Source organism: Vibrio clamense (assembly GCF_050337905.1).
GTDB classification, from domain to species: domain Bacteria; phylum Pseudomonadota; class Gammaproteobacteria; order Enterobacterales; family Vibrionaceae; genus Vibrio; species Vibrio cortegadensis.
On sequence record NZ_JAKJTJ010000018.1, the window covers coordinates 346,028 to 403,698 of the forward strand.

53 protein-coding genes, 1 pseudogene and 1 riboswitch (1 of these 55 cut by a window edge) are annotated in these 57,671 nt (G+C 42.3%); of the genes and pseudogenes, 30 read left to right on the top strand and 24 right to left on the bottom strand.

The window, feature by feature from the left end; translation table 11 throughout:
* Positions 1-216, bottom strand: the 5' end (the start) of a protein-coding gene (locus L4C39_RS02185; RefSeq protein WP_429744147.1) for a LemA family protein. Its footprint begins 375 nt before the window's first position; 216 of the gene's 591 nt are visible here — the first part of the coding sequence; the start codon lies at positions 214-216; its stop codon lies beyond the left edge, outside the window.
* 232 nt (positions 217-448) lie between these two features.
* Here L4C39_RS02185 and L4C39_RS02190 point away from each other — a divergent pair, with 232 nt between their 5' ends.
* The 4 genes from L4C39_RS02190 to L4C39_RS02205 all read left to right on the top strand — a co-directional run bounded on the left by L4C39_RS02190 (position 449) and on the right by L4C39_RS02205 (position 6,047).
* Positions 449-940 carry a peptidylprolyl isomerase gene (locus tag L4C39_RS02190; protein WP_429744149.1) on the top strand — a complete coding sequence of 164 codons (492 nt, stop codon included), beginning with the start codon at positions 449-451 and terminating at the stop codon, positions 938-940.
* Between the two features lie 140 nt (positions 941-1,080).
* Positions 1,081-1,938, top strand: a complete 858-nt coding sequence (locus L4C39_RS02195) for a PA4780 family RIO1-like protein kinase (RefSeq protein ID WP_017054434.1) — start codon at positions 1,081-1,083, stop codon at positions 1,936-1,938.
* Positions 1,939-2,207: 269 nt separating this feature from the next.
* A complete protein-coding gene (locus tag L4C39_RS02200) occupies positions 2,208-4,511 on the top strand; it encodes an EAL domain-containing protein (RefSeq protein ID WP_371711492.1) in 2,304 nt (767 codons plus the stop codon).
* Between the two features lie 345 nt (positions 4,512-4,856).
* On the top strand, positions 4,857-6,047 hold the full coding sequence (locus tag L4C39_RS02205) for a DUF3103 domain-containing protein (protein WP_113800137.1): 1,191 nt from the start codon (positions 4,857-4,859) through the stop codon (positions 6,045-6,047).
* A gap of 106 nt (positions 6,048-6,153) precedes the next feature.
* Here the strand turns inward: L4C39_RS02205 and L4C39_RS02210 are convergent, their stop codons facing one another.
* Positions 6,154-6,633 carry a GNAT family N-acetyltransferase gene (locus tag L4C39_RS02210; protein WP_429744152.1) on the bottom strand — a complete coding sequence of 160 codons (480 nt, stop codon included), beginning with the start codon at positions 6,631-6,633 and terminating at the stop codon, positions 6,154-6,156.
* A 245-nt stretch (positions 6,634-6,878) separates the two neighbouring features.
* On the opposite strand from L4C39_RS02210, the gene L4C39_RS02215 reads away from it, so the two are divergent.
* On the top strand, positions 6,879-8,156 hold the full coding sequence (locus tag L4C39_RS02215; RefSeq protein WP_017054438.1) for a DEAD/DEAH box helicase: 1,278 nt from the start codon (positions 6,879-6,881) through the stop codon (positions 8,154-8,156).
* 76 nt (positions 8,157-8,232) lie between these two features.
* On the opposite strand, the gene L4C39_RS02220 is transcribed toward L4C39_RS02215, so the two are convergent.
* The 4 genes from L4C39_RS02220 to L4C39_RS02235 form a co-directional block, all read right to left on the bottom strand.
* A complete protein-coding gene (locus L4C39_RS02220) occupies positions 8,233-9,096 on the bottom strand; it encodes a DMT family transporter (protein WP_113800134.1) in 864 nt (287 codons plus the stop codon).
* A 44-nt stretch (positions 9,097-9,140) separates the two neighbouring features.
* Positions 9,141-9,749, bottom strand: coding sequence for a class I SAM-dependent methyltransferase (locus L4C39_RS02225; protein ID WP_429744155.1), 609 nt, complete (start codon positions 9,747-9,749; stop codon positions 9,141-9,143).
* A 92-nt stretch (positions 9,750-9,841) separates the two neighbouring features.
* Complete coding sequence (locus L4C39_RS02230) at positions 9,842-10,204, bottom strand: MmcQ/YjbR family DNA-binding protein (RefSeq protein WP_429744309.1); 363 nt, start codon at positions 10,202-10,204, stop codon at positions 9,842-9,844.
* Positions 10,205-10,278: 74 nt separating this feature from the next.
* The gene (locus L4C39_RS02235; protein WP_429744156.1) at positions 10,279-10,761 is read right to left on the bottom strand and encodes a MarR family winged helix-turn-helix transcriptional regulator; all 483 of its coding nucleotides are present in this window, start codon (positions 10,759-10,761) and stop codon (positions 10,279-10,281) included.
* Between the two features lie 132 nt (positions 10,762-10,893).
* Here L4C39_RS02235 and L4C39_RS02240 point away from each other — a divergent pair, with 132 nt between their 5' ends.
* Together L4C39_RS02240 and L4C39_RS02245 are read left to right on the top strand one after the other, a co-directional pair.
* Positions 10,894-11,790: a DMT family transporter gene (locus L4C39_RS02240; RefSeq protein ID WP_171755757.1), complete on the top strand. Its 897-nt coding sequence runs from the start codon at positions 10,894-10,896 to the stop codon at positions 11,788-11,790.
* 333 nt (positions 11,791-12,123) lie between these two features.
* Positions 12,124-13,140 (top strand): GGDEF domain-containing protein, encoded by a 1,017-nt coding sequence (locus L4C39_RS02245; protein ID WP_017054444.1) that lies wholly within the window; start codon positions 12,124-12,126, stop codon positions 13,138-13,140.
* Positions 13,141-13,292: 152 nt separating this feature from the next.
* On the opposite strand, the gene L4C39_RS02250 is transcribed toward L4C39_RS02245, so the two are convergent.
* Positions 13,293-13,868 carry an aldolase/citrate lyase/malate synthase family protein gene (locus L4C39_RS02250; protein WP_017054445.1) on the bottom strand — a complete coding sequence of 192 codons (576 nt, stop codon included), beginning with the start codon at positions 13,866-13,868 and terminating at the stop codon, positions 13,293-13,295.
* Positions 13,869-14,093: 225 nt separating this feature from the next.
* On the opposite strand from L4C39_RS02250, the gene L4C39_RS02255 reads away from it, so the two are divergent.
* Entirely contained in the window at positions 14,094-15,614 is a 1,521-nt protein-coding gene (locus L4C39_RS02255) for a DUF3612 domain-containing protein (protein ID WP_084654819.1), read from the top strand.
* 103 nt (positions 15,615-15,717) lie between these two features.
* On the opposite strand, the gene L4C39_RS02260 is transcribed toward L4C39_RS02255, so the two are convergent.
* The gene (locus L4C39_RS02260; RefSeq protein WP_429744311.1) at positions 15,718-17,181 is read right to left on the bottom strand and encodes an AGE family epimerase/isomerase; all 1,464 of its coding nucleotides are present in this window, start codon (positions 17,179-17,181) and stop codon (positions 15,718-15,720) included.
* Between the two features lie 717 nt (positions 17,182-17,898).
* Between L4C39_RS02260 and L4C39_RS02265 the strand changes: the two genes are divergently transcribed.
* Positions 17,899-19,896 (top strand): methyl-accepting chemotaxis protein, encoded by a 1,998-nt coding sequence (locus L4C39_RS02265; protein WP_429744159.1) that lies wholly within the window; start codon positions 17,899-17,901, stop codon positions 19,894-19,896.
* Between the two features lie 134 nt (positions 19,897-20,030).
* On the top strand, positions 20,031-20,948 hold the full coding sequence (locus tag L4C39_RS02270) for a DMT family transporter (RefSeq protein WP_429744161.1): 918 nt from the start codon (positions 20,031-20,033) through the stop codon (positions 20,946-20,948).
* 98 nt (positions 20,949-21,046) lie between these two features.
* Here the strand turns inward: L4C39_RS02270 and L4C39_RS02275 are convergent, their stop codons facing one another.
* The 4 genes from L4C39_RS02275 to L4C39_RS02290 form a co-directional block, all read right to left on the bottom strand.
* Positions 21,047-22,564, bottom strand: coding sequence for a DEAD/DEAH box helicase (locus L4C39_RS02275; protein WP_429744163.1), 1,518 nt, complete (start codon positions 22,562-22,564; stop codon positions 21,047-21,049).
* A gap of 177 nt (positions 22,565-22,741) precedes the next feature.
* Positions 22,742-24,106 carry a diguanylate cyclase gene (locus L4C39_RS02280; RefSeq protein WP_429744165.1) on the bottom strand — a complete coding sequence of 455 codons (1,365 nt, stop codon included), beginning with the start codon at positions 24,104-24,106 and terminating at the stop codon, positions 22,742-22,744.
* Between the two features lie 201 nt (positions 24,107-24,307).
* A complete protein-coding gene (locus L4C39_RS02285; RefSeq protein WP_113800112.1) occupies positions 24,308-24,736 on the bottom strand; it encodes a MarR family winged helix-turn-helix transcriptional regulator in 429 nt (142 codons plus the stop codon).
* Between the two features lie 4 nt (positions 24,737-24,740).
* A complete protein-coding gene (locus L4C39_RS02290; RefSeq protein WP_429744168.1) occupies positions 24,741-25,376 on the bottom strand; it encodes a cytochrome b/b6 domain-containing protein in 636 nt (211 codons plus the stop codon).
* A gap of 182 nt (positions 25,377-25,558) precedes the next feature.
* Between L4C39_RS02290 and L4C39_RS02295 the strand changes: the two genes are divergently transcribed.
* The 5 genes from L4C39_RS02295 (at position 25,559) to L4C39_RS02315 (ending at position 28,330) form a co-directional block, all read left to right on the top strand.
* Positions 25,559-25,990 (top strand): c-type cytochrome, encoded by a 432-nt coding sequence (locus L4C39_RS02295; protein ID WP_136994745.1) that lies wholly within the window; start codon positions 25,559-25,561, stop codon positions 25,988-25,990.
* A gap of 10 nt (positions 25,991-26,000) precedes the next feature.
* Positions 26,001-26,234, top strand: a complete 234-nt coding sequence (locus tag L4C39_RS02300) for a hypothetical protein (RefSeq protein ID WP_429744171.1) — start codon at positions 26,001-26,003, stop codon at positions 26,232-26,234.
* 17 nt (positions 26,235-26,251) lie between these two features.
* Positions 26,252-26,464, top strand: coding sequence for a hypothetical protein (locus L4C39_RS02305; protein ID WP_429744173.1), 213 nt, complete (start codon positions 26,252-26,254; stop codon positions 26,462-26,464).
* Positions 26,465-26,614: 150 nt separating this feature from the next.
* Positions 26,615-27,715 (top strand): DUF3541 domain-containing protein, encoded by a 1,101-nt coding sequence (locus L4C39_RS02310; protein ID WP_429744175.1) that lies wholly within the window; start codon positions 26,615-26,617, stop codon positions 27,713-27,715.
* A 78-nt stretch (positions 27,716-27,793) separates the two neighbouring features.
* Complete coding sequence (locus tag L4C39_RS02315; RefSeq protein ID WP_429744177.1) at positions 27,794-28,330, top strand: GNAT family N-acetyltransferase; 537 nt, start codon at positions 27,794-27,796, stop codon at positions 28,328-28,330.
* 27 nt (positions 28,331-28,357) lie between these two features.
* Here the strand turns inward: L4C39_RS02315 and L4C39_RS02320 are convergent, their stop codons facing one another.
* From L4C39_RS02320 to thiD, 8 genes and pseudogenes are all read right to left on the bottom strand, one after another.
* The gene (locus L4C39_RS02320) at positions 28,358-29,797 is read right to left on the bottom strand and encodes a coniferyl aldehyde dehydrogenase (RefSeq protein WP_429744179.1); all 1,440 of its coding nucleotides are present in this window, start codon (positions 29,795-29,797) and stop codon (positions 28,358-28,360) included.
* A gap of 123 nt (positions 29,798-29,920) precedes the next feature.
* Complete coding sequence (thiE, locus tag L4C39_RS02325) at positions 29,921-30,538, bottom strand: thiamine phosphate synthase (protein WP_429744181.1); 618 nt, start codon at positions 30,536-30,538, stop codon at positions 29,921-29,923.
* A 103-nt stretch (positions 30,539-30,641) separates the two neighbouring features.
* Positions 30,642-31,427: a hydroxyethylthiazole kinase gene (gene thiM / locus L4C39_RS02330; protein ID WP_429744183.1), complete on the bottom strand. Its 786-nt coding sequence runs from the start codon at positions 31,425-31,427 to the stop codon at positions 30,642-30,644.
* Positions 31,424-32,128: a thiaminase II gene (gene tenA, locus L4C39_RS02335; RefSeq protein WP_429744185.1), complete on the bottom strand. Its 705-nt coding sequence runs from the start codon at positions 32,126-32,128 to the stop codon at positions 31,424-31,426. Before tenA ends, thiM begins: the two co-directional genes overlap by 4 nt.
* A gap of 51 nt (positions 32,129-32,179) precedes the next feature.
* Entirely contained in the window at positions 32,180-33,166 is a 987-nt protein-coding gene (locus tag L4C39_RS02340) for an ABC transporter substrate-binding protein (protein ID WP_429744187.1), read from the bottom strand.
* A gap of 123 nt (positions 33,167-33,289) precedes the next feature.
* Positions 33,290-34,000, bottom strand: a pseudogene (locus L4C39_RS02345) (ABC transporter permease); the annotation flags it as partial.
* 79 nt (positions 34,001-34,079) lie between these two features.
* Positions 34,080-34,928: an ABC transporter ATP-binding protein gene (locus L4C39_RS02350; protein WP_429744189.1), complete on the bottom strand. Its 849-nt coding sequence runs from the start codon at positions 34,926-34,928 to the stop codon at positions 34,080-34,082.
* A complete protein-coding gene (thiD, locus tag L4C39_RS02355) occupies positions 34,915-35,781 on the bottom strand; it encodes a bifunctional hydroxymethylpyrimidine kinase/phosphomethylpyrimidine kinase (protein WP_429744191.1) in 867 nt (288 codons plus the stop codon). Before thiD ends, L4C39_RS02350 begins: the two co-directional genes overlap by 14 nt.
* A 68-nt stretch (positions 35,782-35,849) precedes the next feature.
* Positions 35,850-35,948: riboswitch (TPP riboswitch) on the bottom strand.
* A 172-nt stretch (positions 35,949-36,120) separates the two neighbouring features.
* Between thiD and L4C39_RS02360 the strand changes: the two genes are divergently transcribed.
* The 6 genes from L4C39_RS02360 (at position 36,121) to L4C39_RS02385 (ending at position 40,709) form a co-directional block, all read left to right on the top strand.
* Complete coding sequence (locus L4C39_RS02360; RefSeq protein ID WP_429744193.1) at positions 36,121-36,864, top strand: sulfite exporter TauE/SafE family protein; 744 nt, start codon at positions 36,121-36,123, stop codon at positions 36,862-36,864.
* Between the two features lie 135 nt (positions 36,865-36,999).
* Positions 37,000-37,671, top strand: a complete 672-nt coding sequence (locus tag L4C39_RS02365; protein ID WP_429744195.1) for a DUF2057 family protein — start codon at positions 37,000-37,002, stop codon at positions 37,669-37,671.
* Between the two features lie 121 nt (positions 37,672-37,792).
* Positions 37,793-38,344, top strand: a complete 552-nt coding sequence (locus L4C39_RS02370) for a GNAT family N-acetyltransferase (protein ID WP_261890123.1) — start codon at positions 37,793-37,795, stop codon at positions 38,342-38,344.
* Positions 38,345-38,575: 231 nt separating this feature from the next.
* Positions 38,576-38,947, top strand: a complete 372-nt coding sequence (locus L4C39_RS02375) for a GntR family transcriptional regulator (RefSeq protein WP_017054466.1) — start codon at positions 38,576-38,578, stop codon at positions 38,945-38,947.
* Positions 38,944-39,852, top strand: coding sequence for an ABC transporter ATP-binding protein (locus L4C39_RS02380; protein ID WP_371711510.1), 909 nt, complete (start codon positions 38,944-38,946; stop codon positions 39,850-39,852). Before L4C39_RS02375 ends, L4C39_RS02380 begins: the two co-directional genes overlap by 4 nt.
* Positions 39,852-40,709, top strand: coding sequence for a hypothetical protein (locus L4C39_RS02385; RefSeq protein WP_113800078.1), 858 nt, complete (start codon positions 39,852-39,854; stop codon positions 40,707-40,709). Before L4C39_RS02380 ends, L4C39_RS02385 begins: the two co-directional genes overlap by 1 nt.
* Before the next feature lie 105 nt (positions 40,710-40,814).
* Here the strand turns inward: L4C39_RS02385 and L4C39_RS02390 are convergent, their stop codons facing one another.
* Positions 40,815-41,711, bottom strand: coding sequence for a LysR family transcriptional regulator (locus L4C39_RS02390; protein ID WP_171755737.1), 897 nt, complete (start codon positions 41,709-41,711; stop codon positions 40,815-40,817).
* Positions 41,712-41,867: 156 nt separating this feature from the next.
* Between L4C39_RS02390 and L4C39_RS02395 the strand changes: the two genes are divergently transcribed.
* The 6 genes from L4C39_RS02395 (at position 41,868) to L4C39_RS02420 (ending at position 49,346) form a co-directional block, all read left to right on the top strand.
* Positions 41,868-42,266 carry a RidA family protein gene (locus L4C39_RS02395; protein WP_136994779.1) on the top strand — a complete coding sequence of 133 codons (399 nt, stop codon included), beginning with the start codon at positions 41,868-41,870 and terminating at the stop codon, positions 42,264-42,266.
* A 64-nt stretch (positions 42,267-42,330) separates the two neighbouring features.
* Positions 42,331-43,791 carry an aldehyde dehydrogenase family protein gene (locus L4C39_RS02400; protein WP_429744313.1) on the top strand — a complete coding sequence of 487 codons (1,461 nt, stop codon included), beginning with the start codon at positions 42,331-42,333 and terminating at the stop codon, positions 43,789-43,791.
* 87 nt (positions 43,792-43,878) lie between these two features.
* On the top strand, positions 43,879-44,877 hold the full coding sequence (locus L4C39_RS02405; protein ID WP_017051352.1) for a membrane dipeptidase: 999 nt from the start codon (positions 43,879-43,881) through the stop codon (positions 44,875-44,877).
* A gap of 136 nt (positions 44,878-45,013) precedes the next feature.
* Positions 45,014-46,648 (top strand): BCCT family transporter, encoded by a 1,635-nt coding sequence (locus L4C39_RS02410; protein WP_113800071.1) that lies wholly within the window; start codon positions 45,014-45,016, stop codon positions 46,646-46,648.
* Between the two features lie 182 nt (positions 46,649-46,830).
* On the top strand, positions 46,831-48,618 hold the full coding sequence (locus L4C39_RS02415) for a hypothetical protein (protein WP_429744200.1): 1,788 nt from the start codon (positions 46,831-46,833) through the stop codon (positions 48,616-48,618).
* Positions 48,615-49,346 carry a DUF3726 domain-containing protein gene (locus L4C39_RS02420; RefSeq protein WP_429744202.1) on the top strand — a complete coding sequence of 244 codons (732 nt, stop codon included), beginning with the start codon at positions 48,615-48,617 and terminating at the stop codon, positions 49,344-49,346. The genes L4C39_RS02415 and L4C39_RS02420 overlap by 4 nt, the downstream gene beginning before the upstream one ends.
* A 178-nt stretch (positions 49,347-49,524) precedes the next feature.
* On the opposite strand, the gene L4C39_RS02425 is transcribed toward L4C39_RS02420, so the two are convergent.
* Entirely contained in the window at positions 49,525-49,650 is a 126-nt protein-coding gene (locus L4C39_RS02425) for a hypothetical protein (protein ID WP_301337535.1), read from the bottom strand.
* A 196-nt stretch (positions 49,651-49,846) separates the two neighbouring features.
* Here L4C39_RS02425 and L4C39_RS02430 point away from each other — a divergent pair, with 196 nt between their 5' ends.
* Both L4C39_RS02430 and L4C39_RS02435 read left to right on the top strand, forming a co-directional pair.
* Entirely contained in the window at positions 49,847-50,782 is a 936-nt protein-coding gene (locus L4C39_RS02430; protein ID WP_113800065.1) for a DMT family transporter, read from the top strand.
* Positions 50,783-50,794: 12 nt separating this feature from the next.
* Positions 50,795-52,255, top strand: a complete 1,461-nt coding sequence (locus tag L4C39_RS02435; protein ID WP_113800063.1) for a sodium:solute symporter family protein — start codon at positions 50,795-50,797, stop codon at positions 52,253-52,255.
* Positions 52,256-52,392: 137 nt separating this feature from the next.
* Here the strand turns inward: L4C39_RS02435 and L4C39_RS02440 are convergent, their stop codons facing one another.
* On the bottom strand, positions 52,393-53,292 hold the full coding sequence (locus L4C39_RS02440; protein WP_113800061.1) for a helix-turn-helix transcriptional regulator: 900 nt from the start codon (positions 53,290-53,292) through the stop codon (positions 52,393-52,395).
* Positions 53,293-53,667: 375 nt separating this feature from the next.
* Here L4C39_RS02440 and L4C39_RS02445 point away from each other — a divergent pair, with 375 nt between their 5' ends.
* On the top strand, positions 53,668-54,900 hold the full coding sequence (locus tag L4C39_RS02445) for a serine/threonine protein kinase (protein WP_113800059.1): 1,233 nt from the start codon (positions 53,668-53,670) through the stop codon (positions 54,898-54,900).
* Between the two features lie 110 nt (positions 54,901-55,010).
* Here L4C39_RS02445 and L4C39_RS02450 read toward each other — a convergent pair whose 3' ends face one another.
* Positions 55,011-57,104 (bottom strand): methyl-accepting chemotaxis protein, encoded by a 2,094-nt coding sequence (locus L4C39_RS02450; RefSeq protein ID WP_429744206.1) that lies wholly within the window; start codon positions 57,102-57,104, stop codon positions 55,011-55,013.
* Positions 57,105-57,671: the final 567 nt, after the last annotated feature.

Sequence of the window (57,671 nt, forward strand, 5' to 3'; positions counted from 1 at the left end):
AATCACTCGTTCAAAGGTCTCTTTTTCATGCTCCATATAACCTTTTGCGGTTTCAACAAGGTTGGGGATTAAGTCATATCGTCTCTTTAACTGAACTTCTATTTGAGAAAAGCCATTCTTAAAACGATTTCTCAGCGTGACCAGTTTGTTGTAAACCGAAACCGCATAAACAGCCAAAAGCACTAAAATAACAACGAATACAATCAATGCAGTCATACTACTATCCATATTTTATTTAAATGAATCAGTTTTATAACAGCTATTTAGCTTATATGCATCCGCAATCTATAAAATCACGATCAAGTCTTAAAGTTAGTCAAATAATGATAAACAGAAAAAGTTATGCTCCGATTCTTCTCGCGACCTCATCTCATAATCAATCTATGATGCAGGGTTGTAATTGCGTATACTTTGCTACCAAATTCCACTCTAATGCAGTAATAAAACCATGATTATTTTCACCACCAATGTCGGCGATATAGAGATTAACCTTGATTTAGAAAAAGCCCCTATAAGCTCAAAAAACTTCTTAAAATACTGCCAAGATGGCTTCTATACTGGCACTATTTTTCACCGAGTGATTAAAGGATTCATGATTCAAGGTGGTGGTTTTACTCACGAAATGGATGAGAAAGAGACTCGTGCCTGCATTGTAAACGAAGCGAATCGTGGCCGTAAAAATATGATAGGTACTCTAGCAATGGCTCGTACCGATGCCCCGCATTCCGCTACGGGACAGTTTTTTATCAACTTAGACAATAATGATTTTCTTGATCATACTGCCACAACGAATGCAGGCTGGGGCTACGCCGTGTTTGGTGACGTCATGGCGGGAATGGATGTGGTCAATAAAATCGCACAAGTAAAAACAACGTCTAAACACGGGCATGATGATGTGCCTTGCGAGCCTATCATCATAGAAAAAGTGACCATTTCATAGTGTTACTCTTGCTCACTTTTTAACAGAACATCATTAATGAAGTGGCTTAAACCTAATGGTACGGTACAAACATACCGCTAATTAAGTTATCACTCATTAAAAATATATCGTTAACAGTCTAAGTAAGGTATAACGGCGCGATGAAAATTCCAAAACGTATACAACCACTAATTGACGACGGTCTTGTTGACGATGTTATCGGTCAATTAATGAGTGGTAAAGAAGCCTCCGTATTCACAGTACTTTGTGGTGAAGAAATTCGCTGCGCCAAAGTGTATAAGGAAGCAAGTCAGCGCAGTTTCAAAAAAGCCGCACAATATCAAGAAGGTCGAAAAAGCCGTAATAGCCGTCGTGGTAGAGCGATGGAAAAAGGCTCGAAATATGGCCGAGCTCAGCAAGAGAAAGCTTGGCAAACCGCTGAAGTTGATGCGTTATATAAATGCGCAGAAGCTGGAGTTAGAGTCCCTCGTCCTTTCGGCTGTTTTGATGGTGTTCTATTGATGGATCTCATTACAGACGAAGATGGTGACGTTGCTCCACGCCTTAATGATGTCATGATGTCTGAAGAACAAGCTCTTGAAGATCACGCTCAAATGATGGTCTACGTGACTCGTATGCTGTGTGCCGGAATTGTACATGGTGATTTATCCGAGTTTAACGTTCTCGTTGATGAGTACGGCCCTGTGATTATTGACTTACCTCAAGCAGTAGATGCATCGGCTAATAATAATGCAGAAGTAATGCTAGCACGAGATGTGAATAACATGACGAGCTATTATGCTCAATTTGCTCCTCAACTCGCGGCGACGCAATATGCAAAAGAGATGTGGGCGTTATACGAAAAAGGGCTTCTTACTCCTGATACCGAACTTACAGGTCTTTTCGAAGAAGATACCACTAGCGCTGATGTTGATGGTATTTTAGATGAAATAGAAGCCGCCTATTATGAAGAGCAAGAACGCCGTGAACGAATCAGTGACGCGGAATCTACTACTTAAATAATGACTTATTTGCTGTTATAACCCGTTATGACAGCAAACTCTCTCAATTTTTCTACTCGCATTTCATTTGAAAAACATCATACCTTTCTTTAATACCTTCATCTTCACACCAACTGTAATCTAAGTTCCAATTTACATTATGAAGTGCTTATAATTCACACTCGAACCTTTATAAAGCGCGAAAGAGCGCTACAATGATAAAATAATAATTAAAGGGTTAGTCGTCGTTATTTTCCCTATCTATGCAATAAATGAAGAGAGTCAATATGACATCCAGTCTCCCATTATTAGAACAAATTAATCAGCTTCAAAGTAAACTTGAGTCCATTCAGAAAACAAATGAACAATTGAAAACTGAGCTAATTGTCAGCCAAGATAGATTTACTCGTTCACTGATTAATGCTAGTGAAGGCTTATGGGACTGGAACCTAGAAACAAATGAAATTTATTACTCCCCCCGTTGGAAAAAAATGCTGGGATACGATGATCATGAGCTGAGTAATACTCTTGATACATGGATTCAATTAATTCACCCCGATGACAAAGAACCCACTTTAGAAAAATTATTTTCCTATATTTCAGGTCAATCACTCTCTTATGAAACTGAAATTCGGATGATTCACAAAGATAATTACTATGTCCTACTGCATTCTTGCGCCATTAAATTAATTCGAAACTCTGACCGTTCGCCTACCAATATTATTGGTTACCATTTAGATATTTCCAAACAGCGACATGCTGAAACCTTCACTCAAAGTCATAACCAAATTCTGGAGATGATTGCCAAAGGTGAGCCAGCTAAAAAAATCTATAACGCGATTGGGCTGCTATATGAAAGCAGGCATGCAGGGCTACGATGTTCAATGCTAGAACTTGAAGGCGATATACTACTTCACGGCGGAGCACCTAGCTTGCCGAAAGAGTATTGTGATGCGGTTCATGGCTTAAAAATTGGGCCTAATATTGGCTCTTGCGGGACCTCTACATACACAGGGAAAAGAGTCATAGTTGCTAATATTGAAACGGATCCCAAGTGGGCTGCAATTAAGCATGTCGCCCTACCTCATGGAATGCGGTGCTGTTGGTCTGAACCAGTAAAAAGCTCCTCTGGTGAAGTCCTAGGTGCATTTGGCATGTACTATGATCACCCCGCAGTACCTAACGATGAAGAGTCTAAAGATCTTATTTCTGCTGCCATGCTGACGGGGATTGTCATGGAGCGAGATCAGAATCAAAAACGCATCCAATCATTAGCTTTTGTCGATGAACTTACCGGGTTATCTAGCCGTGCCCATTTTTATCAAGCACTCGAAAAACTTATCATTGAATCAAAAGAACATGATCTACGTTTCAGCCTTTTGTATATCGATCTTGATAGTTTCAAAAATATTAACGACAGCTTAGGGCATGATGTGGGCGATCAGCACCTCAAACAAATAGCAACTCGACTCACTGCGTTAAAAGAGAATGTATGCTGTCATGCTCGTCTAGGTGGGGATGAATTCTGCCTTATCATCAAGGAGCAAGGTAATAATTCAAATGCAGAATCTATTGCAAAAGAGTGTTTAAAGCTTATATCTATGCCCTCATCTCTTGCGGGCCGCAAATGTATTCAAACTTGCAGTATCGGAATTTCGACTTATCCCGATGACGGTTCCGATCTGAAAACACTATTAAAAGCCTCTGATATTGCACTATATTCAGCTAAAGATTACGGCAAAAACCACTATATTTTCTACAATGAAGATCTATTGCTCAAAGCGGAGTATCGCTTTCAAGTAGAACAGCTTTTGAGAGACGCTATCAATAACAATGAGCTATCTTTGGTGTATCAGCCTCAATTTGATTTCCTAACTGGTAAACTCATTGGTGTTGAAGCTCTGTCACGCTGGCATCACCCTCACCTTGGGCAAGTTTCACCTTTTGAATTTATTTCAATTGCGGAACGAATCGGCATGATTAAACCATTGACTGAAAGCGTATTAAAAAAAGCATGCACTCAAACCGTCTCTTGGATAAAAGCGGGAAACCCTCACTTAATCGTAGCCGTCAATGTTTCGCCAAGTCATTTCCTTGATGATGACTTCATTCCATTGATTAAACGAGTGCTTGAAGAGACAGGGATAGCACCGCAAAACTTAAAATTAGAAGTCACTGAAACGATCGACCAAACTCAACAACAAAATATTTCAGCCTTTAAGAAATTAAAAGAGATCGGTGTACTTATTGCTATTGATGATTTTGGGACTGGATACTCATCTTTCGCATCGCTAAAACATCTCAATGTCGACTACTTAAAAATTGATAAGTACTTTATCGATGATCTTTTATCTGATGACAAAACGCATCTATTAATTGGTTCAATTATCGATATGGCGCATAAACTAGGCTATAAAGTAATTGCCGAAGGTATTGAAGAGGAAGAACAACTCAATATTCTTAATGAGCTGAAATGCAACATCGCTCAAGGCTACCTATTTAGCGAACCCGTTTCCGCTAATGACATATCAGAACAACTTGCGATATTGTCTCCGAGCTCACAGCCCCAGCCAGTTCTCAAAAATAAGTAAGCACTACCTTTTGGTATTTTTCTCAGGGACTCATTGAGACATATATTTCGTGTTTGCCATCATGTGGTGTTTTAGTATCGCTCTTGTGAAGTTGAGTGAGCGATGCTGTTCACTTAAACAAAATATAACCATTTCTTTAGATGTATTCTCTAAGATCGATACCGCTCAAGCCTCAATTCTCTTCACTATATTATCAATCGTTAATTTAACCTTTGCTAACTGAATATTTGATCTTGTGTGAAAATATAATTATTCGTGACATTTATAAATGAAAGCATCCTCATACAGTGATAATGTTGAGCTATAGAGTTATTACTCTAACTCAAATATTAAAAGGGGATTATTATGAAATACATAACACCCATTTCATTACTTTTCGCAGTCACTTTAGTTGGTTGCCAAACAGATGAAACCGCCACCAACTCGTCTGCACAATCTAATGCAAATGCCATTACTCAGCAAAAACGTGAACTCGCGAGACAGCTTAGTCAAAGCTACAATAATCTTGAAACAACATTAAAAACGCAGATTAATGCTCAACATTTAAATATTTCTGTCTCTCAATTATTCGAATCTCAACCAAATGCTGACTTCAGTCAAAAGATGGTAATGGCCGACGCTCAAATTCGTTCAATGAAAGGTATTGAAGAATTCACTCCTGAAATATTAGAGTTGCGTATTGCTGATATATCGATGGTCAAAGAGTGGAAAGAAGGCCAGAGCCCATTATTTGCATTCGAACCCAAAGGGGATGACGAAACATGGCAGTATATTGAAGCATTTGATGTTTATGGCCAAGTCCACCAGCTGGATGTTGACCAATTACCAGATGTTCCAGTTTTTGTAGTTGATAGTAATAGTAGTAGAGAGCTCACCGCTGGTGTACAAGCAATGCGGAATGAGATGAACAAACTTGATAACGGCATATCACTCAGCACCAGGAAAACAGACAACGGTTCTTTTGCGACCGCAACAATGCAAAAAAATATAACGTCTGATGATCCACAACCGATTTCAACAACCATACTGAAAAAAATTCGCTTAGCCGATGATCAAGAACCTTGGATCTCGGGTAAAGCAGAAATCTATGCCATTGTGACTGGTATCAACCCGAGCCGCGATAAGCCAATTGTTGATTTAGTAGAAATGCCGTACTTAGACTACGACAATCAAGATTACCACCCTAATCAGATCATGATTCAGTGGTCTCGCTACCGTTGGGGTGCAGCAGATCTTATCCTAATGGAGCAAGATGATGGCACCGACTACAAGGAACTTGGCAAGTTGTTAGTCAAAGTAGCAGAGGAAGTCTTGAAGTTGATACCAGATCCAGAAGTTCAAGCTTATGCCATCATTCCTCAAATTACAGGTAAAATCATAGACGCAATCCCCGATGGTCTATTAGTAAATGATGATGACTTTGTTGACGTATTTTACACCTTAATGCAAGACACTGATTATGTGGATCACCCAGCCGCTAGTGGTAATGCAACGGCAACATTCGAGCCATTAACAATCAACCCAACTCGTCAATAAAAATAGGAATAAGTAGATATACGTTAGTTCATATATCTACTTATTAATCATAACTAAAATGCGTTAAGTAACATCAAGCTCCCCCTTTTCGGAGCCTTTTGTGTCGCTAAATAATTCCACCTAATCTCAAATTCTTCGACATATTATATCCAGTAACCATAAAGCCCGTCTCTTGATATAACGCCAATGCACGTTTGTTGTGATAAGCCACTCTAAGCTTGATTTGAACAATCCCACCCTTGACTAACTGCCCTTCCAACAGCTTCAACGCTTCGGTTCCATACCCTTTACCGCGACATGATTCATCCACATAAAAATCATAGATAGACGTAGAGTGTTCCGCTTCATTTGGACAGTGCCACAAATACCCGACAACGCGAGACTCAGCCTCAATACACAGTAGTTTATGTACATCTGTTTTATATCCATCAGGGAAACTACGTAAAAGGTCTTTACGAGCCAATGTCTGTGCAAGCTCAAGTGAATGCCCATAGTTTTCCGCAATTTCTTGGCTGTAATCCGCTATAAAATAATCACAAAAGGCAGGATACTCTTCTTCTCGCATTGGTCTTAAGGCTATTACCATAACTTTCATCCTTAAATCGTATTTCATAAATGACTTTTGAAGCTCAATGTCCAAGTTACTGACCAACACCAAGCTCATTTGAGCTATTATTGTGTCAATTTAAACAATAAATTGGCTAACTGGGCATTATATTTAGTGATTATAAAAAATAAGTCCCCCACTCTGGATTTATTGCACTATAATCTGCGGCCGTATTTTTGGTTATGCTTATGTTTGGTATTAGCCGTTAGTTTTAGGAACAAGATATGTCATTTGCATCACAAAATTTTTCTCCCGAAATCGTCAAAGCTCTTACTGAATGTGGTTATGAGAAGTTAACACCTGTTCAGCAGAAAGCGATTCCGATGGCTCGTCGTGGCCACGACATTCTTGCTAATGCTCAAACAGGTACGGGTAAAACCGCTGCATTTGCATTGCCAATTGTGCAAAATATTTTAGATAAAGCAAAGCCACGTAGCCGTCACCAAGCTCGTGCGGTGATCCTAGCACCAACACGTGAACTTGCTGCTCAAATTGCGCAAAACGTCCAAGACTACACCAAATATACAGAGCTTAAGACTGTCGCGATTTACGGTGGCGCAAAAATGTCATCTCAAGAACGAGCATTAGAGCAAGGTGTTGACATCCTTGTCGCAACTCCAGGCCGTTTAATTGAGCACTTAGAGCTAAAAAACGTCTCTTTAGTTAACCTAGAGTTCCTTGTTTTTGATGAAGCTGACCGTATGCTTGATATGGGCTTCATTTCAGCGATTGAAAAAATCATGTCCGGTATCGCATCTAAGCCACAAACGATGCTGTTCTCTGCGACCTTCTCTGCGCAAATGAATAAACTGGCAGGTGAGATCCTTCGCCAACCGAAACGTATTGCCGTTGCTCGTGAAAATGTCACTGCAGATACAATCGCACACGTTGTTTATCCTGTAGAGCAAGCACGAAAGCGTGAGATGCTTTCTGAACTGATCGGTCGTAAAAACTGGAAACAAGTTCTCGTATTTGTAAACTATAAAGAAACCGCCAATGAGCTTGTGAAAGAGCTTAAATTGGACGGAATTAAAGCGGTTCTTTGTCATGGTGATAAAGCACAAAGCGCACGCCGCCGCGCATTAGATGAGTTTAAAGAAGGCAAAGCACGTGTGATGATTGCAACGGATGTTGCTGCTCGTGGCTTAGATATTCAGAACCTGCCGCATGTAGTTAACTTTGATATGCCATTCTTAGCTGAAGATTACGTTCACCGTATCGGTCGTACTGGTCGCGCAGGTCAAAAAGGTCATGCTGTCTCTTTTGTAAACCGCGAAGAAGAGCTAACGCTACAGCAAGTTGAGACTCTTATTGGTCAGCGTATCTACCGTAAAGAGCTTGAAGGTTATGAGCCAAAAAACCGAGACGCACTAATAGAAAAAATGCACTCAAAGCCGGCTTTCAAAAACCGTAAAACGCGCACAAACAATCCTAGTGATGCGAGCCAAGGTGATGCAGAGCGTCGTGCTCGTCTACGTAAAATGATTCGCAATAAGCAATAAGCAATACGCAATCAACAATCACTACAAACATTTAAGGGCGATACTTTTCAGTATCGCCCTTTTCTATTATTCATCATTAAGATGCGTTTTTTAAATTACGTTTTGACGGTTTTCGCTGATACAAGTTAGAGATGTTACCAATCAACATAAGCAAACCACCCCAAATCAAGGCGCTATCAAACGGTTCATTGTAGAAGATAATCCCAACGACCGCGATTAAAGGTAAGCGCAGAAAGTCTAAAATAGTCACCGTTGTCACTTCCGTCATTTGCAGAGCTTTACTCATACAAAAGTGAGCGGATAGAGCAGTAAAACTGATTACTCCAACCCAGAACCATTGATTGCTATTCGGCATGACCCAGTCCCCAATCGACAACACTAACCCCATCGGTAACTGAATTAAGCACATATAGAAAACGATAGTCAGTGGCTCATCGGTTTTGGATAATGATTTCGTTGATGTGTGGGCTACAGCAAAACAGACAGCAGCACCTAAGACGATGAATGAATTGCTATCAAATATATCGCTTCCAGGCTGCACTATAACTAAAACGCCAAGCATACCAACGCAAATGGAGATTCCCTTTTTCAAGGTTAATCGTTCATTCAAAAAAATGGCTGCAATAATTGCCGCCCAAAATGGCACGGTGAACTCCAACGCAAACACTTCCGCCAGTGGCAATAAAGCGATGCCAAGAAACCAGCCATACTGAGCAATGAAGTGAAATACGTTACGAAAGGCATGAGTTCGTAAGCGGTGAGTTGATAAAAGAGAACGCTTACCAAGAGATAATATAATCCCGCTAATAATCAGCAATCCAAAAATACTACGCAAGAAAAGTGCTTGGAAAGTTCCGATTTCACCACTCAGTTCTCTTGCTCCAATCGCCAACATACAAAATGACACTAAAGCTCCTACCATCCATATCAATGACTTCATCGGTGTGAGAACTCCTTTCTGCACAAATTTGTCGTCTAATTGTTTTACTCTTTAATCAGTAATAATCCAAGACGACCTTTGTCTCGAATTCCATCGGGTTTATTGACTAACTTCTGTTTCAATATGGAAAAACCAATCTGTCTACATAGATTAACGAGCTCATCGACTGGGTAGGCATCGTAGTAAAACTCTACATCAAACATGGTTCCGGTAAATGCTGGAATATTTTCTTTACTACCACCGCTTGAAATGATGGCCACGCCATCCTTATCTAGTGCGTTATACACTTTCCTCAAAATCTCTTCGTGGTGTTCTCGGGGTATATGGAATAAGCAGTCCCAAATAATGATCCCTTGATAAATACTCCCGATATCATAGGTTTCTAATTTTGCATGGATAAACTGAGCTTGAGGAAGTAGAGATCGTGCGGATTGCAGCAGCTTTTCGGAGCCATCAACACCAAGAACTTGAAAACCATGTTTAATCATTAGTTGATCAATTGGAATACCAGTACCGCAGCCAAGATCAAGAACATGAGCATTTAGTGGTAGACAGTGAATAAATTCGTTAAATAAGACTTTATCTGGGGTAGGTAGATTCTGTCGTATTTCAGTCCACTGCTGTGAAATCAGATCGTAATTCGCTTTCATCATCAAATTCCTTTTGATACATAGCTTTTGATACATAGCCCCTAAGTGTCAATAATAATGGGAATCTCACTATCAATTTATATGGTTTAAGAGCATCACTGGTTTGAGTTATTGAGATCTTCACGATCAGATTTTTTTAATTTACTGACCACCAACTTATACGATTGAACGGCCAAATCTTGCAGCATCGCTTCATCAACATCACCATTGATTGCAATTGAAATCCAGTGTCGCTTGTTCATATGGTAACCCGGACGAATGGCATCAAATTCACTGACGAGCACTTCCCCATCGGCAGGCGTACATTTCAACGTCACATAGGGATCATCTGAGGTCTGAGACGTTAACGCAAACATTTTACCTTTGACTTTAAATACTAAAGCCTCAGGTCCAAATGGATAACTCGATTCTGCCGCGACACATTGTTCTAGGTAGTCTTCAATAGATTTTAAGGTCATCATAAGTTAGTGCTTATTGGTAAATGAACATACTATTATTGATAACAAATCTCTTTCAATTCATCTGAGAGCCATTACTCAAAATCGGCCAACAAGTTTTTTAATAATCCATTGGCCTGTTGAATCTGATCTGGCGTTAATGCCGTCACTAAACGGGTTTGAATATCGACATGTTGCTCTATCATTTCTTCAATTAAATTCAATCCTGTGGTTGTTAATATCACCGTCACACTGCGTCGGTCCTTCTTACTATGCTCTCTCTCGATAAGACCTTTCCCTTCAAGCTTGTCGAGTCGGTTCGTCATAGCACCAGAGGTAAGCATCATTGATTCAATCAATTCTGAAGGGGTTAATTTATACGGTTGTCCCGCTCGGCGTAGCGTAGCCAGTACATCAAACTCCCCCATTTTTAGATCATATTGCTTATGTAACATCGCCACCTCTGCTTCCATGTGTTTAGTCACACGCATCAAACGTCCCATTAATGCCATCGGATCAGTATTTAATTCAGGCTTCTCTTTTGCCCACTGAGCGACAACTCTATCAATCGCATCCATATACCCTACTCCGCAGATTCAAACATCAAGATTAAGTATCTTAGCACGAAGTGTCTTAACATAAAGATACTTTACAGTGCGTAATTTAAAGCGTAGATTACACACAAATATCTTCACATAAAGATAATTAATATGAATATACTTCTAGCGATGATCCCTGCCTTCTTTTGGGGTACCACCTATGCGGTGACTCAATACACTTTACCCGACTGGCCTCCGCTTTTATTAGGAGCAATTCGAGCGCTTCCCGCTGGTTTACTCTTACTCATGCTAAAGCCGAGTTTGCCAGAAAAAGGTGAATGGCGAATTCTGTTCAGTTTAGGTTTAATCAACATTGCCATATTCTTTAGCTTGATCTTTGTGATGGCTTTAACCCTTCCTTCTGCCATCTCTGGTGTGGGAATGGTTTCTGTCCCTGTTTTTGCCATGCTGTTCCACTGGGTAAGATATAAGCGACGTCCGACAACTGTTCAGGCAATATCTGGGACATTACTGATTTTTTTGGCGTGGAAATTATTCGATCCTAACTCTATTACACTGAACCCCGTTGGTTTATTGGCCATGGTAACGGCCATTCTCTGCATTGTGATCGGCAGCGGCATAACAAAATCACTTGGAAACCGTATGCATTGGTGGAAGGTTTTAAGTTGGCAGTTAATTATTGGCGGAGCGATTTTAAGCTTAGCGGCTGCACTGCATTCTGTTATGAACCCCAACGTTTACACTCATGCATTAGCTCAAGTTGACTTCAAAAATGTAGCTGGCTTAAGTTGGTTAGTGATTCTAAATACTGCGTTTGGGTATGGTATGTACGTTTGGTTACTGCAGCGAATGTCTGTCGTCGATTTCACATTTGGGGGGATCGCAAATCCAATTGCGGGAATTATTACGGGATTACTTCTGTTAGGTGAATCTTTTACATTGCTTCAATACGCACTGATGGCTGGTATGATCATCACCTCTTTACTTCCACAGATACTCATTGCATTGAAAAAAAGCAATTCACCAAATTTGTCGCAATCGAGCTAAGCATCGGATCTCTATTAATCGGCAGAGTTATCATTCCGTAGTCCATTCATTCACTTCTATAGATAAGTAACTCTGCCCATACATTTAATAAAGTCTGCAATTTAGATCGCAAAATAGGCAAGGATTAACTAGAATAACAGAGGTTTCTCACTAAAAGCGCTTGAATTTGTTAGTACTTTGTACGAAACATTGCACCAATGAGGGTTTTTCGTTAAAGCACCATTAATTACAGGTTCAATGAACTCAAGTTTTTTGTAATTATGCCTTTTCTCGTCAAACTAAGTGATCGTATAGTCAAGCTAGCCATTAGTAATTCAATTAATAGAATGAATAATGAAAAAAGACGAATTTCAAAAATCTACGGCTAATCTTAAAAAAGCAGTTCCACTGATGATGAAGAACCGTGTCTCAACGACACCGGCGAATTATGCATTGTGGTATACCTACGTTGATAATGCCATTCCTCAACTTAATCGTGAGATGGACGGCATTATTGAACATTATGGTATTTGCCCACCAGCAACTGCCGAGCAACTTTACAATAATTATGTCGCGAGTCGTTCTGAAACAAACATGAATGAATTACGCGCCAGTATTGAAGTTTTGATCAATGAAGTCGCTCACTCTATGAATGATACGCTTGCTGACACTTCGGCATTTTCAGATATGATCAACCAAAGCTTCAGTAATCTTTCTCGTGTGGAAGATGAAGGTTTGTCCATGGATGAAGTCATGAAAGTGATCAGAAAGCTGGTGTCTGAATCTAGAGATATTCGTCACTCGACTCAATTTTTGAATACTCAGTTGACCACGGCTAGCGAAGAAATTTCTCGTTTGAAGTCACAGCTTGTGGATGTGCAAAAAGACGCGCTTTTTGATAGCCTTTCTAGTCTTTATAACCGAGGCTCATTTGATCGCGATTTAGAGACATTGTGCAAAGCAAATCAACCTATGTGCCTGATTTTAGCAGATATTGATTATTTCAAATCATTCAACGATGAGTACGGTCATCTATTTGGTGATACCGTTATCAAAGGCATTGCTCGTCGGCTCCAGCTCAGTTGTAGAGATGGCATTACCGCTTATCGCTTTGGTGGTGAAGAGTTCGCAATCATCGTACCAAATAAATCTCTCAGAATTGCACGCCAATTTGCAGAAACTAACCGCCGTAGCATTGAAAAACTATCGGTAAAAGATCGACGCAGTGGCAAACAAGTTGGGAATATCACGGCATCCTTTGGGGTGGCCGAATTTATTGAAGGTGAGTCACCTATTCAGTTGATCGATCGTGCAGACAAACTATTATATGAAGCAAAAAAACTAGGTCGAAATAGAGTAATGCCGATTTAGTTTTGCACATACATTTTTGCCGATCCCGTTTCAGCTAATTCAGTAATAGCCCAATTCAGTAACAACCCAACTCAGTAACTACCCATTTAGTTATCTCAGATTGAAACAAAGAAGGCTTCCCAATCGGGAAGCCTTCTTTCGGTTTGGTATCACTAGATATTAAAACAATAATCTAGACAGTAATCTTCACCACTTTTCGCTGTAAATTCTTTATCTTCGCTGCATGCTCTTGGTTTTCCACGCTCATCACCTTTTACTAAGCTAACCCAATGTCGCATGGCCGCCATGCTCGACTCTGTTGGGATTTGGCTAAATGTGGTGCAAGTTTCGAGTTGAATATCATCGATACTAATCAGCTCAACACAACCTGTCCCCTTACGACAGCCAAACTGAACCTCAAGGTGGCTACCACTACCATCTTTCAGGAGAATTGAAGCAGGGTCCGACTTTTCTCCCATGTATGCTACAAAGTGTTTTGGGTGTTTCAAACCACTGTGCTGACCGTTTTTGAAGTAAGCCAGAACGTGGCGATAGTCAATTACGTAGCTTGTTACATCTTGATGAGTACCATTTTCTAGTGGAAAAAGTCTATCAAGTAGCTGTTTAGCTTTGATCTGCTTTTCGCTCTGCTGGTTTGCGCTGATAGTCTCTACGGCAAAGACAGCTTCAGCGATAAATGGTTTGTTTTGTTTTTGTATTTCTGTTTTATCGAATGTAAGCATATTCATAGTCTTTCCCTCTTGGCTAACTATATTGTTGGTTAACTATCCCTGTCTTCAGCTCTATTTTTACTCTGCAAACGTGGTGATTAACTCATCAAAACTGTGTTCTAGAGCAATTATTCCAAACAGATGTTTATTTTTGTTATCGGTTTGTGAATTGCTTAGTTTGTAGACTACAACTTTTTTGACTACAATTTCACAACAAAAATTTTACAGTGTGAATTTTACAAAATGGCCTTATCAAAAAGCTTAGTCAGACAGTCACATTTCTTAGGGACTAAAATTAGAAACCTTAGAAAACGTAACCATTTAACAATGGAAGATCTCTCTGCACGATGTATACGCGTCAACCCAGAGTACGCGCCATCCGTCTCTTATCTCTCGATGATTGAGCGAGGAAAGCGTGTACCAAGCATCGATATGCTAGAAGTCATCGCGAACGTTTTTCAAAAAGAACCCACTTGGTTTTTAGATGATGAACCGGAGCAACAAGCAATCACTCCAGATAAGGGAAATAGGGGGGGGATCAGTGGAATGGCATTAGAGCCAAGCTTCCTGTTCTCTAATGACATTCTACAAATAGCGATACCTGAAATGTTGTCGCAGACGGGAATCACAGGGCGCCAATTTGCTCACCTTTTAATTCGAGCACACCAAGAGAGCTTACAAAATCACTTCCCTGACCTTGAACGTGCCGCAGAAGAGGTTGGACTTAAGAGATTAAATTTAGCCGTTGAAGATTTGATCGACATTGCGAAGAGTTTGGGGATACAAATTCGCTGGGTCAACCGAACCCCAAAAGATGTAGTCGACGAATTAGGCATCAATGCAAAGCAGCTAGTCACCTCTTTTTTTGAGCCACCAAGTACCATTTACCTCAATGAAATACTCAAGCAGTACCCTACTCGCCTGAAGTACGATCTGGCGGTTTACATCGGCCATTGTATTTTACACAGTAAAGAAGGCTTGAAGAGTGTACTTTCAGTTGGGCATAACAGCAGTTGGGAGGACAGCGGATCTAGCGAACCAACCTCGGTTCTCAATTCACAAGATATCTTACAAGCTTGGCGCGACTTTGAATCAAGCTTTTTTGCTGGCGCGCTGCTCTGCCCTAAAGTCCCTTTCCGCCAGTTACTGGATCGCAGCGGTTATGAAATTGACGTACACAAACTCGCAGGTGTTTCTCCATCTGTTGCAATGAGAAGAATGACGGTTGTTTCACCTTACCCACACTGGCACTATTTCGATGCCTATGGCCCAGGGAAACTAAAAGCCGTCTATCGCGGTAATGGCATTCCTCTACCTTGGGGTAACATGAGAACCGTTGCAGACCCTTGTCAGCATTGGGCGGTATTTAGACGCCTTTCTGAACCGAAAGCTGGCAGCTCAGCACAAATATCCATACTGAATGTTGGCGATGAGCCTAGAATCTACTGTTGCGAATCGGTCAACATGACAGATCCTGCAGGCAACAACCGAGTGTTATGCGCTGGTATTGATTTAAACCCAGCAATTGATGCACAAGGTGGGGATTCCCGATCCATTGCTGAAGAGCTAAAAGCGTCCTGTGTGAGTAATGGTGGATCCGTGATCATCCCAAGGCATATTAAGAAAGATCTCACGACGATTGCAAAAATCCTGAACATTAACTGGATAGAACGCGGCATTGAAACTGAGGCTCGTTTAATTTGCTCTAGAGGCGGCTCATGCCCTAGAAAGCCAAGTTGCTACGCGAAATGTGGTGAAGAGTAATATCAAAGAAAATAGATGAGTAACCGACAGTGAACAGCACAAAAAAATAAAGGCTAAGCCACTTTTGCTTAGCCTTCCTTTTTTATATTCAAAACTCACACCATTAAGGCGTTATATGAACAAAGCTAATACGTTGTTTTGTTAAGCCTTCAATCTGTTCAATTTTACCCAGACTTTGCTTGGTTTGAATATCTCCTTGATAATAATAAGGTTCGATCACGCCTTTGTAGCCTTCAGGTAATGCAAAATAGAGCTGAGCAGGCTTCTTGTAATACTGTTTGGCGCTTAAATACCCAACTAATGCATGCTCAAATTGATGGTAACCATTACCCCAATGGAACGCTTTAGTACTTCTGGAGTTTAACCCTACCCCACCATATTGATGATCGACCCAAGCATTCATGAAAGCATGCTGTGTATCCGATTGCTGGGTGATCCGACTGCCATCCAACATGTTCAATGTCATTGAAGATTGATCCAGTTCCGCCCACTCCCAAGAAGAGGTCCATGGATTATATGGTCGACTCTTCCATCCAGAGACCTTTTTTCGTCCATGCCACTGGGTTTTCAGCGGTTCAATGAAATAAGCTTCCGCGACTGAAAAATCATAAGTATTACTGGCTCTGTCGACGGTGACTCGCATCCCTTGTTCACCCAATGTTTCCCAATCTGTATTATCAAAATATCTTCCAACCAGATAGGTCATCCAGAATGCTTTTGTTGTGTGAGCAAAATCATTGTGCTTTGCCTCTTGCATCATCATGGCTTTGTGATGAATAGCACCATAGTATCGTTTCTCTTCCACAGAATAATACTGTTTCGTCATTTGATCTGTTAGCCAATAAAGATCCTGACGCCATTTTTTCTGCACTTTCTCGGGTAATAACGGGGTGACAAGCAGCAGATAGCCGTTGATCTGATCGAGTTGAGCCACCAACTCTCGCTGTTTAGCACTCTGCTCATCGCCATCTCTTAACACCCAATTCAAATCATTATTTTTGAGGTTCTTATACTGCTCAAAGATGAATGCTTGCTGTTTAATTAATGCCTTTTCCACTACAGGATCACGAGTCAAATAGTAATAAAAAGCCAAACCAACTAACGCATATGCTTGATCTTGTGATGTTCTCTGTTGCCACTCCAAACCTGGTTGTCCATCTTTAACGAAGCTGATGAACCCACCATGTTCGTTATCTATTCGATTTCTCAATAGAAAATCGACACCAGACTTTGCCAAAGCGAGCGCTTCTTCATTACCAGTCAGATGATAAATCACCCCATACGCGTATATTTGTCGAGACTTCATTCGAGTGTAGTCACGATCAAAATGCGGTGATATCCAGCTAAGGTTTAATTCGGGACAGACGTTATTAACATCTAACACCTCACCATTATCACAACGGAATGTAGGGAAATTGCCTTCCGGAACTCCTTTCGCAGATTGCATTAACCAGTATGGCTGTAAGCCTTCTTTCGCATGTTCTATCCATTGATCGCCAGTGGGCAAAGGAAGCGTTTTTTCAGGAGTGAGATCGGTTACGGCTGCCAATGGGGTTGCAGAAAACATTACTGACAGTAACAAACTGAATTTATAGTTTTTTCTATGTGTACTATTGAAATAAGACCGTGCCATGCTTAACCCACTCCTGATTCAGAAATGGTGAATATAAGTACTAATACTTACGCATACTGTCTAAACGATCACAGGAAAAATCAATATCGGGACATTAAATTTATAATTTAAGGAAGGGCGCACATACTGCGCAAATTTATGCAAAAAAAAACCAACCACAAAAACTGTGATTGGCTATATATTTGTGTGAACAAGGTATCATTCACTAACAACGTCAGTTGGCTAGGTGACCCTCGGCTTAAGAAGGGTCACTATTAATAATGCAGAATGTGTGCCAACTTTAAATGTCCATTTTATATGCCATTACGCACACTTTTAAAGCGATAATCTTTGATTTTTTGCATAACGCATTTTCATTTTGCAAATTAGCATGATTTTGCTAGTGAGCGCTTTATAAGTTATTCATCTAACAAAGTATTGTCTTTAATACTAAACGCAGATCGATAGAGGTACTCAGCTTGTTTAGTTCAAAATTATAAATGCATACAAATTACATAAATAACACAACCAACAACACTTCGATCACATTAATTACAAAAAATCTCACTTTTGATAATTGATTCATTTGTTGATAATGAAATCCACAAAAACAGCACCTATACTCTAACTAGGATTTCTATAATTATAAAAAATACAGCTAGGGATTTATCAATGCGCTCACTACTACGCCAGTTCCCCCTCTACATTATTGTCACCATTATCGCAGGTATACCTTTAACCCTATCCATAATTTTAGCCAGCTTATCTGTCATTGAATTTAAACAAGAATCATCACTTTCTTCGCAAGATCAAGAAGTGGTAGAGCTTGTGATCCTCTATGACAACATTGCTCATAACTTGGCGGTAGAGCGTGGACTTACCGCTGGAGTGCTAGGCAGTAAAGGTAAAGCCGCTCAAGTAGAGAAATTAAAAAAGCAGCGTAAGGTTGCAGATACTCATATACAAGCACTTAAAGGCTTTTCACCTGTTCACATAAAGCCAGAGTTAGCGTCAAATTTAATGGGTGATGTTCAAAAACAATTAAGCCGTTTAAGTGAAGTTCGCCGTCAAGTAGATACCTTGCGTCCCAACTTGTCTCCTTTTGCTTACTACTCGGATCTCAACCAGCTCGCCATTGATAACGCAATCATGCTGCTCGCCAGTATTAATAATTCTGAAATAGCCTCTCTTGGTAAAGCATTAACCTCTGTCGTTGTCATGAAAGAGCGTGCTGGGCAAGTTCGTGGGGCGCTAAATGGCGTGTTCTCACGAGGTAATGCAACGGCTGCGATTTACGCCAATGTGCAAAATTACATCAGCTCTGGCAATTATGCTCTGCGCAGAGCAAAAATTGAAATGCCGACTCAATTCCAACAGCAGTTAGAGCTCGCGAGAAACTCGTCGACATGGAAAAATGTGAATCAAATTAAGGACTCATTCTTATCTCAAAAGTCCAATCTCAATAATATCGATGGGCCTGATGCAAGCTCATGGTTTGGATTAGCAACAGATCAAATCAAGCTGATTAACCAAGTACGCAACCAACTTCAAACTGAAATCAGCACCATTTCTACTGAACAAGCCATTCGAGCAAACAACTTACAAAACTCACTGCTAGTGGCGACAATTGTCATTGGAGCGTCTCTCTTATGGGCTCTTGTATTTTGTGTTACAGGCCTGCGTCATCGTGTTGGGTCTCTCACGACGCACTTGGGTAACATGTCTGCACAACGAGATCTAAGTGTTGAGCTTAACTCAGTAGGTAAAGATGAAATTTCATATATTTCTCGTAGCATAAATCAACTCACCCAGAATATCCGCTCGTTATTATCGGATGTCACTAGTACCAATAACAACAGCACACAACGATTGAACACGATTGTAAGCAACGCTCAAGAGCTAGGTCAGAGTAGTCAATCAACCACCGCTAAATGTGCAAACATAGCCACCGCAATGACGGAGTTATCTCAGTCTAGCCTTGAGATTGCCGCCTCTGCTGAAAGGGCGCTAACTGAAACTGATGAGATGAAGAGTCAAGTTCTAGAGTGCCAATCCCAAAGTGAAGCTTCATTTAATTCTGTAGAAGGGCTGATTACTCAGATTAACGAAACAGAAGCTTGCATGCTCGAACTGGAGCAAGATACGCAAAGTATCAGCCAAATTGTAGAGACCATCAGCGCCGTTTCAGAACAGACTAATTTATTGGCATTGAATGCCGCGATAGAAGCCGCACGAGCAGGTGAACACGGGCGCGGTTTCGCCGTTGTCTCTTCCGAAGTACGTGATTTAGCTCATCGTAGCCAAGAAGCGACTGAAAGTATCAGTAAGCTACTGGAAAAAATCACCACCAATACGAATAAGTCTGTTAGCAACATGAATAAGAGTAAACAAGCGAGTGATGACACTTTTGTATCGGTTGATGTGGTACGAGAGAGCGTGGCTAAACTGGAGTCGGTGATTGAGCAAGTCAGCGAGCACATTACGAGTATTGCCAATTCAACAACTGAACAATCGAAAGCCAGCGAAGATGTCGATAAAGATGTCGATACATTATCAGAAATTGCAGACCAAACTGGCGTTCTTGCCAATGAGTTAAACACTATTGTGACCAGCTATAAAGAGGAAGTGTTTAACGTTCAAGAGCAACTCAATAAGTTTAAACTCGTTTAATCTCTTTTCTCTCAATCATAAACAATGGCGCTGATGTTTTTCAGCGCCTTAATTTTGAGTAATAACGAAATTAAACGTGCCAGTTCACGGTCTACATTGGGACGGCTCTCACCCCTCACTTCTGAGATTACGACTTGATTATAATACCCCTTACTACCCTAGCTCTAATTGCCTTTGCTGCTAATTCTGTCTTATCTCGACTTGCTTTGGGATCTGAATTAATCGATGCGAGTAGCTTTACGAGTATCCGATTATTTTCAGGTGCCATCACACTCTACGCTCTTATCAAATTATATTTACCACCACGCGTTCACTCTCAAAGCTGTGACTATCAAAGCAATGACTTTCAAAGCTGTGATTTTCAAAGCAATGATTCTCAAAGTTATCACTCTCAAAATAGACAAAAAGGAAGCTGGAAAGCAGGGATTTTGCTATTTGTATATGCGGTAACATTCTCTTTCGGTTATTTATCTTTAGACACTGCAACAGGTGCACTAATCCTATTTGGATCAGTACAAGCAACCATGCTAATCAATAGTTTACTGTCTGGAAACAAAGTAACTCGAAATGAAATATGGGGAATGATCATTGCCTTTTCAGGTTTCCTTTACCTTGTACTGCCTAACGTAGACACGCCATCACTATTTGGATTCGGATTGATGATGGTGTCAGGCGTTGCGTGGGGAATGTATACCATTAATGGTCGTTCGTCTAAACAGCCTCTCATCGATACTGGATTCAATTTCATCCGAACCTTACCGTTCGCTGTAATTCTTTTTCTACTCAGTCTGCATCAAGCGCATTACACCCTTCAAGGCATATTACTCGCTTATGCCTCTGGCTCTTTAGCATCTGGCGTCGGATATGCGATTTGGTACTACGTGCTACCTCAGCTCAGTGTCATTCGAGCCGCATCATTACAATTGCTGGTGCCTGTCTTATCGGCGGTTGGAGGGGTTCTATTTATGAGTGAAAATATCACCATGCATTTTGTCATGTCCTCAGCATTAATACTCGGAGGGATCATGATCGTGCTAAAGGCTAAAGAATAGGTTTTTCATCAACTCCATGCCATTGGATGCAAAAAGACCTCGCTAATTAACGAGGTCTTTCATTTAAATATTTATTACGTCATCAATTCACAGCATCTCTATGCTTTTGGTGAACTTCTACGTTGCGGTTTACCCGAAGATGGACCTTGGCGACGACTGCGACTAGCGCCTTCACCTGCTGGTTTATTTGCACCACGGTTTTGACCGTTACCCTGCTTACCTTTATTTGCGTTACCGCCGGTATTTCTTGCTGGACGGTTTTCACCTTCAGATTTTCCGCCCGCGTTTCCACCTTTGTTTGCAGGTTTGCGGTTAGAACTATTCGAATTGCCATTGCCCGCAACATGACGCTTATTCTTGCCAGCAGGTTTATTACCACGTGCATTGCCACCAGAACGTTGTCCATCAGCATGATCGACTTTTGGCTTTTTAGGTTTCTTAGGCTTAATTGGGCGCGTATCTAGTCTAGATTCCGGCAATGTCGTTTCTGGAATAAAGCCTTCTAGTTGATGACGAGGAAGAACTTGTTGGATCAGACGCTCAATCGAAAATAGTTCATACGTTTCTTCAGCCGTAACCAACGAAATAGCCTTGCCCACTTCGCCAGCACGACCAGTACGGCCAATACGGTGTACATAATCTTCTGACACGTTTGGCAGATCAAAGTTAACCACCTGAGGCAATTGTGGGATATCAATACCACGAGCAGCAATATCAGTTGCAACCAATACTCGTACTTGACCCGTTTTAAAGTTCTCAAGTGCTTTCGTTCTTGCGCCTTGGCTTTTGTTACCATGAATAGGTGCAGACGTAATACCTTGCCCTTCAAGGTAGCGTGACAAGCGGTTAGCACCATGCTTTGTCTTGCTGAATACCAACACTTGTCGCCAATCATTATCTTTAATTAACTTAGCAAGCATCGCACTTTTCTTGCTCTTATCCGCAGGGTAAATACTTTGCTCTACCGTTACCGCTGTTGAGTTAGCCGTGTTTACTGAAATTTCAACAGGGTTATTGACTAAACCCTTTGCTAGGCTGCGGATATCATCTGAAAAAGTGGCTGAAAATAGTAAGTTTTGACGCTTCTTTGGTAGGAAAGCTAGAACTTTACGAATATCGCGAATGAAGCCCATATCAAGCATGCGGTCAGCTTCATCAAGAACCAGCATTTCTAGTTGATCGAATCGAACTGCATTTTGATTATAAAGATCCAACAAGCGACCAGGTGTTGCCACTAGAACATCACTGCCTTGGCGAAGCTTCTGCATTTGCGGGTTGATTTTAACACCACCAAATACAACCGTTGCAGATAGAGGTAAATGCTTGCTGTACTTTACAACGTTGTCATAAATCTGAGCGGCCAATTCACGAGTTGGCGTCAATACAAGCGTTCGAACTTGATTATGGCGAACCTTAGTGCCTTTAGACAAAATTTCCAAAATAGGAAGTGTAAATGCCGCCGTTTTGCCAGTACCCGTTTGAGCCGCAGCCATTACATCCTGACCTTCCAAGACCGCTGGAATTGCTTGCGCTTGGATAGGTGATGGCTTGTCATAACCTTGCTCTTCAATAGCTTTAAGAATTGGAGCAGATAGACCCAAAGAGGTAAAACTCATAAATTGATTCTCGAATTAGATAATTAGGATCACTGATCTATTTCAATTCAATAGAAACAGTTTCTCTAGAAGACGGCAGAGGTAGGCATTTGCCTTTTACAGGCTTACAAAAATAGCTGCCGATTGAAGCGCGCTATTCTGAGGCTTTTACCATGGAAATGAAAGTAATATCGTGATTTAACCGCCGAGCAAACCCTGTTTTTGGTCATACATTCTATCATCAGCGAATTTCAGCATCTCATCCATTGTGGAAAATTCATCAGAATATAAAACGGAACCAATGCTAACTTTTATGTAAATCAACGCACCTTCATAAATGATCGGGGTTGAACTCAGTGATTTTTGGACCGTGACTTCAATTCGTCTCACATCTGAAGCGTTCATCACTCTAGGAAGCAATACTAAAAACTCATCGCCACCAATTCTCGCCATGAGATCAGAGCTTCTTAATACATTACGTACTCGCTCGGCACAAGCGACAAGCACTTTATCACCCGCAACATGGCCATAAGTGTCATTAATTTCTTTGAATTTATCGAGATCAAGATTGAGCAGTGCAAACCTTTCGTGACTTTCAGGTTTCTTCGCTGAATTAAACTGATCCTCAAGGATGTACATAAAGTACCGTCGATTTGGCAGTTTCGTCAGTTCATCATGCAAAGAACGGTTCTGTGCTGAAACATAGAGGCGATAAATGGTAACAAAGGCAAAGGCTAGAATGATGATAATCGGGTATCCGATCAATCGGACGCTATGTATCCTATACCAACTTGCACGATCGGCTGACCAAGGCGCCCTTGCTACTGCGACTTCCCAACTACCATAAGGGAAATTTACTTTTTCAGTCGCGAACGCATCATCGAAAACTGTTTGATCGCCATGAAATATCTCACCTTGCGAACCGGAGCTATCGAGCCCCCTAATCCCAAGCCTATATTTTAGCTCAAACGCTTCGATGCCAACTTCTTGAAATAGAGAGTCGAGATCAATGACTGCACTGCATACCCCCCAATACTCTTTATTATTAGGAGGGTCGGTAAAAATGGGGACACGAGCGATCAATCCTCGTCCACCTTGAACCAAGTTAACAGGACCAGCAATAAATATCTGTTCTATCTCTCGAGCTTTCACGATCGACGCATACTGAGCGGGAATCCGTCGATAATTCAGGTCTATAACTTTTTCATTACCTTGAAGCGGATAAACAAAATTAATGATGTCGTTTCTAGCTAACGCAATAATAGTGACATGCTTTGACTCTTTAATGATTTTTGCAGCAACCTTTTCCCAGTTATCAAAAGCGGTATCAGAATGGATACTCACAAGCGTAGAAAGGCTATTAGATACATAAATATCCGCGACAATAGCAGCTTCTAAGTTTGATCGGACTTTTGATAGCTCTTCTTTAGCACTGCTTTGGTATTGCTTATCGAGAAACATCATTTGATTCTGGTTTAGCAACTCAAGCAGCATAATGGCTACTATAACAAAAACGGCAAGCAGCAAATTTACAGACCATTGCTTACCAAAAAGGTAACGCATCAATGACACTCTCCATCAGTAATTTATTATAATTCTTATTAATAGAATAGACACTAAAGATAGAGTAACCTAATTGTCTAGTACTTACACAGTACATTTCTCAAATAACATGCATTTTCTCACTTACCTTTCATTTGATAAAACATCAATTAATATAAGAGAGTACCCGTTTTCTCAATCATTTATCAGCTGGCTATATGACTAAACAGCAGCGACCATTTTTTGCAGTAAACGAATCATATCGACTTGCTCATCGGTGTCTAATGAACTCAGTAGCTCTCTATTGACTTGTGCAGGCAATACGAGCAAGTCTTTTTCCATTGCCCGTCCTTTTTCCGTTAAATAGATCCGGAATGAACGCCGACTATTTGGATCGGCTTGTCTTTCCACCAGCCCAAGCTTTTCAAGTTTATCTAACGTTCTGGTTGTGGTTGAGTTCTCTACTTTGGATTTCACCGCAATATCTCTTTGCGTGATCCCTTCTTCTTCCCACAAACACATCATGGTTGGCCACAATGCGACCGTTAGCCCGTGCTTTTTAAGCTCTACTTCAAATTTTTTCGCGGCTTGGTTCGCGATGACATTAATCATCCAGCCAAAACTACTCTGGCGATCAAATTTCGTTTCCATATTTTCATACCAATGACGACACAACTATTGTCATGGTAACTAATCCGGCTGCAAGTAGCATTAATAATGCGCGCTTATTTGATGAAAAAGCTAATACGGCATTAGGGTCATCTAGCGTATTTTTTTGCTTACCGCTCACCATCGCCCACACTAGCGGTTTTGAACGCAGCTTATAAACGAGAATGGCTAGCAGGTGAACAGCAACGAGGGCTTGAAGTACTTTCGCAAAAAGACTATGAATTGCCATACTGGCATCATAAGCTGAGTCTGTGAGTAAGGGTTCTGCGAATGGCATGTTATCTAACAAGCCTGATATAACAATACCCGTTGAACACTGCATCAACAAACTCACTATTAGGACCACCACCATCCATGATCCTGCGGGGTTATGGCCAGGTTGCGCTTTTTCTCGCCCCATCAAATAGCTGACAACACGCTTTGGGGAAGCCACAAAAGCTTTAAATTGGCTCGTTTCGCTTCCCACAACGCCCCACAAAACTCGCCAGATAACAAGCGTAAATAGAGCTAACCCTAAGACAAGGTGTGGCCCTTCTCCACTGTTCCCACTCGCCACCAGTCCAATAAAAAGTAACGCTTGAAGCCAATGATAAAAACGTGTCGGTAGATCCCAGATTTTCATTTCATCTCCTCTCTGCTTGTGCAGAACATTGCAAAGTACATCAATTTTCTAGAGCACGTATTTTTATTGCTCTAATTCAACACAAACAATTTACACAACAATAGTTGCATGCGCAACTATTGTTGTGTAAATTACTTTCATCGACAGAGGTCATCAACGAAAAAAACATAATGGGAATACATATGAAAAAACTCACTATTGCATTACTTGTCACTCTACCTGCTTTTGCAAACGCTCAAAGTAGCCAAAATATTATTGATACGAGACAGCACTCTTTTTCTTCAATTGAAAATAAAACAGAACAACTTGAAGAAGTATTAGACAAAGACAAGCCTGATTGGACTGAAGTGGTAACCATAAGTGAAGAATTAACCCACCATAGCACTCAACTACGGGCTCTCTTTCCTGAAGGAAGCAGTGAAGGCAGCAAAGCAAAAGGGACAATTTGGGAAAAACCTGAAAAATTTAATAAGCTGATGATGGAAATGGATCAAGGATTCAAAGACTTATATCAAGCTAGCAAGAATCAAGATCTCAACTCAGCACAAAACGGGTTAGAACAAGCACAAGACACATGTAATAGCTGTCATCGTAGCTACCGTTCACGCTGGTAAGGAGTGGAGCATGCAGATAACCAAACACAAAGTCGTTGAACTCATATTTCTTGTTGGGATCATTATGTATGTTGGTGGCATCTTATCCCATATCGTCATCGCAAATGTTTTAGATCACAACAACTTACATGCCATCTATTATACGGCGCTTTATAAAGAGAAAAGTGCCTATATTCTTATCCTTCCGGGGCTATTACTGAAGATTACAGCCACAAAAGCTATGCTATCAAGCCACTGTGGCTAAAAATTCAATACGGTTGCATGGCATTTTTAACCATCAATGCTATCTTTTTCCTCTTTCCGATGATGCCAACAATGACCACTTTAGCGGCGCAAAATTTAGTCGCTGGAAAGATAACGGCTGCATACCAAGATGAAGCGGCTAAAGAGATGATCATTGGTATTTCGAACGCCTTGCCTCTACTAATCATGGTGGTGCTCAGCGCACTCGGCAGTAAACCCGTGCAAAAATAGTGGAAAATTAGAGAGCTTCTTCATTTTGGAGAAGCACCCTCCTGGTGCTGCTGCGCAATATATAAACCTCACCTATCCTTGACCTCATTTTTACATATATTCATCAATGTACTGATATAGTTAGCCTCCCGTAATGGCAGGATTCATCAAATGACACTTTCAAAAATCACACTCTGTATTTTACTCAGTACTTCAACTTTTTTTAGCGCATATAGCACGGCTGAATCTGCACGTATTACCGATATTGAGTTCGAACAGTCTGCCCAAATCATTCGTGACACTTACGAGCCTGAACTTTTTACTCTGCCGGCCTTCAAAGAAGGACACTACGGCTTACGTATGTTCCGCCAAACTTTAGACGATAGATACTCTGCGGCAATATGGAGCGACCTCGCGCGTATCGCAAGCCGACTCAACCACTTTTCTACGGAAGTACATACGCCTGAACAGATCATCCTATATTCAGAAAAACGTCTTTCTGGTTACGTAGGGGATGATGATGAGCGCAGCATGCGCCGTTATACCGCAACCAAGCATATGCCTGAATATCTGTATTTAGGGGTCGACCTATTAGGTTCAATGGCTAGGGCAAATGAATATGGTTTACAGCACCGCGACGATAAAAAACTGCGCCAAGTGATTCGTCGATATGATTTCAGCCACTATGCGACCAATGAAGAGATGATTAAAGCGTGGGCTGCTCAACTGGCGAACCAAGTCTATTGGCTACGTCAACTTGGCGAACAAGATGTCGTTGAAGCATTCACGGATTCCTTTAAGAAAGCCTACCCTGATGCCAATGATAAAAAATTATCAAAACAGCAATATGGCAATAAACTGTACGGCATGACTCATATTATTTTCGGTGACTCAGAGTATTACCAGCACCAAGTAAATGAACAAGACCACCAATGGATCTACGACTATTTCCGAGCGCACATTGACACTATTTTGTTACGCGCGAAAGAAGATGTCATAGCCGAAGTGGGGATCACATTCTTACTTGCGGGATTAGAAGATGATCCAGTGGTGTATAAAACCCGCAAAGCCATTCAAGCTTCAATCGATAAAGAGAAAGGTATGATTCCATCAGTAACGGGGGACTTTGATCTGAGCTATGGTGAGCATCGTAATGTTCTCGCCATTATGTTGCTCGACTGGCAAAAAACCAATGAAGCGCCGACCTTCCTCAAGCAACCTCAAGTCTTTAAACGCTTGCCTTTTGGTTTAGAGCAAGACATAACGCACTAACAAGCTAGAATAAATGGACGCCCTGAGCCATTAAGTAGCTCAGGGCACAACCAATTATCATTCAGAGTTAGAACCATTATGAGCCAAAATCACTCACAAATTGCCCTCCGCCTTCTGGACAAACACGATGTTAAAAGTTTATTAGAATTTGAGTTAGACAACAGAGACTGGTTTGAGCAATTTATTGATTCGAGAGGGGACGAGTTTTATACGCGAAGGGGACTTGAAGAGCATATAAGGCACTGCTTATCCCAATATGAGCAGAACTTGATGTATCCCACATTGATCATTGACCAACATGGAAAGATTTGTGGACGAGCGAATATTCACTTTATCGAACACGTCACTAAGCGTGGGGCAATAGGTTATCGAATCGGGCAGAATTTTTGTCATCAAGGTATTGCCAGTCAAGCGACTCGTTTACTCATTGAACATGCAAAAAATCACCTTCAACTTAAACAGTTGGCTGCTTTTGCATCCGTGGAAAACCTTGCCTCACAACGCGTGCTGGAAAAAAACGGCTTTGTGAAAGCGGGAATCAAAGAAGAATTTACTTTAGTTCAAGACCAAGTATTAGATTGCTTTGACTACCGCCTATCTCTGACAAGTCCTTAATCACCTGCCATCAAAACCGAACCTTACTTATCGCAAAAACATAGCCTTAATTAATTTAGACAATAACTTTTTCTGAGTCAGCATCCAGTGGCTTCTCGGTAACCAAGCTGGCGTTTTCAGTACTGTTTTTGCATTTGAGAAAGCATGAAAACCTTCGATTCCGTGATAACTCCCAATACCCGACTCACCAATACCCCCAAATGGAGCGTCGTCTGCCGCAACTTGTAAAATGGTATCGTTAATCGCTACGCCACCACTGTGCGTACTATTCAGCACTCGGCTTTGAAGTTCCTTATCGCTGCTCATTAGATACAGAGCAAGGGGCCGCTGATGGCTATTAATGTATGTAATGCACTCATCCACATTTTTATAGGTCATAATTGGCAATATTGGCCCAAAAATTTCGTCTTGCATCAGTAGCATTGAATCGTCGACATCAGTAACAAAATGCGGCCACATCTGACGAGCTTCACTCAATTCACCTTCAATCGTCGTGATCGTCGCGCCCCTGTTTTTTGCATCTTCAAGGTAGGAGTTCAATCGTGCAAATTGTGCTTGATTGATAATGTTCGTTATCTCTCTGCGCCCTTTTTTCTCTTTAAACGCCTTTAAGAAACGTTGTTTGTAGATCTCAATAAACTCATTCTGCTTTCCATCAGGCACAAAGATATAATCAGGGGCGACACAAATCTGACCTGCATTACTCGATTTACCAAACATAATCGCATCAACGGCACTTTTTAAATCGGCATCTTCACCGATAATAGTTGGCGATTTCCCACCTAACTCTAAAGTAATCGGCGTTAAGTGCTCTGCAGCGGCTTTTGCCACTAATCTCCCAACCGCTGTCGAGCCCGTGAACAGCAAATGGTTGAACGGCAAACGACTGAATTCAGCGGCAATAGCGCCATCCCCTTCAATCAAAACCACTTGGTCAGGAAAAGATTTAAAGATTGAACGCAACACTTGATTGGTTGAAGGTGTGAATTCACTTAATTTCACCATCACTCGGTTGCCCGCCGCTAACGCCGTAACTATAGGCGCAATACTTAGCACAATTGGGAAATTCCACGGAACAATAACGCCAACTACACCCAATGGCTGATAATGAACACTTACTGTTGATGGAGTAAGTAGTAATCCAGCATGACGACGAGAAGGTTTCATCCACTTTGGTAATTTCTTAATGGTGTAATTGATATGTTGAATGGCAGGCATAAGATCGCACACCATAGAATCAAAGGAGCTACGGAACCCATAATCCTCAGATAAAGCCTCTATCAACGCGGGACGGCTTTTTAGCACATTCGCCTTTAGTTGCTGTAGTGTTTCGATTCTCACCTGCTTATCTGGGTAGCAATTGCCTTGATAAGCTTGGGTAAGATCAGAAAAGTGACGCTCAAGCGAAGACACCTCTAGCGAACCATCACTCACCTGTACATTATCAATCTGTGCTTGCGCGTTCATTCCAAATTCACCTTATTATGTTTTCCTGTATTCAAGTAATAATGCCTGATCCGATGAGTTGCAAGTTATGAGCTCACAATTGCAGTAATATTGACCTGAAAAACACAATCTTGCTCACTTAGGCTAGATTCCAATTTGTGCTAATAACTCTTGAGCAGATAGTTTGGGAGAGTCAGCATGACAAATAGCAGAAACTAGCGCGATACCGGCAACCTTGGTCGCCACGACCGCATCAAGGTTGTCTGAATTAAGCCCACCAATCGCAACAATCGGTAATGCACTTTTGCTCACGGCCTGAGCTAATCCACTAATTCCCCACTCTTTATTGATATTGGTTTTGGTCGGTGTGGAAAAAATAGCACTTAAACCAATGTAATCAATGGGCAATGATTGTGACTCTTGTAACTGCTGCTCATTTTCAACCGACAGCCCTAGTATCTTATCCTTTCCTATTAGTTGCCTTGCGATCTTAACGGGCATATCAGATTGCCCGAGGTGAACCCCATCAGCATCCACAGCAAGTGCCACATCAACCCGGTCATTAATAATAAGAGGGACATTTGTTCCTTCGAGCACAGTTTTTACTGCTTGAACCCGTTGAATAAATGACTGTATATCTCCATGTTTTTCACGCACTTGGATCATGGTTACGCCACCAGCAACCGCCTGTTCAACGACATGCTTCAATGTGTCGATATCTTGTTGATCATCGGTGACTAAATATAAACGGTAGGGATTCATTGTTATTTCGCCTTGTTTTTAAGATCAGCTTCCACTTATTTTAAACTCAATCAAAAAGCCAGAATCGCTTGATACTGACTTTTATCATCACTGAACATTCTGATTAAGACATTTTCAAGCGTTCGATCAGCGTTGCGCTATCCATCTGATACAAATTATCGAGCAAATTAACCTGTAAACTTCCTGGGCCTTTCGACTGCTCTGCGGCTATTTCTCCTGCAACACCTAATATCGCAGCGGCCGCGACACCAGACTCATCCCCAACAGCAGCAAAAGCGCCAGTCAGCGCGGTTAGCGTGCATCCCATTCCCGTCACATACGGCATCATTGCGTCGCCATTATTTAGTTGCGTTTGACCTTTTGGAGTGATGATATAATCTGTCGCACCAGAAACCACAACACTGCACTGGTAGGTTTCAACGAGATAATGCGCCGCCCCTAATGCCGCATCACTGCTGTCTAGCGCATCGACACCTTTACTTTGTCCCTCTTCACCCGCCAACGCGATGATTTCAGAAGCATTACCACGAATGATCAACTTCTTAGCCTTTTTTGCTATTTGACGAGAAACCTCTGTGCGTAACCCACTCGCGCCACAACCAACTGGATCAAGCACCACCACTTTTTGGTATGTATTAGCTTGCTCAACAGCAAATAACATTCGTTCAATCCAAACGCTGTCTAACGTACCGATATTAATGACTAACGCCCCTGAGAACGACATCATCTCTGCCATTTCTTGGCGTGAATGAGCCATAATAGGCGAAGCTCCAATAGCCAAAAGTGCATTAGCCGTATTATTCATCACCACGTAATTGGTAATGTTCAGCACTAGCGGTTTATGCTCACGCAGTGCATCAAGCGCCTTTACAATTTGTTCTGCATTCATAGGTTCACCTCAGCGGTTTTGTCTTGTGCCTGCTCAGATATTTTCGCGTCTAAGCCTTGTTGCCAAAAAGCAATTTCCATTCGGGTAGCGGTTTTAAAAACATCGATTAAACGACGTCCACGCTCACTATTAATGTCAATATCAGCCAGTAACTCATCAATATGCGATACACCTGTAGCGACACCTTGTTGAAATTCATCTCCGCTATAAAGCTCTATCCAACTGGCATAAGGATTACCTTCTAATACCGTTTTCTCGCTAGCCATCAATTGGCGACCGATAAGGGCATAACCAAGTGAGCACGGAGCCAAAGCCGCATAAAGATCGACAATATCGCCCGACATTCCAGCATCAAGTACGTAGCGGGTATAAGCCACGGTTCCAACATCTTCCGGTTCCGCTTCTAAGTCCGTTTCCGTTAAGCCCCAATTGGCGCAGTAACTAACATGGTGAGCAATTTCTGAATCTAGCAGCGCGTGGACACTAGGCAGAGCTTTACGCATATCCGCCAAAGTTCGAGCTTTATAAATCGCAAGCGCATAAGCACGAGCGTACTGCTTCAAAAATAGAAAATCTTGCTTTAGATAGTGCAGATAACAGTCTGCATGTAAGGAACCATTCCCTAACTGTTGAACAAACGAATGCTTGGTATAAGCGTCCCAATCCTCTTGGCATGCCTTAATTAGATCTTGTTGATTCATCGTGATTTCTCACTCTTTTAAATGATGATAAATTGCGAACAGAAAATGGGATTACTCAAAAGTGGGTACGTAATCTTTCGCTTTAGGCAGAGATTGGATGATATTTTGCGAATACATAAACTGCGCATAATCGTCGTAACGCTTCAAATCAACAGCGGATGGTCGCAGCGCAAAACGGTTTAACGTATCGTTCCACGCGCGCTTATTCAGTTCATTATTGAGCGTATCTGGCGCATAAGCGACGAACTGCTTCCAAGACTCTTGAGGATGATTGACGATATAAACCGTGGCCTGCTCTAAGGCTTTATTGAATGCTTTTATTGCTTCTTTATCGTAAGTGTTTGCATTCGCGACAAACACCAATTCATCATAGGTCGGCACGCCATGTTCTTCGGGAAAAAACGCTTTCGATTGATAACCCTCTAATGCCAACTGATTGGTTTCAAAGTTGCGTAAACCGCCCCAAATCGCATCCACTTTTCCTGCGGCTAATGACGAAGACAATGCCCACCCAACGTTGATGATCTCTACATCTTTATAGTTCACACCACTGGTTTGCAGCATGGTGCCAATCGTCGCCTCTTCATTGCCCGCAATCGCGATGCCTATTTTTTTCCCTTTTAGATCTGACATGTCACCAATCTTGTTATTGTCGAGCACCATCAGCGTATTCAATGGCGTGGCAATCAAGGTTGAAGCGCGAATAAGTGGCAAGCCCGCCGCGACATCAATGGTTAAATTAGGCTGATATGAAATAGCTAAATCCACTTTATTAGCCGCAACGAGCTTAGGTGGTGTACTTGGGTCAGCAGGCTCCTGTATCTCGACTTTTAAGCCTTGCTGTGCAAAATATCCTCGCTCTTTCGCAATCACAATCGGCCCGTGGTTTGGGTTCACAAACCAATCAAGCATCAATGCCAGCGGCTTAACTTCAACGCTCTCGTCAGCTTGAACGTTCACAGAAAGCAATGTAGTCGCAAGTGCAATAGCACTCATAATCGTTTTCTTTTTCACTGTTTTTCCTTCTTGTATTTCCATATTGGTAATCTATTCATGAGCGGCTTAGCTCATTCATTTTTTTGTTGTAATAAGTTTTCAAACCGCTGCTCTATCGGCTCATATTCCGATGATGCACGCTCCTTGAATCGCACATAATGGGGATCACACTTCCCACGGGATCAGTTTCTTCAAAATGAAATCGGCACAGAAATAGAGTGAGACAGACAACGCTGAAAGCACAAACAGTGCAGCAAACATGTCATCTATCATCATCCGAGCATTGGTCTGTAACATCAGATAACCCAAACCTTCACTTGATCCCACCCACTCTCCCGCAACCGCGCCAATCGGGGCAATTACCACAGCTACTCGAATGCCGGAACCTAAAGTAGGCAGCGAAGCAGGCAATTGAATATGGCGTAACATTTGCCATTTGGTTGCGCCCATGGTTTTAGCCAAATCAAGATAGCCAACAGGAGTGTTACGTAATCCGTCATAGCAGCATGTCGTCACAGGGAAAAAAATGATCAACGCCGCCATGACGATTTTTGATGCAATGCCATAGCCAAGCCACAGCATAAGAACGGGAGCAATCGCGAATACTGGAATGGCTTGGCTAGCAATGAGAATTGGGAGTAACCAACGTTTTACTGGTTTAAATAACAACATCTGTAACGCAAATAACAACCCCATAGAAAGCCCTAAAAGTAGGCCTAAAATGATCTCTTGCGCTGTAACGAAGGTATGTTTAGCCAATACGTCAGAGCGTTGAATTAAGCTATCAAAGACATCTAACGGGGCTGGCAGAATGAAAGGAGGAGTCTCAAAGATCACCACAATCGCTTGCCAAAGCCCAACGATAACCACCCCAGAAAGCAGCATTCGAAACAGCAGATGAGGGAGATGACGGTTATCAAGAAGACGTCTGGAGACCAATCTTAGTTGAGCCGAACTATTCATAGTCACTCTCCAACTGCTCGATAATGCACTGCTGTAACTGAGCACAATTGGAATCAAACTTTCTTGGCATTTCAGAGTCAGGAACAGACAAAATATCGGCAATGTTCAATGATGATGCAAAAGCAGGAGTGCCTTGAATTATGTATAACTGATGCGCTAATCGAATCGCTTCTTGTGGATCATGAGTGATCAATACCACCGTTTTATCTGCAAGTAGTTCATAGGCTAAATTTTGTAATCGGTAGCGAGTAACCGCATCCAACGCCGAGAAAGGTTCATCCATTAACACAATCGGTTTGTCTTGCATTAAAGTTCGAGCTAAAGCGACTCTCTGGCGCATACCACCCGATAGCTGCTGAGGCAGAAGTTGAGCCTTGCCTGCTAATCCCACTCGGTTCAGTAGATCTAGAGCTTTAGCTTGCTGATGTTCAAAGGCTGAAGATCCAAATTTATCACTCAGCAGCACATTATCTAATACCGACAGCCAAGGCATCAGCAGATCTTGCTGAGCCATATACGCAATATGACCATCAATTGCGATAGCTTGAGAGGCTTTATCGTTACCGCAGAGTTTAAGCTCACCACGCCACTCAGCTTTACCTTCTAACAGCCCCGCAAGGTAGCGAAGTAAAGAACTTTTCCCACAACCGCTGCGCCCTAAAATACACGTCCATAACGTTGCAGGAATGCGCATATTTAGCCCTGAAATAATGGGCTGTTCAGTATCTTGGTAACGTAAATAGCCCGATATAATGTCTAACCACTCCCCAGGTTCAACACTGAGAACCGAGCGATTAAGCGATGCTTGAGCTGGCGCGTCCTGCATATTAACGGACATCATTATGACCATCAAAGAAGTGGTGAACTGGACCATGTCCTTGGCCAATATCCAACTCATCGGCATGAGCGATGGCTAAAGATATATATTGCTTAGCCAACTTAACCGCACTGAGTAGATCATTACCTTGTGCTAAATATGAGGCGATTGCCGATGATAAAGTACATCCCGTGCCATGAGTATTATGGGTATCTACTCTTTTTGCACTCAAACGCTCAACGCGATCGGAAAAGATCAGCAAATCATTACTATTCTCATCGCACTCTAGATGGCCACCTTTGAGCAGCACTGAGTTCGCACCCAACTGTCGCAGATCAGCAATCATCAAGTTCATTGCATTTTCATTGGTTGGAATAGAACTACCAATCAGAGCGGCACCTTCAGGAAGGTTTGGAGTGATCACATCAGCCAGTGGAAGCAGTTCTGCTTTTAGCGTACTGATCGCTGAGTTCTCTAACAGCAAGTCTCCACTGGTCGCGACCATTACCGGGTCAACCACGACAAATTGTGGTCGATACTGCTTAATCTTTGCGGCAACGGTTTTAATGATTTCAGAATCAGCCAGCATCCCGACTTTAACAGCGACAACATTTAAATCGGTGAAAACCGCATCTAACTGGGTTTCAATATGATCAATTGGAATGGGGAAAATGGCCGAAACGCCGAGTGTATTTTGAGAAGTAATGGCCGTTATTACCGAACAGGAATAGCTGCCTGTGGCCGACATCGCTTTAATATCAGCTTGAATTCCCGCGCCACCGCCGCTATCAGAGCCTGCAATAGTCAACACAATCGGAGTGGCAGAATCAGGTAATATTTGGGAAGAGGAATGTGATGATATATGAGAATGTGACATAAAAGCTCCAAGACTGATGCAAGGAACTCTCTGGCTAAAAAACAGACGAATGTTGGGATCGATTCATCATTAGCAAGACTATAGTTCCCTACGCCAGTGTTAACTGAATCAGGTTCAACGGGTCTCGCAATTGCGATCTCAGCCTAATGGCCCCCCGACTATGTAAGCCGCGATAATAACAATTTTTCTAAAAAGGGCAACGATTATAGCGACGAATATCGATAAAAAAGTAAAACTGACAACAACTTAACTTGTGAATAATTGCAACTCGTCGCACAATCCAGCTTCATCTCAACCACTATTTGCTCTCTGTTATAGAGGCTATTTTAGAGCTCACTTATGGATCTTATTCTCAGTCCCACTTTTTTTGCTTTAATCCTTGTTTTTATCTTTGCGGCGATTGTCCGCGGCTTCTCTGGCTTCGGTTTCACGCTTATCGCTCTGCCCTTGAGTGCTCTGTTTGTGCCTGTCATAAAACTGGTTCCGGTATTTATGCTTATCGACTGCCTAGGTAATATTCAACTGCTCCCGAAAGTCAGAAGGTCGGTGGATTGGTCTTGGGTCGCACACGTTTTTATTCCTTGCCTTGTGTTTACTCCGGTAGGGCTATTGCTGCTCACTTCGGTTGATCAGCAAACCATCATCCTAATCATCAGCGGTTTCATTTTTGCTTCTGCTTTCATGATCCAGCGCGGTTTTCAGTACTCGAAAAAGAGTCGAGTTGCTCCTCTCATTTTAGGCAGTTTAGCCGGAATCATGAATGGTGCGGCTTCCATGTCTGGCCCACCCATTGGCACTCACGCATTAGCCAGTCCATTCTCACCTATCGTGGCAAGAGCCTGTTTAATCGCTTTCTTTGTGCTAGCTGATTCGACTGCTTTTATCTCTGCGAGTGTCGCTGGCTTAGTCGATTGGAATACCGTAATTCTTACCCTTGCTCTATTACCAAGTAGCATGTTTGGCGGAACCGTTGGAACGAAATTATTTGATAAATATGGTGCAGCAAAGTTCAAACCCGTCACTATTGGTTTATTGGTGGTCATTGCGAGTTTCAGCGTGTTACGAGTGGTGTTTAATTCTTAGTCAGGCTCTCTTGGTCAGCCTTGTGTAAATTTTTCACTTATTCGCGGCAATTTCCAAGCCTGATCATTGCATTCACTCATTTTACGAGGCAGGCTGAGAGCGATCATAAGTTATTGAAACGGAATAATATTGGATATGAACATTCTTAAGCCTATCTCAGCTGCACTTCTTATCGCCACTAGCCATTTTGCACTAGCCGACGTAACCTTAAATCTTCCTTCTGACGTCACTCTCTTAGCCGTCAATATGGAAAAGCCACAAACCTCAGGAAGTTTCTTCTCTTCGGTGACCAGTGCAACTTTAGAAGATGGACAAAACCAGATCGTTTTCCGCTTTGAGCCCTATTTTGACAAAGGGAATGAACGCAATAGTGTGAGCAGCGATGTTTATATCGTCACTTTTGATGAAGCGAATACAAAATTAGACTTTGTCCTCCCAAAATACCGAACTGAACGTGAAGCAGAACGTGAAATCGGAAACATGGAGTGGTCGTTGATCGACGAGAAAGGCGAAACCATTTCAATTAAAACCGACAAGCTAAAAAAAGACGGCATGCAACTTGGTCGTAACTATGTTCGTGAATCAGAGGATTATAACCGTGCCGGAGGCATTGCTTCTATCGGTGTTATCACCACTGTCGTGACGCTTCCAAAAGCAAAGACAGAAACCGCGACAAAACCAGTCGTTGTAACACAAGCGGAGCAACCACAAATTGACAGTACTGCTGAAGAAATGCTGCATTTTTGGTACAGCAAAGCTGATGCTGACACCCAAGCCCGCTTTAAAGATTTCATCAATAAGAAGTAAAGTTAGCACTCAGTAAAATGCCATCAACTGTCTGTTTAGTTTAAATTTTATCAAGATAGTAGAAAAATAACTGGCTTCCTGTTAGCTTGAATTATTCAATAATGAATAGTTAAGGGAAGCCATGTTTAGCCTAAAAATTGATGATGAATTAGAATTAGCACTCGTACAAGAATCCTTCGCTTCACACTATTCTGATATTGCTTGCAGCCAGAAAGAGTATTTATCTCAGTGGCTCGCTTGGCCTCCTCACTGCCAGAGTGAACAAGACTTTCGTATTTTCATTCAACGCTCTCTCCACGATTACGCTGAAGGAAAGTCCATGACTTGCGCGGTTTGGTATCAGGATCGGTTAGTCGGAAACACCAGCTTTAATAGTATTGACCATGACTTACAAAAAGTGACCATTGGTTACTGGTTGTCTCAAGATGAGCAAGGCAAGGGAATCATGAGTCGAGTGGTCAAAAAGCTAATTAGTATCGCTTTCGATGAGCTTGATATGCAAAAAATCGAGATTTCCGCTGCCGAAGGAAACAAACCGAGCCGAGCTCTGTGCGAACGTCTTGGCTTTAAGTTAGAAGGAATCATCAGTCGTAATGAAAACCTCAATGGTCGCATTGTTGATCACGCCATCTATGGGCTCAGCCGCGACCAACAACCTTCGGCTAACTACTAACTACTAACCACTGAATCGCAATATTCCAGACAATAAAAGCAGAAGCCTCAAGCTTTAGGGTTCTGCTTCTTACTACTCTAAAAACTGATCAAGTTATCATCTCGCCTACACCACAGCGTTGACTCACTAACTATCTTCAAAAAATAGCTTGCAATTAAGCGTTACAAGTATAGTGTTATACTTATATATAACACCAACCAAGTTAATCACGCGATTACGCAGAGGTAAGAAATGACGGACTGGCATGATAATCAGCCAATCTTTCGTCAGTTAAGTGAAAGGATTACTGAGCAAATTCTGCAAGGTATTTGGTTAGAGGAACAACCGCTTCCATCAGTAAGAACCGTGGCGGCCGATTTAAAGATCAATCACTTAACCGTAATGAAAGGCTATCAACTCCTTGTCGATGAAGGGTTGGTTGAAAAAAGACGTGGGCAAGGGATGTTTGTCGCTTTGGGGGCATTAAAGACTTTAAAAGAGAGACAAAAATCAGATTTTTTTGAACAACAGATCCCGACGATTGCGGCAACGTTAAAACAAATTGATATGCCCTTAGATGAATTCGTACAACAGCTAAAACAGCACATGACAGGTGAAAAATGAATCCTTTAGTAAGTGTACAGCACGTTTCTAAAAGCTATGTTTCTAATAGCTATATTTCCAAGAACCCTGTATCTAAAAGCAATGCTTCTAAGAGCAGCAACAATGCACTGCACGATGTAAGCTTTGAACTGCATGCAGGACAAGTATTAGGCCTACTCGGTCACAATGGCGCAGGAAAATCGACATTAATTAATGCACTGCTTGGCGCTCACCGTTACCAAGGTGAGATCTCTGTTAATGGTTGCCATCCCATTGATCAACACGCAAAGCTTATGGAGCATCTTGCCTATATTTCTGATGTGAATGTACTGCCAGACTGGATGAGTGTGGCACAGCTACTGAAATATACATCAGGCGTGCATCCAAGCTTTGATATTAAAAAAGCCAAAGCAACATTAGCCAAAACAGAGATCAAACCCTCTAGCAAAATCAAAAGCCTATCAAAAGGGATGAAAGTTCAACTGCATCTCGCTGTTGTGATTGCAACCGACACCAAAGTGCTCATTCTCGATGAACCGACTCTTGGCCTTGACCTTCTCTACCGCGATACTTTTTACCGTCATTTGCTTGAATGGTTTCACGATGGAGAACGCACACTAATCATCGCGAGTCATGAAGTTTCTGAAATAGAACATCTGCTTACCGATGTTTTGATCCTAAAAAATGGAAACGTTGTGCTGCAAGATAGTATGGAAAATGTCGATGAGAACTACTTCATTCTTGAAGCAAATAGTACCCATAATGATGAAATCCGTAAGCTAGATCCTATTTCGAGCCAAGCCGGATTAGGTTCAATGAAATGGTTACTGAAAGCAGAATACAAAACCCAAGTGGCTAATTTAGGTGATATTCATACTGCCAATTTAGCCGATTTATTTATTGCTCTGCAAAGAGAGGAAGCGTAATGCATTCAAGTTTTTATATGATCGAAAAAGAGCTGATTGAGCATAAGATGATCACGCGCGTTCCTCTGTTTATTTTGGCATGTGGTTTTCTGATTTTTATCAGCTTATTAATGAACACTAACATCCAAGGCAACTTATTCTACGAAATGCAAGTTAGTGGCGACATCAGTGACATTCACCAAGGTTTTGCTTCAAATATAAACCTCTTCATCGCCTCTGCTGCTGGGCTAGTCTCTCTCGTATTGTCGTCTTTGTACCTACCTAAAACGCTGAGAAAAGAGCGCCAAGAAGGTAGCTCCATGTTCTGGCGTAGCATGCCCGTTTCGCACTTAACCACCCATATCGTTAAGCTCGTATTTGGACTATTGGTCATCCCCGTTATCTGTTCAACACTCGTGCTTGCGGCAGACCTATCATTGTGGGTTATCAACCAAGTCAGTGATCAGCAACTCTCGCTTCTTATAAACCAAGAATCCGTATTTTATGTGTTGTTTAATTGGTTAGGTTTCTTAGCCAGAATGGTCGTTGTTGCATTAGCGCTTCTACCTTTAGCTTGCATAACCCTAATGATTTCACAAGTTGTCGGCTCCCCTGTCCTAGTCATGGTCGTAGGTGGTTATGCCCTCAAATGGCTATCGGTTTATCTGTTTGGTTTTCATGGAATCAGTGAGTTTTTCAATGCTGTTCTGTCTATTCCTTTGAAAGCGCTCTCGCCAAATCCTTTTAGCGGTTTCACGGAGGCAGGAATCGTTAACTTAGTGGTTTACTACGCACTCGGTGCTGGAGGATTAGCGGTCAGTTTAATGCTGAGTAAAACTAATGAGCCATCTCTTAAAGGCTTATTCTCAGGTCACTAATCGCCTGTTCTCATCTAGATATAAATAAAGATCAGCCAATGTTCATCGCATTGGCTGATTTTTCATTTCAGGAAGCTGATTAACCAAACTGTCTCCGATTCAAAGCTAATTGAGTTCAGCATCATCCGTATAATTTAAATATTGCAGACATAGGTCATGAAAAGCTTGCGCTTGGGGGGAGATGGTTCGATCCGCTAACCGAAATATTCCAATTTGACGTTTAAGTGGCGGATCGATTAATGGGATCCACACTAACCTTGTTTCATTGGTAGGGAATGCCAATTTAGGTAAGGTCGTTACTCCAATTCCAAGCTCTAATACAGAGAACAGAGAGGTAATATTTTCTACGGAATAGAGTGCTTGCTCACTTAACGCCCGAGCTGGTGTAGGGTCAAGAAGCGTGCACGTACCATTGCGGATGAACGGCTGTTTCAACAATGTATGCCATTCAATTCCATCACTTTGAGCAGCGATAGGGTTATCTCTCAAACACACCACCCCAATGGGATCGGATATCAAAGGTGTGAAATCAATCGCACCATCATCTAAATGAGAGCTATTGCCGAGTGCGACATCAACCTCTCCTGACAATAACCTTGCTTCTACTCCAGCCGCATTATCGTCGACAAGGCTCACCTCCACATTGGGATACTTTTCACAAAAAGCCCCAAGCACACTCGGAATCAGTTTCGCTGCAACCGAAGGCACGCTGGCGATCCTAACCCGCCCTTGTTGCCCTGCTGCGGCGGCACGTAAATCATTATCTAACGCGCTATACACATTCAAAAATTGGGTGATTTTGGGTACGCATATTTCTCCAAAAGGCGTCAACGTTGATTTATTGCCCGATTCAAAAAGTGATTGCCCCAAAATTTTCTCAAGCTCTTTGATTGAGGTCGAAAGTGCTGCTTGAGATCGATTTGCACGTTTAGAAGCGGCGCGGAACCCTCCTTCTTCGACAACTAAAGCAAAATGTTTTAATTGTTGTAGCTTAATACTCATCTGCCCATCTCCCTACAGCCCTTTATATTCCTCACTCCAAGCAAGGTGATAAGTTTTATTTATCAAATGCACAAAATTTACCGTTAGATTTATCAAGTGTCAACGGGCAATATTTAACCACATTGAAACATAGTTGTTACAAAGTTGGATAAAACCGTGAGCACTCAAAATAAAAAGCACCCAGTTAAGACCTCTCTTTTTGCATCAAAAGCACCACTAGAATGGGCAGTGGTTAATAACGGCACACTTTATACCGCACAAATTCCTATCGACGATACAGGAGCGGTAGTGGAAGGAGGTATTGAAGCTCAAACCCGTCAAACCTTTAACAACCTTATTCACACATTGGAATGCGCTGGCGAATCATTAGATTCCGTTCTGCAAGTGCTGATTTACGTTACTGATCGTGAATACCTTCAAACCGTTAATCGTATTTATGCTGAGCATTTTAATGCCCCCTATCCAAACCGCGCTGCGATTGTCGTTGCAGGGTTAGCTCGTGAAGAAATGCTGGTTGAATTTGTCGTTTATGCCGCCGCTTCCCAACCAGAATAAACCACCCCATTTATTGTTCGGCTGTCGGACTCAAACACAGCCTCACCGTGACAAGGACAGAATGATGACTCAAATACAGAACCTGCCAACTGAGAACGCTTTATACATCGCTGGAGAATGGCAATCAGGAATAAGTACCGTTGCCAATATCAACCCGTCTGATATTTCAGAAAACTTAGGCAATTTTGCTCAAGCAAGTGAAGAGCAAGTTCAACACGCGATTTCAGCCGCAAAACAAGCACAGCCTGAATGGGAAAAAACACCGATTGAACGTAAGCAAGCGGTACTACAAGCGATTGGCGATGAACTGATTGCCCGTTGTGATGAGCTTGGCACCCTACTTTCTCGTGAAGAAGGAAAACCGTTTGCTGAGGGTCGTGGAGAGATTTACCGTGCAGGCCAATTCTTCCAATACTTTGCTGCGGAAGTGCTTCGTCAAATCGGAGACAGTGCTGATTCAGTAAGACCAGGGGTTTCAGTTGAAGTCACTCGCGAAGCCGTTGGCGTTATTGCCATCATCTCACCTTGGAACTTCCCGACCGCGACTGCCGCTTGGAAGATCGCCCCAGCTCTCGCCTTTGGTAACAGCGTTATTTGGAAACCCGCTAATTTAACCCCTGCCAGTGCGGTCGCATTGACTGAGATTATCCATCGTCAAGGGATCCCAGCAGGTACGTTCAACCTTGTGCTAGGTAGCGGCTCTAAGGTTGGAGATGCACTCATCAACTCAACCGAAATCAATGGTGTCAGCTTCACAGGCTCTGTCGACACAGGCCGTAAAGTCGCCGCCGCAACTGCACCCAACTTTGTCCGTTGTCAGCTAGAGATGGGCAGTAAGAACGCGTTGGTTATTGCCGATGATGCCGACATTCAAACCGCCATCGACGCTACGATTGCAGGCTCATTTTCAGGTGCAGGACAAAAATGCACCGCGTCTTCTCGCCTAGTGGTAATGGATGGTATTCACGATCAATACGTTGAAGCTCTCATCAAACGCATGAGCGAATTAAAAGTGGGTCACGCATTAGAAGATGGCGTCTTCATGGGGCCCGTTGTTGACGGTAATCAGTTAGAAGCAAACTTCGGTTGGATCGAAAAAGCACGTCAAAGCGGCGGAGAACTCGCATTTGGTGGCGAACGTTTACATCTAGAGCATGAGGGCCACTACATGTCTCCAACGCTGTTCCTGAATACCAAAAATAGCTGGGAAGTGAACCAAGAAGAGGTCTTCGCTCCAATGGCAAGTGTCATCCGCGTATCAGATCTCGACGAAGCTATTGCCACCACCAACGATACTCGATTCGGCTTAACGGGCGGCATTATCACTCAAAGCTTACGCAGTAGCGCTATGTTCAAACAACAAGCTCAAACTGGCTGTGTCATGGTTAACCTACCGACAGCAGGAACGGATTATCACGTCCCATTTGGCGGACGTAAAGAATCAAGCTTTGGACCTCGCGAACAAGGCCAATACGCAAAAGAGTTCTACACCGTGGTGAAAACCGCCTATCAACGCCCTTACTAATTACGGCTCGGTGAAATTCTAGCTCGGTGGTATCTCGGTATACCACCATCACCCAACGCAATTAAGACTGTTTATTGAGGAGTGGTTATGTACCAGCAACGGATTGTTATAGACGGATTACAGTACTGCAATTGGAATCGCGAGTATTTCCAAACCCTAAAAGCCAGTGGCATTACTGCGGTTCATGCCACCATGGTGTATCACGAAAATACCCGTGAAACACTCACCCGCTTCGCTGAGTGGAACTTAAGGTTCGAGCAAAATTCCGATCTCATCCTGCCTATCCATTCAATGGCTGATGTAGAAACAGCAAAACAGCAAGGTAAAGTTGGCGTTTTTCTTGGGGCGCAAAACTGCTCTCCTATTGAAGACGAAATTGGCCTCATCGAAGTGATGCGTAAGCAAGGGTTGTTAATCATGCAGCTCACTTACAACAACCAAAGTTTATTAGCGACGGGTTGCTACGAACAGAATGACACTGGCATTACTCGCTTTGGGAAACAGGCCATACAAGAGATGAATCGGGTTGGGATGATTGTTGATATGTCTCACAGTGCGCAACGTTCCACTCTTGAGGCGATTGATCTCTCATCTCGCCCAATTTGTATCAGCCACGCCAACCCTACTTTTGCTCATGAAGCACTGCGTAACAAATCAAACGATGTAATCAAAGCACTGACAGCACGTGGCGGCCTTATCGGCTTCAGTTTATACCCATTCCATTTGCCAAATGGCAGCCAGTGTACTTTAGAAGATTTTTGCCAAATGGTCGCGACAACCGCCGACATGGTTGGTGTTGAACATTTGGGTATCGGTAGCGACTTATGCCTGAACCAACCACAAGCAGTACTTGAGTGGATGCGCAATGGGCGTTGGTCGAAAACAATGGATTATGGAGAAGGTTCAGCAAGTAATTCAGGCTGGCCAGACTCACTACCTTGGTTCTGCGGTAGCGCAGGAATGGAGAATATTTATAACGGATTAATACGTCACGGATTCAGTGAAACCGAGGCGGGACAAGTACTGGGTGAGAATTGGTTTAACTTCCTCAAACATGGGCTAGAGCCTATGTCACAAGGGAAATAGCCTATTTCGTCATAGCCGTAACCCAAACATGGAACAGCCTGTCTCACACAAAAATAATATGACAGGTGTTAAGTAAACACACATCTTGTCGCCCTCAACTATAGGGTGGCGACAAAGAAACCTCTGGAGTCAGAGTATGTCTGATTTAACCAATAGCGTGAAAACTTCGAACTTAGAAGCGGCGACTCTTAATGCTTCGCTATCTGCGGGGAAAAAGAGCCAGTCAAATGCATCAGCCACATCAAGTATGGGAAATGAATCCACATCAGATAAGTTAGGCCTGAATAACCCAGCCTTTTGGTACAGCGGCGGTTTCATTGCCCTATTCGTTGCCATCGCTTTATTTGATGGGGAGTTACTATCAAGTCTGGTGAATTCTGGCTTTGCGTGGTCAGTGAAAGTCTTTGGCCCATATTGGCAAATATTGCTGCTTCTAACCTTTTTAATTGGCATTGGCTTGGCAGCAGGACGAACGGGCAAGGTTGTTCTGGGCGGTATCGCGAAACCAGAAATGGACGCATTTCGCTGGATGGCAATCATCTTCTGTACCCTGCTTGCTGGCGGTGGCGTATTTTGGGCAGCCGCAGAGCCTATTGCGCATTACGTCAGTCCTCCTCCACTTTATGGCGCGCAAGAAGATGCACAACAAGGTGCCGTTAACGCGCTGTCGCAATCCTTCATGCACTGGGGATTTCTCGCTTGGGCAATTGTAGGCAGCTTAACGTCGATTGTGGTCATGCACCTACATTATGACAAAGGCTTACCGCTGAAACCTCGCATTTTACTTTATCCCGTTCTCGGTGAGCGAGCTCTAAAAGGTCAAACAGGCGCATTGATCGATGCATGTTGTATCGTCGCGGTAGCCGCAGGAACCATTGGTCCAATTGGGTTCTTAGGTTTGCAAGTGAGTTACGCATTAAACGCTCTGTTTGATATTCCTGACGGATTCACAACTCAGCTGATCATCATTCTTTTCGCCATCGTTTTATACACTTTATCAGCACTGAGTGGTTTGAACCGAGGCATGCAAATGCTAAGTCGCTACAACGTGATTCTCGCGATGGCTCTGATGATCTACATTCTGATTTTTGGCCCGACGAACTTTATCTTTAACGGCTATATCCAGGGCGTTGGAAGTATGGTGGATAATTTCATTCCGATGGCGACTTACCGTGGAAACGAAGGTTGGTTGAGTTGGTGGACAGTATTCTTCTGGGGTTGGTTCCTAGGTTATGGCCCAATGATGGCGATCTTCATTGCCCGTATTTCCCGTGGTCGCAGTATTCGCCAGTTGGTGACGACCATTAGCATCATTGCTCCACTTGTGACCTGCTTCTGGTTCACGATTGTGGGTGGCTCTGGCTTAGCATTTGAAATTGCAGAACCGGGGAGTGTAAGTAAAGCATTTGAAGGGTTTAACTTGCCGGGCGCACTACTGGCGGTGACTCAACAGCTCCCATTCCCAATGCTTATTTCCATTCTGTTTTTGATTTTGACCACCATTTTCATTGTGACAACAGGTGACTCAATGACCTACACCATCAGTGTTGTGATCAGTGGTGAAACAGAGCCCAACGCAATCATCCGAACCTTTTGGGGCGTAATGATGGGGGTAACTGCACTGATATTGATCTCCTTAGGATCTGGCGGAATATCGGCACTGCAATCCTTCATTGTTATCACCGCGGTACCAGTCTCATTGATCTTATTGCCCTCACTTTGGAATGCGCCGCAAATCGCTATCAAAATGGCAAAAGAGCAAGGCTTATAACTAAGAAGAAGAATAAGAAGAAGCGAAGGTTGGGATGAAATACCGAAGGCGGGTTCACTCGCCTTCGCACTCAACTTCACAGCAATAGAAAACACGCTGAATAGTGAACAAATTAGTACCCCTAATCTTGTGACTAACACTCGTATAAATTGACATCTAATAACTAAAAAGTGGTGAGCAACATGGATGCACATCGTTCTACCTACACTGAAGCACAACTGCGAAATGCAGACATCGTTATGGCACCTGAAAGGCTAGGCGCTATGCACCAAACTCGAATCAGTTTTGTCAGAACTATGATTCGTAAAATGGCGAAACAGCAATGGCAAGTCACCAAACACCAATGGCAACTCTGCCCGCGAGGTTTTGGTCATGTAGTATACAAACTGGAGACCCCAAACCATGTCTATCACTTGGTTGTTTTCTGTGATGAAATTGCCGATGAAGAACGTAATGACCGAGTCATAGCAGAGAAATGGGATGTGACTTTTGCACTAATCTACGGCGAAGTGGATGTCACGTTATTAGAGCAACTAAGAGCCAATGTTCCACTGCAAGAAGCGGGACGAAATCCTAATAATGTCCTTGTGTTAGCACGAGCAAACAAGAGTGTTCGAGTATTTGAACACATTGTCAGCCACCTAGCGAAAGGTGAACAGCCCACCTCACAAGAGTTGGCTGAAGTCGGTTACATTTTACGCACCACTGCAGTTTACGGTAATGGTAAGTTTGGTATTGCTGATTTTAAGATCTTAGAAAATAACCCTGATTTTAATCAATCGTTCAGCGCCCAAATGTGTGCGGTCTATATTCTGCGTGAATTCAGTCTAGATTGGGTCCATTACCTTGCGAAACAGCAAGGCGGCGAGCAAGCCGTTAACTTACATAGAGGCTTGCAGCGCTATCTTGGGGTCGGAAATGCCACGGGCTTAGGCATGGCTCCCTACTTGATCAACCACCCAAGCATTGTCGATCAGTGGATGACTACGCGAGAAACAGCACTCGCGTCGGTACTTGAAAGCAAAACGGATCCTAACAAATCGAGTGAACTTCAAGCATTGATCCAAAAAGGGATCCTTCACCTTAAACAGGTCATCACCATCAACGAAACACAGCAGAAATTAAATGCAACCGCCGTTGATGATTTAACGCAATTCAACACTTCAGTCGACGCTTTAATTGCTCAATACCAAACGTGGAGCGAACTCGTTAACCACTCACAGCAAATGAGTTTAGAAGCTCAAGAAGTACTCATTTCATGCTTGATGGAGATCTACCCTGATCTCGTCGATGACTATCAAGATCTAATGAACTGCAATGAAACCTTATCTTTGCCGAATGGAAAGAAAATACAGGATCTGTTGGCGGTATTAGAAAAGAACTATCGCTGGGCAATTACCACTGACTTTACACAGCCAGAAAATAACTATTGGTTTTGGTATCGCTCTCAAGATAAAGAAGAGCCGAGGCTTGGAATTCGTGGACAAGAACCAGGTGAGGAGCGAGAACTACCATTAGATATTGGTCGTCAGGCGTACCGTCTTTATCATGCATTACTGCAACACGCACCAGAATTGTCTTTGGCAGAGTTTCTTGTTCGACAACCTCAATTTCGAGCGATCTCACGCAGGGTGTGGACTTTAGGGCATAAAGCGATGGGTGATATTCAGATGAACGTCTTGCACCAGTCGTCCCTACCAATGCATTTGCTACGCTGTAAATTAGCGGTCTTCGGAGCAACAAAGTTTGATCCAAGATCAGACCGATGGGTACGAGTCACTTTTTTCCAAGGTGCGCCATTACTGGATGAAATTCACGATCAAACTCAACAAGACAACTGGATATTTCCGCTACTCCCAAGTGAGCCTCTCATGAATGAGTCTCTAATAGAGGAAAAGATAGCGACTGACGATTTATCCAGCCCCAGCGCACAGTCTGCGGATCAACAGCATGGAGGAAAAAGCTTATGATCGTTTCTCACAATGAACTCGTCGCGGCGGTCAATAAAGCATTCCTAGGTATGCGTCGCACATGCGGCGAAGCGGACGTTATCGCCAACATGGTTGCTGATTTACAAATGGTCGGGTTACACGGCGTGCGCCATTTCAACAACGCTAGCGATTACATGAAGATGGAGAAAGACTGTCCTGTGGATATTCAAACCATCCCGGAAAGTACCATTAAGGTTGATCTGCATAACTGTAGCCTAGCTTGCCACTTACCCGTGATTATTGATTACGCGATTGAGCAAATGGTTGGTTCTAAAAAGATGACCATAGAGCTAACAAACTGCCATAACCGCTGGTTAGCTTATAGTGAATTAGTCAAACTGGCCGCAAAAGGCATTGCTTGTACTGCAAAATGGAACAATGGCACTAGCCCGAAACACACTCTGTATATTCTCAATCGAGGTTGTGTAACGCCCGAGCTATTTTTGTCCGACGTTATTGAAGGATCTGAAGAGCAGTTCCACGATATGACAATCGAACTTTCCATTCAGGATTTCGATGTGGCTTACCTTTCTAAGGATTACAGTATCCACATTGACTCCAATGAACTGGCTCAAACTCAAGAGAATGCATGGCAAACGGGTATTTTCGTTGATGACAGCGAGTGGAACACCTTAAAACAGACGGCCACAGCCATTCTTGTCGAAAATAGTGACCAATCTGTAAAAGGAGCCGGGGAAGTTATCTGAAGCAGAGTAATCTAAAACGGATCTATCGGGTCGATAAGCCAGTTTGCACTATGCAGGCTGGCTTTTTTAGTCAATGTTAACTCAATCATAATCTACAAAATCACACCTAAATGGGAAAAAGCTTAAAAAACGATCTATTTTCCCTACCGCATATTTCTCTGTATTCTAATTAACTGGCTCATATTGACTTACTCATTTCACGTTTTAGATCTAGTGAGCAGTAATCAGTAGGTAGACGGCAGGTTTTGGCTAGTTCTTCCATCATGACTCCATCAATATAATTATCAATTGCTACATACCACATTACATCAATCCATATGTTGCGATTTTCCCTTTATAAAAGGAATGAACATGCTAACAGGTTACTGGTCAATCGATGCTTTTATCGTTGCAAACATCGTTCTTTGTTTGGTGGTTGTCGTTGTATTTTTTTATTATCAAGCGACTGGACGTGGAACCCTTTGTGACCAACCTAACAGTAAACACAAAAGGAGTCAGTCATGAACACCAAAACGCTAGGCTATTCCACGATGATAATATCTGCAGCTTTAATGGGCTGTGTGGGATTGTTTGCTCGAAACATTAACACCAGCGGTGATGTCATCGCGTTTACTCGTATGACAGTCGGTGCAATTTGTATTTTCGGCTTAATGATGTATCAGGGTAAAACTGCCCTCATGAAAGCCACAAAAATCACGCCAACTGTCATTGCCAGCGGTGCTTGCTTAGGCTTATGTCTTGCCGCTTACGTCTCGTCAACTCAGTATACGACCTTGGCAAATGCAGTATTTCTTATTTATACCGGCCCCGTATTTTCAACCATCTTAGCCGCGATTTTTTTAAAAGAAAAAATATCTAAACTCACCGCAGCCTTATTAACCGCAGTATTCATAGGCTGCTTATTCATCATAGGCATTATTAATTACACGCCTGCTGATGGGCTTACTATGTCGTTGTCATTCTCTAAAGAGAACTTTATCGGAGACATGCTTGGTTTAGCTTCAGGTGTTGGTTATGGTCTTTACCTGTTCTTCAGCCGCTACCGTACCGATGTTGGCTCAGATTCACGCTCGTTCTTTAACTTCCTGTTCGGTGCCGTAGCCATTGGGGCCTGTTTTGTCGTCAAACCACCATCGCTTGCAGATATGGATACCAGCTCATGGATTTGGTTAATCTCTATGGGATTCTTCATCGGATTCGGCGCTCTAAGCTTGCTTACTATTGCAGCTAAACATTTAAAAGCCGCTGAGTTAGCGTGTGTGTCATACCTTGAAACGGTTGTAGGCGCAGGGATTGGGATTGCCATGTTTGGTGAATCACTCACTATGTTACAAACCCTTGGTGGCATCTTGGTCATTGGTGGTGGTATGGGTGAGATTGTCATCAGTATGACCAAAAAACACGCTGCAATTAAAAAAGAACAACCCGCGCAATAACCGGAGGCTATTATGAACACTTCATGGAACTGGATTCTCCTCTTGGTGACAGTGTTCATCATGATAGGGCTCGCGCTGTACAGCAACAAAATCATGAAAGCTCATGACGGTGAAGGCGGTTTTTTATTAGCCGCCAATTGCCTTGGCCCTTTTATTGGAGCCGCCACAATTGTCGCAACAGGATTTTCCGGTTGGGGATTTATGGGCTCCCCAGGTGTTGCCTACAAATACGGTTCAATCGAACTTCTTGGAAACTTCTTCTTTGCTCCGGGGATAATATTTGCGGTTTTGTTTTGTGCTCGATTTCTACATCAAAAAGCACAAGCAATTGGAAGCTTTACCATCCCAGAATATATAGCTCGTAGCCATGAAGGCCCTGAGATAATCAAACGTTGGACTCAAGCTTTTGCTGCAATCATCACTATCATTTTATTACTCGTATTTTTGGTCGGACAAATAAAGGCTCTCGGATTATTGGCAGGTCAGTGGCTAGGCATTGATAATAATACTGCGGCACTATTAATGATCGGCATTATCATTATTTATACCTCTATAGGAGGGTTAGCCGCGGTTGCTTTTACCGATGCGTTTATGGTGATAGGGATGTGTGTTTCTGCTCTGATTATTGTCGTCACTATTTTTTCAGATATGTCACCTAGTGAACTCATTTCTAATTTGAATGCCATTGATCCAAAACTGCTCTCTCCTGAGGATTCTGGCCCATACGGTTCAACGATGTTGCATGTATTCCTTGTGCTTCCGTATGCGTTTATCTACACCACAACATTACCTTATATGTCGGTAAGATTTATGGCATTAGCGAAAACCACTAAGCTACATCATGTCGCAATTTATATGCTGCCCATTTCTTGTTTACTGAGTTTAGTTCCTTTGGCTGGCTTATATACCCGCATCAAAATACCAAATCTTGCCACCCCCGATGAAGCGATGCCCACTTTCCTTACCCATTTCATGACACCATCTATTTCAGCAGTGGTAACGCTGTTTATTTTGTTCGCGATGAAATCGACAGCCAATTCTGTTTTGCACGCCATTGCAGGTGCGGTATCACACGATTTACGTCAATCGATATGGCCTAGTTGTAAACTATCTGAATCTTCTCTGTTGGTATTAAATCGTGGGGCGGTATGGTTGTTAGGAATAACCGGATTCATCGTCATGCTATTTGCTCCCCCTTTCATGTTATCAATGCTAGCGATTCTTGGCTCAGGGACCTTAATGGCGGCACTAGTGGCTCCGACATTACTTGCCCACTTTATCCCCGCAAATATCTACGCTGCACTCTCTTCTATGATCATTGGTTTTGGCTCAGGTTGCCTTCTGTTTCTAAAATTTGACTTAGGTTGGGTCGAAGCCCCTATCTACTCATCGCTACTTGCCTGTGGTACGTATTGGGTTGTGGCCAAATTTTTCGATATGAAATCAACATCTATGGAAATATCACATCACTAAATATTATTTCCATAAATTATGTTCGCCATCAATTATTCTCTCCATACGTTGTTTTTTCTCTATACATTAATTTCTCCATATATGAGAAAAAAGGACTGCTCGTAGCAGTCCTTTTCTCAATATATTAAAACAGTTCATTATCTCGTTAATTGACTTTGAATTTGCCCCTCAAGCGCACGGCTGTTAGATATATCCTTTCTCATATCTATATGGTTAATACGATATTCTCGTGGCGTTGTTCTTAATAATTGTTTGAATTTAGCATTAAAATTAGATAAGGAAGAAAATCCAACTTCAGACCCAATATGAGCAATCGTCCAATCGGTTAATACCAAGTATCTAGCCGCCTGTTTTACACGCTGTTCAATCACATACTGACGGAATGTAACGCCAAGGTTCGCATGGAAAAATCGAGAAAACGTACTATCAGCCATATATAGCTGCTCAGCAACTTTGGTCACCGATAACGATTCAGAAAGGTGTTCAGAAATGTACTCTAACACGACGTGCACACGATCTTCAGTGCGTTTAATATTATTGACTTCAAACCGATAATCAGCAAGGTAACGAGTCGGCTTTAACTTAGATAGTTCTTCAAGTAACCCAAGTAAATTTAAAACCTGACCAAACTCCAGTGTGTTCTCCATTTTATCCAAAATTTGAGTTATCTCATGGATTTCCTCGCCTTCAAACAAGGTTCCATAACTCGATTTTTCAAGCATCTGCTTGATCATATCAAATTGAATACTATCAACAAATGTCTGGCCTAGGGCAGTTAATCGAAAATGTAAAACATCGCAATCAGTCGGGTCTTTGTGCTTTTCTAACGAGAGTCGAAACGGATTAAAAGGTGCGAGTAACACTAACTGACCGACATGCAATTGGTAGTGAGTATTCGCCAAATGTAAGGTGCACCCGGATGTTTTCGGGCGTATCAATATATAATCGACACCAAAAATAAGATGCTCAGTTTCTTTCAACTTCTGTAGATCAAACATCAAAAATTTAGGCGTATTAGCAATAACACGTTGACACATAATCTACCTCCAATGTCTGGCTTAACTATATACATCAGCTACAAAACACCAACATCATGACTCTATAAATGTGATGTCACACACTAGCACCAAAGCCAATCGTGATGTTCATCATGCATGGGGCTAACATTTAAAGTTCTCCAGCATAAAACCGCCACTCCTCAGCATTAAATGACTATTATCAGCCATCATTTAGCGCGATATTAATGTCATTGAAAAGCAGTAATTAACTTTGCTAATCATAATAAACCACACATATTAATTTGAATATTTACACTACCAGAAATTATTAATAGCTTTATATTAAACATAAAGTAAACACTAATAATAAAGGGACTTACTACTAAGTACTTTATATTCTATTGGAGATTTATAATGAGTGTTTCTAATGACCTATATCCAAATGCATCTTTACCACTAGAAAGAAAAGATTCTGGTGCTCCGATTGTTAGACCCGGACTGCACGTTGAATCCTATAATGATTTTGACCCACTTCGCCACGTTATTGTCGGCATTGCTGATAACCAACATATTCCAGAAGCTTGCCCTGCTAGTAATGAAAAAATACCCGCTGACTCACCTATGCGTGGCAGTAAAGCAGGTCGACGGACTCAAGAATCTATCGATCGTGCCAATGAGTGCTTAAATGGGTTTGCTAAGATCTTAGAAGACCGCAATATCATTGTCGATCGCCCAGGAGCAGTAGATTGGAATGAGCGCATCACTACTCCTGATTTTAGTATCAGCTCTGGTTTCGGTGTAATGCCACCGCGTGATTGCTTACTGACCATGGGTAAAAGCATGCTGATGGCACCAATGAGCTTCCGTAGCCGCTACTTCGAATATTTGGCTTATGTCGATTTAATGCGTGAATATTTCGAATCAGACACAAGTTGCATGATTGAGCAAGCACCACGCCCACGCTTGTCTGATGATAGCTTCCGCATGGATTATGTTGCCGCTTACGAATACATGTCTGATGCTGAAACAATGGAGCGTTCGCTGCGTAAAGAGTACAGCACAAAAGAGACCGACATTCTATTCGATGCTGCCGATGTCATGCGTTTAGGGAAAGATATTTTTGTGCAACATGGTTTAACCACAAACCTTGCTGGCATCCGCTGGATCAAGCGTAAATATGAGCCTCAAGGATATCGAGTTCACACTCTAAGCTTTGAAGATAATCACCCGATTCATATTGATGCAACTTTCTGTCCATTGCGTCCGGGGTTAATGTTACTCAACCCGAATCGTCCGTTGTTTGCTGGGCAACGTGAGATCTTTGAGAAGAATGATTGGGAAATCGTTGAAGCGGTTAAACCTGCTTGGGATAACCCACCACCACTTTGCTACTCAAGTACTTGGTTATCAATGAACACCTTGATTCTAGATCATAAAACGGTGTGTGTTGAAGCGTCTGAAACAGGCCAAATGGAGCAATTCGACCAACTTGGGTTTGAGGTGGTTCCTGTTGATTTACGCGATGCCTATGCATTTGGAGGGGGCTTACACTGTGCGACTGCCGATGTATGGCGCGAAGGTACATGTGAAGATTATTTCCCTAACCAATTCGCAGGTGCTCACAACATCGAGCATTGGGAATATTAAACTGCATGGCTGATTTCAGTTAAATCGAAATCCGCCGCCGCTTTTTATGATAAAAAAACCGCATCAATTTCGATGCGGTTTTTTTGTAACGATGAATTCAATATTCAGATTTAAATCTTAAATTTATTGAGCTCATCATGAAGATCCGTTGCCTTCTCGGTTAACTCACCACTAATTGATACTGATGAGGACATGCTATCCATCACATCGACCGCAGTATCGTTAATAACGACAACATTACGGTTAATCTCTTCTGCTACTAAGCTTTGCTCTTCCGCTGCTGAAGCAATTTGATTATTCATATCATTAATAACATCAATCGCTTGGTTAATTTCAGCCAAAGCTTGTTGTGCCGCTTGTGTCTCTTCTTTTGTATCGACCGCTTGTTGTTGGCTTTGCTGCATCAGCACTACGATTGACTGTGTTTCTTGCTCTAACCTCGCCAACATCGAACGAATTTCTTCTGTCGAAGACTGCGTGCGAGTCGCAAGATTACGCACTTCATCTGCCACAACCGCAAATCCACGTCCCGCTTCACCTGCTCGTGCCGCTTCAATTGCTGCATTCAAGGCTAATAAGTTAGTCTGCTCTGCAATGCCACCAATTTCAGTCAAAATACCTTGAATAGCCGCGCTTGATTCCGCCAAGCTTTGCGTTTGGTGCTGTGCATTGTTAACCTGAAGCGCTAAGTCGTCTACCGCTGATGCTGCGTTGTCCATTCGACCCATGCCATTCAAACTGTTACTTTGAACCTGACTTGCTGCTGCCGCTGCTTGAACAGCAGAACTTGCGACTTCTTGTGCTGTTGCACTCATTTCATTAATAGCCGTCGCTAAAGAGTTCACTTCATTAACTTGGATATTCAGTTGATCTTTTGAAGTAGCTGCGCGTTCTTGACCTGCAGTTGCACTTCTGTCCACTTGCTCCGCGGTATCCATCACGGTTCTTAACATACCTTGCATTCGTTCTAGGAAAGTATTGAACCAGAAAGCCAGTTGCGCGGTTTCATCTTTACCTTTCACTTCAATACGGTAAGTTAAATCGCCATCACCTTGAGCCACATCTTTAAAACGCTCGACAAGATTGATCAAGATTTTACCTAATGAGTTAGCAATCACACCCATCACGGCAATACCAACAATAGCTGCAATTAAACCCGCAATAACTCCTTGCTCAATCGCACCTGAATTCTGTTCACTGCTCCAATTCTCAAAAGTCGCAACACTTTGTGTCAGTTTATTGGTCGGCACTGACACCATAACAATCCATGCAGCCCCAGAAGTATCTACTGAAGTAATCGCGTACTCTTGATCGCCAATGGTCAACATGCCAATGTCATTTTGAGTCGCCAGAGACTGGATTTTTGACCAGCGAGAATAGAGTTCGCTTGGCACTTTTTTACCGACGTTCACACTATCTCGGCTATTGGCAAGCATTGCCCCTTTCCAAGATGAGATGATAATGCTGCCTTCGCCATCAAATAGGTTTTCAGCCAGTGCTTCACTTTGACCTTGCAGCTCGATCAGCGAGAGATCAAATCCGAGTGAACCAATGATTTTATTGTCCAATTTTAAAGGTTGGCTAATTGTGGTGATCAACTCTTTTTTGCCACGAACCGGGTACATATAAGGTTCCATCACAAAAGTATTGCCCGTTTCATAAGGCATTAAGTGCCAATCATCGGTACGTTCGCCATTACTATTCAGCGCGGTGTTGGAGAAGCTTTCCATTGCAACAGCATCAAAACTATTGTTTGAATTGGGAGAAAAGAATGGCGCTAAGTAACCTTTACTATTCATTGCATCGCTTGCGCCTACTTCGGTTTCTAGCGGCCACGTTTTCTCTTCCCACACCATGTAGCCTGCAAAAACTGCTTTATCTTGCGCTTCTAGTGCTGCTGTAAATTGTTTAACGATGGTATCTGCGCCCAATTGAGACTCAGCACTCAATTCAATAATTGAACGAACTTGAGATAGGTTAGCAAGTACAGGGAAAAGTTGGGTGGAAATGATTTTGCCTTGCTCTGATGCCGTCGCCTGCAAATTTGCGATAGTTGCTTCTGTTAGTTGAGTCTTAACCTTTTCAGTTATCTCTTGGTTTACTTTGGTGAATGCATTGGTTGTCATTCCCATCGCAATCAGCAATGTAAATGCCATCGCTAATCCCGCGCTTAGCGCAATACGTGTACGAATACTTTTAAACATGCCGATTGCTTACCCTCTTTTATTGAAACATAACATTGTATTAATGATGTAAAGCCTAAAAATCAGCAGTATATAGAAGATAGATGAACACAATATCTAGAAATATGAATAGAAGATTAACAAGATAGCATTCGTTATGAACAACGGATTCAACTAAGCGAATTCCATCAAAACCCGACACAAAACAGAACCAAATCAAACAATCAAAACAAGACAGTTAACCCTCTGAAACAAAACACTAAAAATTCAATTTACATTTACCCATTGATAGTAATCTTACCTACTAAATGTCATTCATAGCGGTACCATCTCTTCTGTTTTGTCTATCGACCTAACTAAAAAGTATTATGCTATCTGTCAATTACTTGAGTTCTATCAATTTTAAAAACCTGCAAACCACTTCAAAAATAACTGCCGTGTACCTCTTCAGCATTTGAACTAGTTCCTTTATAAATCGCACTTAATTACAGAAACTTAATTCGCATCTATTTAAATGTCGAATATAAGATCTTCATCATTATTTATTTTGAGCTGTGAAATTATAATAATTCAGATTCATGAGCCATA

What these genes read in the sequence shown, in the direction of transcription:
- L4C39_RS02190 (WP_429744149.1), top strand. Translation starts at nt 449, where the DNA reads ATGATTATTTTCACCACCAATGTCGGCGATATAGAGATTAACCTTGAT.
- L4C39_RS02195 (WP_017054434.1), top strand. Translation starts at nt 1,081, where the DNA reads ATGAAAATTCCAAAACGTATACAACCACTAATTGACGACGGTCTTGTT.
- L4C39_RS02200 (WP_371711492.1), top strand. Translation starts at nt 2,208, where the DNA reads ATGACATCCAGTCTCCCATTATTAGAACAAATTAATCAGCTTCAAAGT.
- L4C39_RS02205 (WP_113800137.1), top strand. Translation starts at nt 4,857, where the DNA reads ATGAAATACATAACACCCATTTCATTACTTTTCGCAGTCACTTTAGTT.
- L4C39_RS02210 (WP_429744152.1), bottom strand. Translation starts at nt 6,633, where the DNA reads ATGGTAATAGCCTTAAGACCAATGCGAGAAGAAGAGTATCCTGCCTTT.
- L4C39_RS02215 (WP_017054438.1), top strand. Translation starts at nt 6,879, where the DNA reads ATGTCATTTGCATCACAAAATTTTTCTCCCGAAATCGTCAAAGCTCTT.
- L4C39_RS02220 (WP_113800134.1), bottom strand. Translation starts at nt 9,096, where the DNA reads ATGAAGTCATTGATATGGATGGTAGGAGCTTTAGTGTCATTTTGTATG.
- L4C39_RS02225 (WP_429744155.1), bottom strand. Translation starts at nt 9,749, where the DNA reads ATGATGAAAGCGAATTACGATCTGATTTCACAGCAGTGGACTGAAATA.
- L4C39_RS02230 (WP_429744309.1), bottom strand. Translation starts at nt 10,204, where the DNA reads ATGACCTTAAAATCTATTGAAGACTACCTAGAACAATGTGTCGCGGCA.
- L4C39_RS02235 (WP_429744156.1), bottom strand. Translation starts at nt 10,761, where the DNA reads ATGGATGCGATTGATAGAGTTGTCGCTCAGTGGGCAAAAGAGAAGCCT.
- L4C39_RS02240 (WP_171755757.1), top strand. Translation starts at nt 10,894, where the DNA reads ATGAATATACTTCTAGCGATGATCCCTGCCTTCTTTTGGGGTACCACC.
- L4C39_RS02245 (WP_017054444.1), top strand. Translation starts at nt 12,124, where the DNA reads ATGAAAAAAGACGAATTTCAAAAATCTACGGCTAATCTTAAAAAAGCA.
- L4C39_RS02250 (WP_017054445.1), bottom strand. Translation starts at nt 13,868, where the DNA reads ATGAATATGCTTACATTCGATAAAACAGAAATACAAAAACAAAACAAA.
- L4C39_RS02255 (WP_084654819.1), top strand. Translation starts at nt 14,094, where the DNA reads ATGGCCTTATCAAAAAGCTTAGTCAGACAGTCACATTTCTTAGGGACT.
- L4C39_RS02260 (WP_429744311.1), bottom strand. Translation starts at nt 17,181, where the DNA reads ATGTTTTCTGCAACCCCATTGGCAGCCGTAACCGATCTCACTCCTGAA.
- L4C39_RS02265 (WP_429744159.1), top strand. Translation starts at nt 17,899, where the DNA reads ATGCGCTCACTACTACGCCAGTTCCCCCTCTACATTATTGTCACCATT.
- L4C39_RS02275 (WP_429744163.1), bottom strand. Translation starts at nt 22,564, where the DNA reads ATGAGTTTTACCTCTTTGGGTCTATCTGCTCCAATTCTTAAAGCTATT.
- L4C39_RS02280 (WP_429744165.1), bottom strand. Translation starts at nt 24,106, where the DNA reads ATGCGTTACCTTTTTGGTAAGCAATGGTCTGTAAATTTGCTGCTTGCC.
- L4C39_RS02285 (WP_113800112.1), bottom strand. Translation starts at nt 24,736, where the DNA reads ATGGAAACGAAATTTGATCGCCAGAGTAGTTTTGGCTGGATGATTAAT.
- L4C39_RS02290 (WP_429744168.1), bottom strand. Translation starts at nt 25,376, where the DNA reads ATGAAAATCTGGGATCTACCGACACGTTTTTATCATTGGCTTCAAGCG.
- L4C39_RS02295 (WP_136994745.1), top strand. Translation starts at nt 25,559, where the DNA reads ATGAAAAAACTCACTATTGCATTACTTGTCACTCTACCTGCTTTTGCA.
- L4C39_RS02300 (WP_429744171.1), top strand. Translation starts at nt 26,001, where the DNA reads ATGCAGATAACCAAACACAAAGTCGTTGAACTCATATTTCTTGTTGGG.
- L4C39_RS02305 (WP_429744173.1), top strand. Translation starts at nt 26,252, where the DNA reads ATGGCATTTTTAACCATCAATGCTATCTTTTTCCTCTTTCCGATGATG.
- L4C39_RS02310 (WP_429744175.1), top strand. Translation starts at nt 26,615, where the DNA reads ATGACACTTTCAAAAATCACACTCTGTATTTTACTCAGTACTTCAACT.
- L4C39_RS02315 (WP_429744177.1), top strand. Translation starts at nt 27,794, where the DNA reads ATGAGCCAAAATCACTCACAAATTGCCCTCCGCCTTCTGGACAAACAC.
- L4C39_RS02320 (WP_429744179.1), bottom strand. Translation starts at nt 29,797, where the DNA reads ATGAACGCGCAAGCACAGATTGATAATGTACAGGTGAGTGATGGTTCG.
- thiE (WP_429744181.1), bottom strand. Translation starts at nt 30,538, where the DNA reads ATGAATCCCTACCGTTTATATTTAGTCACCGATGATCAACAAGATATC.
- thiM (WP_429744183.1), bottom strand. Translation starts at nt 31,427, where the DNA reads ATGAATGCAGAACAAATTGTAAAGGCGCTTGATGCACTGCGTGAGCAT.
- tenA (WP_429744185.1), bottom strand. Translation starts at nt 32,128, where the DNA reads ATGAATCAACAAGATCTAATTAAGGCATGCCAAGAGGATTGGGACGCT.
- L4C39_RS02340 (WP_429744187.1), bottom strand. Translation starts at nt 33,166, where the DNA reads ATGGAAATACAAGAAGGAAAAACAGTGAAAAAGAAAACGATTATGAGT.
- L4C39_RS02350 (WP_429744189.1), bottom strand. Translation starts at nt 34,928, where the DNA reads ATGATGTCCGTTAATATGCAGGACGCGCCAGCTCAAGCATCGCTTAAT.
- thiD (WP_429744191.1), bottom strand. Translation starts at nt 35,781, where the DNA reads ATGTCACATTCTCATATATCATCACATTCCTCTTCCCAAATATTACCT.
- L4C39_RS02360 (WP_429744193.1), top strand. Translation starts at nt 36,121, where the DNA reads ATGGATCTTATTCTCAGTCCCACTTTTTTTGCTTTAATCCTTGTTTTT.
- L4C39_RS02365 (WP_429744195.1), top strand. Translation starts at nt 37,000, where the DNA reads ATGAACATTCTTAAGCCTATCTCAGCTGCACTTCTTATCGCCACTAGC.
- L4C39_RS02370 (WP_261890123.1), top strand. Translation starts at nt 37,793, where the DNA reads ATGTTTAGCCTAAAAATTGATGATGAATTAGAATTAGCACTCGTACAA.
- L4C39_RS02375 (WP_017054466.1), top strand. Translation starts at nt 38,576, where the DNA reads ATGACGGACTGGCATGATAATCAGCCAATCTTTCGTCAGTTAAGTGAA.
- L4C39_RS02380 (WP_371711510.1), top strand. Translation starts at nt 38,944, where the DNA reads ATGAATCCTTTAGTAAGTGTACAGCACGTTTCTAAAAGCTATGTTTCT.
- L4C39_RS02385 (WP_113800078.1), top strand. Translation starts at nt 39,852, where the DNA reads ATGCATTCAAGTTTTTATATGATCGAAAAAGAGCTGATTGAGCATAAG.
- L4C39_RS02390 (WP_171755737.1), bottom strand. Translation starts at nt 41,711, where the DNA reads ATGAGTATTAAGCTACAACAATTAAAACATTTTGCTTTAGTTGTCGAA.
- L4C39_RS02400 (WP_429744313.1), top strand. Translation starts at nt 42,331, where the DNA reads ATGACTCAAATACAGAACCTGCCAACTGAGAACGCTTTATACATCGCT.
- L4C39_RS02405 (WP_017051352.1), top strand. Translation starts at nt 43,879, where the DNA reads ATGTACCAGCAACGGATTGTTATAGACGGATTACAGTACTGCAATTGG.
- L4C39_RS02410 (WP_113800071.1), top strand. Translation starts at nt 45,014, where the DNA reads ATGTCTGATTTAACCAATAGCGTGAAAACTTCGAACTTAGAAGCGGCG.
- L4C39_RS02415 (WP_429744200.1), top strand. Translation starts at nt 46,831, where the DNA reads ATGGATGCACATCGTTCTACCTACACTGAAGCACAACTGCGAAATGCA.
- L4C39_RS02420 (WP_429744202.1), top strand. Translation starts at nt 48,615, where the DNA reads ATGATCGTTTCTCACAATGAACTCGTCGCGGCGGTCAATAAAGCATTC.
- L4C39_RS02425 (WP_301337535.1), bottom strand. Translation starts at nt 49,650, where the DNA reads ATGTGGTATGTAGCAATTGATAATTATATTGATGGAGTCATGATGGAA.
- L4C39_RS02430 (WP_113800065.1), top strand. Translation starts at nt 49,847, where the DNA reads ATGAACACCAAAACGCTAGGCTATTCCACGATGATAATATCTGCAGCT.
- L4C39_RS02435 (WP_113800063.1), top strand. Translation starts at nt 50,795, where the DNA reads ATGAACACTTCATGGAACTGGATTCTCCTCTTGGTGACAGTGTTCATC.
- L4C39_RS02440 (WP_113800061.1), bottom strand. Translation starts at nt 53,292, where the DNA reads ATGTGTCAACGTGTTATTGCTAATACGCCTAAATTTTTGATGTTTGAT.
- L4C39_RS02445 (WP_113800059.1), top strand. Translation starts at nt 53,668, where the DNA reads ATGAGTGTTTCTAATGACCTATATCCAAATGCATCTTTACCACTAGAA.
- L4C39_RS02450 (WP_429744206.1), bottom strand. Translation starts at nt 57,104, where the DNA reads ATGTTTAAAAGTATTCGTACACGTATTGCGCTAAGCGCGGGATTAGCG.